The 45,778-nt window shown below is 65.3% G+C and carries 41 protein-coding genes (1 of these 41 cut by a window edge); 16 read left to right on the top strand and 25 right to left on the bottom strand.

Features of this window, described 5'->3' with window-relative positions:
* Positions 1-139 precede the first annotated feature (139 nt).
* Both ABIB56_RS04750 and ABIB56_RS04745 read right to left on the bottom strand, forming a co-directional pair.
* Positions 140-3,325: an ATP-dependent helicase gene (locus ABIB56_RS04750; RefSeq protein ID WP_354567827.1), complete on the bottom strand. Its 3,186-nt coding sequence runs from the start codon at positions 3,323-3,325 to the stop codon at positions 140-142.
* Positions 3,318-6,440 (bottom strand): PD-(D/E)XK nuclease family protein, encoded by a 3,123-nt coding sequence (locus ABIB56_RS04745; RefSeq protein WP_354567826.1) that lies wholly within the window; start codon positions 6,438-6,440, stop codon positions 3,318-3,320. Before ABIB56_RS04745 ends, ABIB56_RS04750 begins: the two co-directional genes overlap by 8 nt.
* 75 nt (positions 6,441-6,515) lie before the next feature.
* On the opposite strand from ABIB56_RS04745, the gene ABIB56_RS04740 reads away from it, so the two are divergent.
* Positions 6,516-6,740 (top strand): DUF3107 domain-containing protein, encoded by a 225-nt coding sequence (locus ABIB56_RS04740; protein ID WP_354567825.1) that lies wholly within the window; start codon positions 6,516-6,518, stop codon positions 6,738-6,740.
* Positions 6,741-6,742: 2 nt separating this feature from the next.
* Positions 6,743-7,033 carry a hypothetical protein gene (locus tag ABIB56_RS04735; RefSeq protein ID WP_354567824.1) on the top strand — a complete coding sequence of 97 codons (291 nt, stop codon included), beginning with the start codon at positions 6,743-6,745 and terminating at the stop codon, positions 7,031-7,033.
* 114 nt (positions 7,034-7,147) lie between these two features.
* On the opposite strand, the gene ABIB56_RS04730 is transcribed toward ABIB56_RS04735, so the two are convergent.
* A complete protein-coding gene (locus ABIB56_RS04730; protein WP_354567823.1) occupies positions 7,148-7,867 on the bottom strand; it encodes a ferritin-like fold-containing protein in 720 nt (239 codons plus the stop codon).
* 193 nt (positions 7,868-8,060) lie between these two features.
* On the opposite strand from ABIB56_RS04730, the gene ABIB56_RS04725 reads away from it, so the two are divergent.
* Entirely contained in the window at positions 8,061-9,494 is a 1,434-nt protein-coding gene (locus tag ABIB56_RS04725) for a DEAD/DEAH box helicase (protein WP_354567822.1), read from the top strand.
* 19 nt (positions 9,495-9,513) lie between these two features.
* Here ABIB56_RS04725 and ABIB56_RS04720 read toward each other — a convergent pair whose 3' ends face one another.
* On the bottom strand, positions 9,514-10,383 hold the full coding sequence (locus ABIB56_RS04720; protein ID WP_502917552.1) for a PHP domain-containing protein: 870 nt from the start codon (positions 10,381-10,383) through the stop codon (positions 9,514-9,516).
* 159 nt (positions 10,384-10,542) lie between these two features.
* Between ABIB56_RS04720 and ABIB56_RS04715 the strand changes: the two genes are divergently transcribed.
* A complete protein-coding gene (locus tag ABIB56_RS04715) occupies positions 10,543-11,556 on the top strand; it encodes an endonuclease/exonuclease/phosphatase family protein (protein ID WP_354567820.1) in 1,014 nt (337 codons plus the stop codon).
* Here ABIB56_RS04715 and ABIB56_RS04710 read toward each other — a convergent pair.
* Positions 11,553-12,146: a TetR/AcrR family transcriptional regulator gene (locus ABIB56_RS04710; protein WP_354567819.1), complete on the bottom strand. Its 594-nt coding sequence runs from the start codon at positions 12,144-12,146 to the stop codon at positions 11,553-11,555. The two genes, ABIB56_RS04715 and ABIB56_RS04710, sit on opposite strands and share 4 nt — an antisense overlap.
* Before the next feature lie 126 nt (positions 12,147-12,272).
* Here ABIB56_RS04710 and ABIB56_RS04705 point away from each other — a divergent pair, with 126 nt between their 5' ends.
* Both ABIB56_RS04705 and ABIB56_RS04700 read left to right on the top strand, forming a co-directional pair.
* Positions 12,273-12,524, top strand: a complete 252-nt coding sequence (locus ABIB56_RS04705; protein WP_354567818.1) for a hypothetical protein — start codon at positions 12,273-12,275, stop codon at positions 12,522-12,524.
* A 46-nt stretch (positions 12,525-12,570) separates the two neighbouring features.
* Entirely contained in the window at positions 12,571-14,043 is a 1,473-nt protein-coding gene (locus tag ABIB56_RS04700) for an aminopeptidase P family protein (RefSeq protein ID WP_354567817.1), read from the top strand.
* A gap of 35 nt (positions 14,044-14,078) precedes the next feature.
* Here the strand turns inward: ABIB56_RS04700 and ABIB56_RS04695 are convergent, their stop codons facing one another.
* From ABIB56_RS04695 to ABIB56_RS04670, 6 genes are all read right to left on the bottom strand, one after another.
* On the bottom strand, positions 14,079-15,107 hold the full coding sequence (locus ABIB56_RS04695) for a LacI family DNA-binding transcriptional regulator (protein ID WP_354567816.1): 1,029 nt from the start codon (positions 15,105-15,107) through the stop codon (positions 14,079-14,081).
* 27 nt (positions 15,108-15,134) lie between these two features.
* Entirely contained in the window at positions 15,135-16,565 is a 1,431-nt protein-coding gene (locus ABIB56_RS04690; RefSeq protein ID WP_354567815.1) for a GH1 family beta-glucosidase, read from the bottom strand.
* Positions 16,566-16,570: 5 nt separating this feature from the next.
* The gene (locus ABIB56_RS04685; protein WP_354567814.1) at positions 16,571-17,386 is read right to left on the bottom strand and encodes a carbohydrate ABC transporter permease; all 816 of its coding nucleotides are present in this window, start codon (positions 17,384-17,386) and stop codon (positions 16,571-16,573) included.
* A gap of 16 nt (positions 17,387-17,402) precedes the next feature.
* Positions 17,403-18,398, bottom strand: a complete 996-nt coding sequence (locus ABIB56_RS04680) for a carbohydrate ABC transporter permease (protein WP_354567813.1) — start codon at positions 18,396-18,398, stop codon at positions 17,403-17,405.
* A 98-nt stretch (positions 18,399-18,496) separates the two neighbouring features.
* Positions 18,497-19,816: an ABC transporter substrate-binding protein gene (locus ABIB56_RS04675; RefSeq protein WP_354567812.1), complete on the bottom strand. Its 1,320-nt coding sequence runs from the start codon at positions 19,814-19,816 to the stop codon at positions 18,497-18,499.
* 162 nt (positions 19,817-19,978) lie between these two features.
* Positions 19,979-20,458, bottom strand: coding sequence for a YflT domain-containing protein (locus ABIB56_RS04670; protein WP_354567811.1), 480 nt, complete (start codon positions 20,456-20,458; stop codon positions 19,979-19,981).
* 46 nt (positions 20,459-20,504) lie between these two features.
* Here ABIB56_RS04670 and ABIB56_RS04665 point away from each other — a divergent pair, with 46 nt between their 5' ends.
* The 3 genes from ABIB56_RS04665 to ABIB56_RS04655 are packed head-to-tail and all read left to right on the top strand — an operon-like array spanning position 20,505 to position 23,515.
* Complete coding sequence (locus tag ABIB56_RS04665) at positions 20,505-21,872, top strand: magnesium transporter MgtE N-terminal domain-containing protein (protein WP_354567810.1); 1,368 nt, start codon at positions 20,505-20,507, stop codon at positions 21,870-21,872.
* Entirely contained in the window at positions 21,856-22,368 is a 513-nt protein-coding gene (locus ABIB56_RS04660) for a DUF1003 domain-containing protein (RefSeq protein WP_354567809.1), read from the top strand. Before ABIB56_RS04665 ends, ABIB56_RS04660 begins: the two co-directional genes overlap by 17 nt.
* Entirely contained in the window at positions 22,361-23,515 is a 1,155-nt protein-coding gene (locus ABIB56_RS04655; RefSeq protein ID WP_354567808.1) for an Mrp/NBP35 family ATP-binding protein, read from the top strand. The genes ABIB56_RS04660 and ABIB56_RS04655 overlap by 8 nt, the downstream gene beginning before the upstream one ends.
* Here the strand turns inward: ABIB56_RS04655 and ABIB56_RS04650 are convergent.
* Genes ABIB56_RS04650 through ABIB56_RS04640 form a run of 3 tightly spaced genes read right to left on the bottom strand, consistent with a single transcriptional unit; the run spans position 23,512 to position 26,350 of the window.
* Positions 23,512-25,002 (bottom strand): pyridoxal phosphate-dependent decarboxylase family protein, encoded by a 1,491-nt coding sequence (locus ABIB56_RS04650; RefSeq protein WP_354567807.1) that lies wholly within the window; start codon positions 25,000-25,002, stop codon positions 23,512-23,514. The two genes, ABIB56_RS04655 and ABIB56_RS04650, sit on opposite strands and share 4 nt — an antisense overlap.
* Positions 24,999-25,613: an MFS transporter gene (locus ABIB56_RS04645; RefSeq protein WP_354567838.1), complete on the bottom strand. Its 615-nt coding sequence runs from the start codon at positions 25,611-25,613 to the stop codon at positions 24,999-25,001. The genes ABIB56_RS04650 and ABIB56_RS04645 overlap by 4 nt, the downstream gene beginning before the upstream one ends.
* Positions 25,550-26,350, bottom strand: coding sequence for an MFS transporter (locus ABIB56_RS04640; protein ID WP_354567806.1), 801 nt, complete (start codon positions 26,348-26,350; stop codon positions 25,550-25,552). Before ABIB56_RS04640 ends, ABIB56_RS04645 begins: the two co-directional genes overlap by 64 nt.
* Before the next feature lie 39 nt (positions 26,351-26,389).
* Here ABIB56_RS04640 and ABIB56_RS04635 point away from each other — a divergent pair, with 39 nt between their 5' ends.
* A complete protein-coding gene (locus tag ABIB56_RS04635; protein WP_354567805.1) occupies positions 26,390-27,940 on the top strand; it encodes a succinic semialdehyde dehydrogenase in 1,551 nt (516 codons plus the stop codon).
* Between the two features lie 9 nt (positions 27,941-27,949).
* Here the strand turns inward: ABIB56_RS04635 and ABIB56_RS04630 are convergent, their stop codons facing one another.
* Positions 27,950-28,324 carry a sec-independent translocase gene (locus tag ABIB56_RS04630; RefSeq protein WP_354567804.1) on the bottom strand — a complete coding sequence of 125 codons (375 nt, stop codon included), beginning with the start codon at positions 28,322-28,324 and terminating at the stop codon, positions 27,950-27,952.
* Between the two features lie 141 nt (positions 28,325-28,465).
* Between ABIB56_RS04630 and ABIB56_RS04625 the strand changes: the two genes are divergently transcribed.
* Positions 28,466-29,110, top strand: a complete 645-nt coding sequence (locus tag ABIB56_RS04625; protein ID WP_354567803.1) for an O-methyltransferase — start codon at positions 28,466-28,468, stop codon at positions 29,108-29,110.
* A gap of 23 nt (positions 29,111-29,133) precedes the next feature.
* Here ABIB56_RS04625 and ABIB56_RS04620 read toward each other — a convergent pair whose 3' ends face one another.
* Together ABIB56_RS04620 and dapE are read right to left on the bottom strand one after the other, a co-directional pair.
* Complete coding sequence (locus ABIB56_RS04620) at positions 29,134-29,310, bottom strand: DUF3117 domain-containing protein (protein ID WP_354567802.1); 177 nt, start codon at positions 29,308-29,310, stop codon at positions 29,134-29,136.
* Between the two features lie 181 nt (positions 29,311-29,491).
* Positions 29,492-30,589 (bottom strand): succinyl-diaminopimelate desuccinylase, encoded by a 1,098-nt coding sequence (gene dapE, locus ABIB56_RS04615; protein WP_354567801.1) that lies wholly within the window; start codon positions 30,587-30,589, stop codon positions 29,492-29,494.
* Positions 30,590-30,628: 39 nt separating this feature from the next.
* On the opposite strand from dapE, the gene dapD reads away from it, so the two are divergent.
* Positions 30,629-31,567 (top strand): 2,3,4,5-tetrahydropyridine-2,6-dicarboxylate N-succinyltransferase, encoded by a 939-nt coding sequence (gene dapD / locus ABIB56_RS04610; RefSeq protein ID WP_354567800.1) that lies wholly within the window; start codon positions 30,629-30,631, stop codon positions 31,565-31,567.
* Between the two features lie 211 nt (positions 31,568-31,778).
* Here the strand turns inward: dapD and ABIB56_RS04605 are convergent, their stop codons facing one another.
* Entirely contained in the window at positions 31,779-32,123 is a 345-nt protein-coding gene (locus ABIB56_RS04605) for a hypothetical protein (protein ID WP_354567799.1), read from the bottom strand.
* Positions 32,124-32,180: 57 nt separating this feature from the next.
* Between ABIB56_RS04605 and ABIB56_RS04600 the strand changes: the two genes are divergently transcribed.
* Positions 32,181-32,645, top strand: a complete 465-nt coding sequence (locus tag ABIB56_RS04600; protein ID WP_354567798.1) for an endonuclease domain-containing protein — start codon at positions 32,181-32,183, stop codon at positions 32,643-32,645.
* Positions 32,646-32,855: 210 nt separating this feature from the next.
* On the opposite strand, the gene ABIB56_RS04595 is transcribed toward ABIB56_RS04600, so the two are convergent.
* From ABIB56_RS04595 to ABIB56_RS04580, 4 genes are read right to left on the bottom strand one after another with little or no spacing between them, the layout of a single operon-like run.
* Complete coding sequence (locus ABIB56_RS04595; protein WP_354567797.1) at positions 32,856-34,154, bottom strand: citrate synthase; 1,299 nt, start codon at positions 34,152-34,154, stop codon at positions 32,856-32,858.
* A 57-nt stretch (positions 34,155-34,211) separates the two neighbouring features.
* Positions 34,212-35,321: a succinyldiaminopimelate transaminase gene (gene dapC, locus ABIB56_RS04590; protein WP_354567796.1), complete on the bottom strand. Its 1,110-nt coding sequence runs from the start codon at positions 35,319-35,321 to the stop codon at positions 34,212-34,214.
* Positions 35,322-35,651 (bottom strand): ferredoxin, encoded by a 330-nt coding sequence (gene fdxA / locus ABIB56_RS04585; RefSeq protein ID WP_354567795.1) that lies wholly within the window; start codon positions 35,649-35,651, stop codon positions 35,322-35,324.
* Positions 35,648-36,832, bottom strand: a complete 1,185-nt coding sequence (locus ABIB56_RS04580; RefSeq protein ID WP_354567794.1) for a PIG-L family deacetylase — start codon at positions 36,830-36,832, stop codon at positions 35,648-35,650. The genes fdxA and ABIB56_RS04580 overlap by 4 nt, the downstream gene beginning before the upstream one ends.
* An 82-nt stretch (positions 36,833-36,914) precedes the next feature.
* Between ABIB56_RS04580 and efeU the strand changes: the two genes are divergently transcribed.
* The 3 genes from efeU to efeB are packed head-to-tail and all read left to right on the top strand — an operon-like array spanning position 36,915 to position 40,280.
* Complete coding sequence (gene efeU / locus ABIB56_RS04575; RefSeq protein ID WP_354567793.1) at positions 36,915-37,775, top strand: iron uptake transporter permease EfeU; 861 nt, start codon at positions 36,915-36,917, stop codon at positions 37,773-37,775.
* Complete coding sequence (gene efeO, locus ABIB56_RS04570; RefSeq protein ID WP_354567792.1) at positions 37,772-38,992, top strand: iron uptake system protein EfeO; 1,221 nt, start codon at positions 37,772-37,774, stop codon at positions 38,990-38,992. The genes efeU and efeO overlap by 4 nt, the downstream gene beginning before the upstream one ends.
* A gap of 22 nt (positions 38,993-39,014) precedes the next feature.
* A complete protein-coding gene (gene efeB / locus ABIB56_RS04565) occupies positions 39,015-40,280 on the top strand; it encodes an iron uptake transporter deferrochelatase/peroxidase subunit (protein ID WP_354567791.1) in 1,266 nt (421 codons plus the stop codon).
* 68 nt (positions 40,281-40,348) lie between these two features.
* Here the strand turns inward: efeB and typA are convergent, their stop codons facing one another.
* The 3 genes from typA to ABIB56_RS04550 all read right to left on the bottom strand — a co-directional run.
* A complete protein-coding gene (gene typA / locus ABIB56_RS04560; RefSeq protein ID WP_354567789.1) occupies positions 40,349-42,268 on the bottom strand; it encodes a translational GTPase TypA in 1,920 nt (639 codons plus the stop codon).
* Between the two features lie 170 nt (positions 42,269-42,438).
* The gene (locus ABIB56_RS04555) at positions 42,439-44,229 is read right to left on the bottom strand and encodes an ABC transporter family substrate-binding protein (RefSeq protein ID WP_354567788.1); all 1,791 of its coding nucleotides are present in this window, start codon (positions 44,227-44,229) and stop codon (positions 42,439-42,441) included.
* A 127-nt stretch (positions 44,230-44,356) separates the two neighbouring features.
* Positions 44,357-45,778, bottom strand: the 3' portion of a protein-coding gene (locus ABIB56_RS04550) for a dipeptide ABC transporter ATP-binding protein (protein ID WP_354567786.1). The gene runs 303 nt beyond the window's last position; only the last 1,422 of its 1,725 coding nucleotides appear in the window; its start codon lies beyond the right edge, outside the window; the stop codon is at positions 44,357-44,359.

The following is a 45,778-nucleotide window of genomic DNA, read 5'->3' as shown; positions in this document are numbered from 1 at the left end:
GCGTGGGCGGGCACTAATTGGCGGGGGGGGGGCCCCCCCCCCGCGGGGGGGGGGGGGGGGGGGGGGTGGGGGGGGGGGGGGGGGGGGGGGCCCCCCCCCCCCCCCCCCCCCCCCCCCACACGACAGCGCAAGCAGAACCTCAGGCGGCGATCGAGCGCCACAGCTCCACGAGTTCGAGCTTGCTGTAGATGCGTTCCGGCCTGATCACGGCATCGTCGCTGACGTAATAGAAGACTGCGTCGATCTGCTCAGGATCGATGTTCTTCCACTCGGCGAAAGCCTGGCGATAGAGGGCGAGCTGCAGCTGACGTGCCTCAAGCTCGCCGGCATCCCTCGGCGCCTTTCCGGTCTTCCAGTCGACGATGCGGTAGCGGCCGTCGACGAGGTAGACGGCGTCGAGCTTGCAGACCACGATCTCGCCGTCGAGGATCAGGTGGATCTCGATCTCCACCTCCTCCGGCTTCAGGGCGGCGAACTCCGATCGCTCGAAGATGCCGCGCAGGCGGGCGAAGTCCTCGTCGTCTACCGGCAGGTCGCCGAGGTCGAGTTCGGTCGGCAGGGCGTCCAGTTCTTCCGATGCCCCCTGAACGCCGTAGCGATCCTCCACCCAGCTGTGGAAGAGCGTTCCGAGGTTGGTCGCACGATAGGGCCGCTCGGGCATCGGTCGACGCAGCGATGAGGCGACGGATGCCGGATCGGTCACGAAGTCCTTGAACCGCGACGCGGGTACCCGGCTCGGCATCTCCACGAACTCCGCAGAGTCGAGACGACGCCGACGTTCCTCGATGAGCAGGTCGAGTTCACGCTCCCAGGTTCCTGCCGCACCTGGCACAGCATCACGAACCAGCTCGGCCGCGCGCTCCACGGCGGCGCGTCGGCCGCCGAGCGGGTCGAGCGGCCACTGGAACAGGTTCACGTCGTCGCCGAGCGGATTCTCGGTGTATTCGCTGCCGAACGGAAGCGGCCCGATCACACCGGCCTCGGCCAGTGGCACGAGGAAGGGGCTGGGTTTACGCGCCGTGGTCTGGCTCGCCCAGAACGACGCGGTCAACAGCAGAGAGTGCCTGGCGCGGGTGACAGCCACGTAGGCGAGCCGCCGTTCCTCGAGCAGGTGACGGTCGCGCACCGCCACCTTGAACTCCTTCTGGGCGTCGAGCAGCTGCTTGCGCGATTCCACGCCCTGCCACGGGAAGTCGGGTAGCTCTGCCGCATCGCCGCGAAACCCGTAGGGAAGCGATCCGAACGACAGCCAGCCGTTGAATCCCTCACGAGGCGAACCCGGCAGCTCGTTCTCGACCATCCGCGGCACCACCACGATGTCCCACTCGAGACCCTTCGAACCGTGGATGGTGAGCAGTTGAACGGTGCCGGGCTCCGCATCCTCCGGGCGCGGTGCGAGGCCGTCCCGCCACTCCGCTTCCTTCAACCAGCCGAGAAAGCCCCCGAGACTGGCCGAATCGTCGACCGCGAGGTAGCCGCCGAGGGCGTCGAAGAAGGCTTCCATGTTCGCCGCACCGAGCGAACGGGTCTCGTTCGCCGCGACCTCGATGTCAAGCATGAGCTCCTGCTCGACGAAGGTCACGAAGTCGAGCAGGTCGAGACCCGCACGGCTGCGCAGCCGTGCGAGCAGTCGGCCAGCCTCGCGCAGCCGCGGCAGGCCCACATCGCTGAACCTCTCCAGCTGGCTGTGCCCGTCGCGGGCCGTCGCAAGGAAATCGATGGCATCGACGATCGAGCCGCCCTCGCCCTCGGCGACGGAGGCGCGCATCCGGTCTTTCACCTCCTGCTCGATCGGCTGCTGCGCGTAGTCGCGATCACGCAGCCAGGATGCCAGGCGGCTGAGCCCGTGCAGATCCTTGGGTCCGATCCGCCAGCGAGAACCCGCGAGCAGGCGCACCAGTTCCGACCCCGCCGTCGGATCGTTGGTCACGGTGAGCGCGGAAACGAGGTCCGCGATCTCCGGCTCGGCCATGAGCCCGCCGATCCCGAGCACATGGAATGGCACGCCATGGTGGCGGAGGGCGTCGATGAAGGTCGACTGGGTCTTGCGGGCGCGGAACAGCATGGCGGCGGTCGGCGGGGTCTCGCCCCGCGGAGTCGCCAGTTTCGCCTTGAGCCACAGCGCGGCGGCATCCGCCTCGTCAGGCAGGGTTTCCTCCACGATCACCCCGACCGGCAAGCTGCTGGCCGCCGGCCCGGCCTCGAGCCTGTCCACACCGACACCGGTGGATGCGGCGAGCGGCTCCACCAGCGCGTTGGCCACCGCGAGGATTCCGTGTCCATTGCGCCAGCTGGTGCTGAGCGCGAACTGCTGCACGCCGTTATTCACCGTGGCGGAGTCGCTGCCGAACTGGACGGCGAAACCTTCGAGGTTCGCTGCACTCGCGCCGCGCCATCCGTAAATTGACTGGTTCGGGTCACCGACGGCCATCACCGAGAGGCCTGCGAACAGCTCCGCGAGCAGCCAGGTCTGCACCACGCTGGTGTCCTGGTACTCGTCAAGCAGCACGACCCTGAAACGTTCGCGATACTCCTCGGCGACCGTGGGCACTTTTCGCACGATCTGCAGGGCGAGTGAGACCTGATCGGAGTATTCGACGAACCCCCGCCGTGCCTTTGCCGTGGAAAACTGTTCAGCCAGGTCGATGAGCACGGGAAGCCCGCCCACGGTGTTGGCCAGCGTCACAGCTTCCTCATACGCTCCGGATCCGCCTGAGGGAAGGTCGGCGAGCGCAGCGAATCGCGCGGCCATCGTCGCGACATCGACAGCCTCGACGACGTTCTCGCTGAGGGCATGGCTGAGCCCGATGACCGCGCGGGTCACCGCGTCGACGCTCTTTCCGAGACCGGGCAGCCGTTCGTCGGTGGATGCGATCACTATCGATCGGGCGAGCTGCCAGCTGGACGCCTCGCCGAGCACGGCACCGTCGCTCTCCCGCCCGAGAAGCACGGCGTTGTCGCGGTAGATCGTGTTGGAGAACGAGTTGTACGTGGCAACCACCGGCGGATCGAACTCGTCGTAGTCGCCGGGAAGCAGCGCGGCGACGTGCAGTTCGCCGATGCGTTCACGGATGCGGGCGGAGAGCTCGCCCGCCGCCTTGCGCGTGAAGGTGAGACCGAGAATTTCGCTGGCCTTGACGTGCCCGTTCGCCAGCAGCCAGAGCACCCGGTTGGCCATGGTCTCGGTCTTGCCGCTCCCCGCGCCCGCGACCACGATCGCCGGAGCCAGAGGAGACTCGATCACCTCACGCTGCTGCACTGTCGGGCGCGGGCGACCCAGGGCGTCAGCGATATCGAAGGCGCTGACCTGATCGGCGCTAATCACTGCTGACCGCCCTCACCCGGTGCAGCTTGCGCGTCGCGATGCTGAAGCCACCCCATTCGTTCAACTCGATAGCACCCTCGAAGGCCGCCGCAGCCATCCCGGCCGCCGCCTGGCGGATGCGCGTGCGAAAACCCTCGAGCTCCGCCTCGTCGAGTGGTGCCTGCACCCCCTCGCGGTAGAGCTTCGATTTGATGCCCTTCTTCACATAGAGCAACTTCGCGCCGCCGCTCGAATGCTCTCCGAGCTCGTCGAGGAACTCGCCGAGCACTCCCTGGGCGTAGGCCAACTGGTACGACCCGAGCTGCGGATGCACATCCACTTTTGGCTGCGCGGTGATCGGGCTCCCGGTCTTCAGGTCGATGATCACCACGGAACCGTCGCTCGCCCGCTCGACCCTGTCGATGGACCCGTTCACGGTGGCACGGTCGATCTCCAGGGAGAACCGTCCCTCCGCGGCGACCAGTGTCTTACCGTCCCGCTCGAAGTCGGCGAGATACTCCGCGACGCCGGCCGCGAGGATGCGCGCCGCCCTCTTCTGCTGTTCGGCGAACCACGGCGACTCGAAATAGAGCTCGCCCCAGCGTTCCTCGATGGCACGCCAGACGGTATCGACACTCGCATCGGTCGCCGTCTCCATCGCCCAGTGCACGATAGTGCCGAGTCCCATGGCGGTGCTGGTCTGGCTGCCCGCGACAGTGTCGATGAACCAGTCGAGCGGCGACTCCTCGAAGGCTTCGAGCCGTGATGGCGACACCGGCACCGACTCGTCTTCTGCGAACAGCGGTTCGGTCGTCGACACCTCGATCAGTCCGTGCCAGTCGGCAGGGTCCGCGCCCGGCACCCGTTCCTGCGCCAGTCGGGCGAGAGCGGATGCCGCGGCCTCCCGCTCGGGGAGGCTGCGCCGCTCGGTCACCAGCTCACGGCGGAGTCTCCCGGTCAGTGCGCGGAGCGACAGCGGACGCGCCGTCGACACGTCCAACATCGGAGTGTAGATGGGAGCGAGGGCGAAAAGCACGCTCACCGCTTCGTCCTCGTTGGAGACCGCAGCGAGGATGACCTGCCGCCGGGCACGGGAGACGGCGAGCGCGAACATCCGCAGCTCGTCGTCCCTCACCTGTCGTCGTTCGTCGATGACGGCGTCGTCGAGTCCGGTGACCACGCGAACGAGTTCCTGCGGAGAGAGCAGAGAACCGCGCAGCCTGAGGTTCGGCCAGACGCCGTCCTGGAGGGCCGCGACGACGACGACCTCGACCTCGAGCCCCACCGCCCCTGACGGCGTCGTCACAAGCACAGACTCCCCCGTCGGCTGGGGCGACAGCGTGTCTTCCGGAACCTCGGCGTCGAGCACCGCGTCGAGAAAGATACTCGGAGCCGTTCCGGGCTGCCGCTCAACGAAGCGACGGGCGGCCGTGAAGAGGGCGACAATGCCGTCCAGGTTGCGGTTGGCCTCGGCGGCGGAGATGCCGGCGCTGATGGCCTGGTCGAACCACGGTTTCGCGAGACCGCTGCGCTCCCAGGCCAGCCAGAGCAGTTCCTCGATAGTGCCGCCGCCTTTCGCAAGCTCTGCGACAGCGGCGAGAGTGGAGGCGAGCCGGTCGGCGTTCCGGCCGGTGCGGTGATCGATGGTCGCGAAGCGGCCGGGAGCTCCGAGCGCTTCGACGAGCAGGTCGTCGCTCGACCGATTGCCGTCGCCCGCGATCTCCTCCGCCCTGAGTGCGAGACGCAGACGGCGGAGCGCCAGAGGGTCGAGTCCCCCGAACGGACCGAGCAGCAGTTCTGTCGCGAGCTCGACCCTCAGTGGCGTGCGCCCGGTGCCGACGTCGATCACAGTCAGCAGGTTCCTGGCCGCGTGGTCGTCGCGAAGTGCACGCCCGCCGACGGCAGTGCGGGTCGGCACCTCCGCAAGGGCGAGCGCGCGCGCGATCACCGGCACCTGCGCCCCGCTGCGCACGACCACCGCCATGTCGTTCCATCCCACACCCTCGAGCAGGTGGTGCTCGCGCAGCTGTCTCGCGATGCCGGCCCACTCCCGCGCGGGACTTGCGGCCTGGATGCTGACGACCGGCATGACGACGGAGTCGCCGCTCGCGACGGCGGCGCGCTGACCAACAGCGCCGGCCGTGCCGATCCGCTCGGTCACGCGACTGGTGAACTCGCGCAGCACGGCTCCCTGCCGATGCGCCGTCGAGAGGGTGAGGGTGACCAGTCGCGGAATACCGAGCACGGCGCCGAGCCGGCCGAGAGCGTCAGGCTCGCCACCGCGGAAGGCGTTGGTGGCGACATCCGGATCTCCGAAGGCGACGATCGTGACCCCTCGTGCGGCAAGGGCCGAAAGCAGCGAGATGGTCGACTTGGTCGCCTCCTGAAGGTCGTCGACGGCGACGAGCCGCAGGCGGGAGACGACGGGGCTGTCGGCGGCGATCGCGGCGACGGCGAACTGCACGAGCTCTGCCGAGTCCAGTTGGTTGAAACGCGAACTGCTGACGACCGCGAGATATTCGGCGATGAAGTCGGCGGCCGCAATCCACTCCGGATGACCGTGCCGCCGACCGAGTTCGCTGAGGTGCTCCGGCGTGACGCCGAACTCTGTGGCACGCATCATCAGCTCGCGCAACTCCGTGCGGAACCCGCGAAGCCGACGTACCTCAGTCCCGAGCAGTTCCGGCCACGCCGGACCCGTGCCGTCTTCGAGCTGCCCGTCGAGCAGTTGCCCGATGTCGCTGTCCTGGTCGCCGCCGGTCGCCAGTCTCGGCGGTTCCACTCCCGCCTCGCGTGCAGCATGACCAACGATCTCGAAGGCCAGCGAATTGACGGTGCGGGCCAGCGGACCGTTGGTGGGGGCTCCCAGCCTCAGCGCGAGGCGATCACGCAGCCTGGTCGCAGTGGTGCGGTTCGACGTAAGAACCATCAGGTCCTCCGGTGCGAAACCTTCTCCGTGCACGCGCTGCGCGATCAGCTCGACGAGCGTTGTCGTCTTGCCGGTGCCTGGCGCGCCCAGAACGGCTGCCGAAGTATCGAGAGGAAGGTCGAGCACGGCCTGCTGTGAGGGATCGAGAAGGTGTGGTTCGGATGCCGCGACGCCTGCGCTCGCACTCCGAAAACCCTTGATCGCCATGGCCTCAACGGTAGCGGCTAGCGCTGACAGCGAACGCTGCCGGGCTGGCCTGTTCTTCTGTCGTAATCTTTAGCCGTGGACATTCGTATCGGCATCACCAACAGCCCCCGTGAGATCAACTTTGAGACATTGCAGTCGGCGAGCGAGGTGGAGGCAGTCGTCGCGAACGCGCTCGACTCCGCCGCCAAATTCTTCAAACTCTCCGACAGCCGCGGCAACGTATATATCGTGCCCGTCGACTCGTTCGGGTACCTCGAGATCGGCACGGAAGAGTCGCGCCGCGTGGGCTTCGTCTCCTGACCATGGAGCTCCTTTTCGTGACGCTGGGGGGAGCGATCCTCGGTCTCGCCGTGCGCTACATCTTCCCGCGACGGAGCGCCTACGGGGCACTGCTGCTTCCGGCGATCGGTGCGGCAGTGGCATCCGCCGTCTGGGCCGGCCTCACCTGGGTCGGTTGGAAGTTCGATGGCGGCTGGATCTGGGTTGTGAGCCTGGTGCTCGCCGGAATCGTCCCGATCGCTTTCGCGCTCCTCGTGCCTCGACAGCGCACGCATGCCGACACCGGCATGCTGGCCTCGCTCAGTCGCGCGTGACCGCAACCCGATCGCTGTCAGCGTAGCGCCGGCACTATTAGCGCGCAGTCGTGTGATCAGCGCGCAAGTTGTAACTGGCGCGCGGATAACACAACCCCGCGCTGACGCCCCAAATCAGGCGGTGAGCCCGAGCGCGTCCATGCGGCGCGTGTGAGCGGAGATCAGCTCAGTGAACACGGGTTCGAGGCGCGCCTCATCCGGATGACTCTGCTCCGACAGCGCGGACCGTGCGATGAGCAGGGTGTCGCCCACCAGCCGCCGGCCCCACATCGCCAGCCGGGACGCCAGACGCGGATTTGCCTCGATCGCGGTTCGCAGTTCGTTCATGATCAGGTCGTGACCGCCCGCATCGGAGAAGATCGCCCTGACCCGGAGGGCTGTATCGCCCGGAAGCCCGTCGGCGAGACTGCGGTAGAAGTCGTCGAGCAGGCCCGAGGTGACGTAGCTGGTGAGAAGCGTCTCGTGCCAGTCGGCGCCCGCGGTCATCCGAGTATAACGGTCGATGCGATCGGCGTAGGGAGCCATGGTCTCCCCCGACACTTTGCCCTTCTTGGTGATCTCCGCAGTGAGAGCCTGGTGTTTGGCGAGGGAGAGGCCCGCGGCGCGGCTCAACGCCTCCTTCGCTCCGGTACTCGGCGCGGTGGTGACGGCACGGGTCAAAGTCTCGAAGATGGCGAGCTGCAGATAAGCGGCCTGGGCCAGATACGGGATGAGTTCCGGCGTCAGTTCTGCGAAGTCGACGCGGTTGACCGGAACCGGCGCCTCACGGCGCGGTTTCGACCGGGGAACGTCCTGGCGCTTCGGGCGACGACCGAACAGAGAGACCACGGGCATAGCCTATCGGCGTGACAGGCGACTGGCCGCAGGGTGCCCAACCGGCTCACCGGCAAATCTCGACTAAACTGGCGGTAATTACCTCCCATTTCTGGTGGAGGTTCAGCACGCCCCAGGTCAAAGCGGGCGTAGCCGCTTCACGACAAGGGCACCGATCATTTCAACTTTTTCAGATCTCAATATCGACCAGGACATGGTCGACGCACTCGCTTCCCAAGGAATCGTCGAACCGTTCCCCATCCAGACCCAGACGATCCCTATGGGGCTCGCCGGCCAGGACATCATCGGACAGGCCAAGACCGGAACGGGCAAGACCCTCGGTTTCGGCCTTCCACTGCTGCAGGCGCTCGGCACGAATCCCGAGCCTGGAGTGAAGGCTCTCGTCGTGGTACCCACACGCGAGCTGTGCGTGCAGGTGGCCGAAGACCTCGTGCTCGCCGCATCCAACCGCAGCACCCAGGTCGCCGCGATCTACGGCGGCAAGGCCTATGAGGGCCAGATCGAGCAGCTCAAGGCCGGCGCGCAGGTCGTCGTCGGTACTCCGGGGCGCCTGCTCGACCTCGCGAGCCAGCACATGCTGTCGCTCAAAGACGTCAAGGTGATGGTGCTCGACGAGGCCGACAAGATGCTCGACCTCGGGTTTCTCTCCGACATCGAGAAGCTCTTCGCGCAGACCTCACCCACCCGTCACACCATGCTGTTCTCCGCGACGATGCCCGGACCGATCGTGGCTCTCGCGCGTCGCTTCATGAACCGTCCGATCCACATCCGCGCGACGGATCCGGATGAGGGACGCACCCAGGCGAACATCAAGCACGTCGTCTACCGCGCCCACAATCTCGACAAAGACGAGGTCATCGCCCGTATCCTGCAGGCCGAGGGACGCGGCAAGACTGTGATCTTCACCCGCACCAAGCGTGCGGCGGCCAAGCTGGTAGAAGAGCTCAACGACCGCGGCTTCAATGCCGCCGCCGTACACGGCGACCTCAACCAGGAGCAGCGCGAGCGCGCAATGGCCGCGTTCAAGGCTGGCAAGAAAGACATCCTGATCGCCACGGATGTCGCGGCCCGCGGTATCGACGTCAACGATGTCACCCACGTGATCAACCACACCATCCCTGACGACGACGACACCTACCTGCACCGCGCAGGACGCACCGGTCGCGCCGGCAAGACCGGCATCGCCGTCACCTTCGTGGACTGGGACGACATGCACAAGTGGACGCAGATCAATAAGGCGCTTGACATGGGGCAGCCTGAGCCCGTCGAGACCTACTCCTCGTCACCGCACCTCTACACCGACCTCGACATCCCGGAGGGCACGAAGGGTCGCCTCAAGTCGGCCGGTCCGGTTCGCGAGCGTGAACCGCGCTCGACGGCTCCCTCCAGTGGTCGCTCCGGCTCAGGCCGCGGCGACTCGCGCCAGGGCGGATCGCGCGACGGTGCACCGCGCGGCGAGGGTCGGGAACGTAACCGCACCCGCAGTGGCGGCTCGAACGACGCTGTCCGGCCGGACGCGCAGAAGCCGGAAGGTGCCGGCACTCACGACGGCACGGGGCCGACTCGCCGTCGGCGCAATCGCACCCGCCGCCCGAACACGGGAAGCACACCGCCTCCTGCCGGATAGTCTCACGCTCGCCGGGCGATCAGCCGCGGAAAGGCCTCGTGCCTGTCGCGACCGCGACGATCCGCTCGAGCACCTCAGGCGCCGTGGTGTTCTCGCCGAGCCGGTTCGGCTTGCCGACGCCGTGGTAGTCACTCGATCCGGTGACGACCAGGTGATACTTCTCCGCGAGTTCGTAGAGACGGACCTTGCCGTCCTCCGTGTTGTCGCGGTGATGGATTTCGAGGCCGAACAGTCCGGCATCCGCCAGTTGGGCGATCGCCTTCTCCTCGATCACCCGGTAGCGACCGAGAGTGGCCGGATGCGCGAGCACCGGCACTCCCCCGGCGGCGACGATCATGCTCACACCTTCGAGCGGCGATGGTGCGTAGTACTTCTCGTAGTAGCCACTGCGCCAGTGCAGGATGCTCTGGAACGCCGCGCTGCGATCGGTGACATGGCCCTTCGCGACCAGGGCGTCCGCGATGTGCGGACGGCCGAGAGTGCCACCATCGGTGGACTGGGCGAGCACGTCGTCCCAGGTGAGGTCGTAGTCCTTGCCGATCCGCTCGACAATGCGTTCTGCGCGGTGCAGGCGCCCGTCGCGGATGCGCTGGGTCTCGGCGATGATCGCTCCGTTGAGCGGGTCGAACAAATAGGCGAGCATGTGCACACTCGCCGGCCCGTAGTTAGTGCTGAGTTCCATGCCCGGAATCACCGTGAGGCCGGTACCGGATGCCGCGTCGAAGGCCTCCTGCCAGCCCGCGGTCGAATCGTGGTCGGTCAACGCCACCGTTCCGAGCCCGGCCGCGATGGCGGCCCTGACGAGTTCGGCCGGAGACTCCGTGCCGTCGGAGACACTGCTGTGCGTATGCAGGTCGATAGCACCGCGCAGGTCGATAGCACCGCGCAGGTCAATGGCATCGCTGCGGTCGATGGCACCGTGCGGGCCGGAGGCGCCGGGGAGGTCTATGGGGCCGGACATCCTGCAACTCTATTGCGACCGCAGACCTCCGGCCTTCCCCGCGACGCGTGGCGAATACCCGATCGGCAGCGGTTAGGGTGAGAGGCCATGTTTAGCCGTCTCCTCGCCGCCATCCTGCTCATCGTGGTCGCGGCGGCCCTGCTCGTGGCCGCCTGGCCGCAGCTGTTCGGCCTGCAGCGCACCTTCGTCGTCGCGCAACTCGTCTCGTTCCGCGGCTCGGCCGTCGCGATCGCCGTCATCGGAATGATCGTGCTGGTGCTGCTTGCCATGCTCAGCCGCGCCTTCCGGCGCCTCGGTTCCTCCCTCGCGTTGCTGCTCCTCGTCTTCGCCATGGTCAGCACGGCGGTCCTCGCCACCCGCGGCTTCGGCGACACTGCCTTCTCCACGAAGGGAAAATCCGATATCACTGTGCTGTCATGGAACACCCTCGGCGACGCTCCTGGCGCGGAGGTGATCGCCAAGCTGGCCCTCGATTCCAGCGCCGATATCGTCACCATGCCCGAGACGACCAAGGAGACGGCACTCGCCGTCGCCGCGATCATGAAGGCCTCCGGACGACCGATGTGGGAGCACACCGTGGCTTTCGATCAGATTTCGAAGGCCCGATCCACTTCGGTGCTCACCAGCGTGGACCTCGGCACCTACCATCCGCTGGAGACCGCCGGGTCGACGACCACGCTCCCGACGGTGGTGCTGGCACCGGATGACGGAAACGGACCGCTCATCGTGGCCGCGCATCCGGTCGCACCGATCCCCAGCGAGATGCGCAACTGGAACGCCGACCTGAAGTGGCTCAGCAAGGTCTGTGAATCGAAGAATGTGATCGTGGCTGGCGACTTCAACTCAACACTCGACCACCTGGCCGGATTCGGTGCCGACGCCACACACACGCTCGGCAACTGCGCGGATGCTGCGCTCAGCTCCGGCAATGCCGCTGTCGGCACCTGGCCGACGACGATTCCCGCACTATTTGGTGCACCGATCGATCACGTGATGGTCACCGACAACTGGCGGGTCACCGGGATGCGTGTCGTGCAAGACCTGGATACCGCCGGCAGCGACCATCGCCCGATCGTGGTGCAGCTTGAACCGAAGGGTTAGGCCCGATAGCTCTCGATGAGCGCCGCACCCATCGTTTGAGCGCGAACCGCTGCCCGGCGATCGCCCTCCGCAGCCTGCACGATCGAGCCTTTCATCAGGATGTGCCAGGAGAAGGCGAACTCCTCCGGATCGCGGAGCCCGGCGTCCTCCGCGAAACGGCTCACCATCCCGCGGATGTTCGAGAGGTAGCCGGCACTGGCCCGCCCGAGCGGGTGGTCGGCCCCCATCTCCAACAGCACGTTCACGAAGGTGCAGGCCTCGTAGTCGTCGCGCTGGAACCATTCGTCGAAGACGTCGAAGATCGCAAGCAACCTGCCCTCCGGGTCATCCGCCCTCGCCATCGCGCCGCCCTCGACTACGCCGAGGGTCCAGACTTCTTCTCGTCGCTCGAGAAAGGCGAGCACCAGATCGTCTTTGGTGGCGAAATGGCGGTACAGCGTGGCTTTCGCCACGCCCGATACGGCGACCACCTCATCCATTGCAACGTCACGGGTGCTGCGTTGAGAGAACAGCTCATAGCTGGCGCTGACGATGCGGTTACGGGTCTCCGAAAAGGCCGCGGCGCGCGTGGATGGAGCAATAGTGGACATGTCCTGCACCAATCTGCTGCCGTCTACCGGCGGGAAGTCGACAACGCATTCGACGGTAGCACCGGAGAGACGCATCCGTTACGGGGCCCCTGTTTACGGGGCTAGACGAAACAGTTCAGTCTCTGCTTGGATGAAGGACGCGACGGTCGTCGCTGGGGAATCAGGCGCGGGGGCAGCACAGTGGAATCGTCAGGGCAGTTTGCCTTCCAACTCAACTCTGAGCACTACGACGACGATTTCGTCGCGGAGCCACTCTCTCTCGCCGCGCATCTCGGGCGGAGCGAGACGCGTGAGCTCGCCCGCTCTCTCGTGCCCGCGCAGCCGATCTGGCTGTTCAGCGGACGCAAGCCGAGCCACCGGGCCTCCGGCAGGCACTAGTCGACAGCATCGTGGGCCATCACCTCAGCGGTGGGAGGATGGGGTCATGGCTGACAAGAACGCCCAGGCGCCGCGCGCAACGACCAACCGCTCAACTGTGCCGGTCTCCGACACCTTCAAGGAGTACATCTCCGGCAACTGGGCGGTGCGCACCGAAGGCAAGCCGACGCCGCGGAGTCAATCGCCGTATGCGGCCGCGCGTCGTGCGAGCGTCTCGGCACGTTATCCAGGCAAGCGGCTCATCATTCCGGCCGGCGCCGCCAAAGTGCGCTCGAACGACACCGACTACGCCTATCGCGCCCACTCCGCCTTCGCCCATCTCACCGGCTGGGCGAGCGACTCGGTTCCCGGCAGCGTGCTCGTGCTCGAGCCGAACGCGGATGGCCACACCGCCACCCTGTACTTTCGCAAGGCCGCGGGGCGCGACTCCGACGAGTTCTACGCGAATCCGGAGATCGGCGAGTTCTGGACAGGCCCACGACCGTCCCTCGCCCACGTCGCCTACGACCTCGGCCTGCTGACTGCGGACCTCGCCGACTTCACCGCAGTGCTTGACAGCGTGGATGCCGACACCCTCATCCTGCGCGACGGTGACCGCGATCTCACCGACCAGGTCGACGGACGACGCCTCCTCGCCGCAGACTCCGAAGCCCTGGAGAACGACGCGGACACCGGCCTGGCCCGCGACCTCTCCGAAATGCGGCTCGTCAAGGACGAGTACGAGATCGACCAGATGCGTCGCGCTGTGGCGGCTACGAAGAAGGGCTTCAACGACGTGATCGCCGACCGTCCGGCGATCATCGCCCATGAGCGCGGCGAGCGTCTCGTCGAGGGCACTTTCAACCGCCGAGCACGCGCCGAGGGCAACACCGTCGGCTACGACACGATCGCCGCCTCCGGTGCGCACGCCTGCGTCCTGCACTGGACACGCAACGACGGCGCCGTGGTGCCGGGAGACCTCATTCTGCTCGACGCTGGCATCGAACTCGACAGCCTGTACACGGCCGACATCACGCGAACCCTGCCGATCAACGGTGTCTTCAGCGATACCCAGCGACTGGTCTACGAGGCGGTGCGGGAAGCCGCGGATGCCGCCTTCGCCATCGTCAAGCCCGGCATCCGGTTTCGCGAGATCCACGCCGCCGCGATGGAGGTCATCGCCCGCAAGACCGCCGAGTGGGGTTTCCTGCCGGTGACGGCGGAGGAATCGCTGCAGCCCGACCACCAGTACCACCGCCGCTACATGGTACACGGCACCTCGCACCACCTCGGCATCGACGTGCACGACTGCGCCCAGGCTCGGCGCGACCTCTATCTCGACGGAATCCTCGAAGTCGGCATGGTGTTCACTATCGAGCCCGGCCTGTACTTTCAGCCCGACGACCTGACGGTGCCGACGGAGTTCCGCGGCACCGGCGTGCGCATCGAAGACAACATCCTGGTGACCGAGTCCGGCGCGGAAAACCTGTCCATCGACATACCGAGGACCGCGGATGACGTGGAGGCGTGGCTCGCCTGATCTCCTCTGCTCTCGCGCTACGCGAGGCAACCGGCTCAGGACGAGTCGCGCACAATGAGGTGGGTGGGCAGGATCGTCGCCTGCTCGACGGGCTCACCCTCGATCAGTTTGACGAGAACCTCGGCCATCGCCGTGCCCAATTCGACCGACGGCTGATGCACGGTGGTGAGCGATGGCGTAGACGTGAGCCCGAAGTAGTTGTTGTCAAAGCCCACCACCGCGATGTCCTCGGGAATGCGCAGCCCACGTTCGCGGATGGCTGCGTATGCTCCGACCGCCATCTGGTCATTCGCGGCGGCGACCGCGTCGATGCGAACTCCGCTGTCGAGCAACCGTCGCATTGCGTCGGCACCGGACTCCAGGGTGAAGTCTCCGTACTCGACGAGCTCTTCCCCGCCGACTCCATGCTCCCTGACGGCATCCCGCCATCCCTTCAACCGGTCGAGACCCGGTGGCATGTCCTGCGGTCCGGCTATCACTGCCACCGAACGCCGACCGCGCGTCACCAGGTGTTCGATGACGCCACGCTCCCCCGCTACATCGTCGACCCCCACATAATAGCTGCCGCCCGAAAAGTCAGGCACCAGCGGTCGCCCCGCGAAGACGACCGGTAACGACTTCTCGAGATGCGCCCAGGAGTGGTCGCCACTGTGGTGAGAGACGATCAGCGCGCCGTCGACATTGCCGCCCATCAGGTAGCGTCGCGTCTTCTCGGGTTTCGACTCCACCGCGATGAGCATGTTGAGCGTGTACTCGGTCGCGGCCAGATACATGGCGACTCCCTGCACGATGGAGGCAAAGAAAGGGTCGGCGAATACCATGGCGGTCGACTCGGGGATGACGAGGGCAATGATCTCCGTGTGTCGACTCGCCAGAGAACGAGCGGCTCGGTTCGGAACGTAGTTGAGCTCGTCGATCGCCGTCTGAACCGCGCGCACGATTTCGGCACTTACTCGCGGCGAGCTATTCACGACGCGCGATACCGTTGCGCGGGAAACGCCGGCGCGGGCCGCAACCATCTCGAGCGTCGGTACCGCCGGGCTGCCTGTCAACTCAGTCGTCATCCACGAGCCTTCCGTCGGGTGCCGCTGTCACAATGCGGTCACGGGGCCTCTCGCATCCTCCCCGGCTGCGGCGAGGATGCGCGCGTAGGCGAGGCCGCTGTCTTTCATCGTGCGTTTTTGGCTATCGTAATCGACCCGAATCACGCCGAACCTCTTGCCGTAGCCCCAGGCCCACTCGAAGTTGTCGAGTAGGGACCAGACGAAATAGCCCCGCACATCGGCTCCGGCCTGCACCGCCGCGTTGACCGCCGCGACGTGGTCCACGATGAAACCAGCGCGCTCCGCGTCGTGTATGGCCCCGTCGTCGGAGACGACGTCATCATAAGCGGCACCATTCTCGGTGACGTACAGAGCGGGAAGTGCCGAATACTCCTCGCCCAGTCGCACGAGCAATGTGCGGAGGCCGCTCGGGTTCACCTCCCAGCCCATCGCCGTTCGCGGCAGGCCGCGGAGCGGAAAGGTGACGTATTCACTACCGACGAGAGAGGAGCCCGTCGGCCGTTCAGTCGGCTTGAACTCGCGCTCTCCCTCCACAGTGGACGGATGACCGCTCACGCTGTCATCGTGATAGTGATTGACCCCCAAAAAATCGATCGGCTGCCCGATCATCTCGAGGTCGCCCTCACGGATCACCTCGGAGAGCCCGAGTGCACCGACGTCCTGAAGCAAATCCGCCGGATACTCGCCCCGAAGCACGGGATCGAGGAAGGCGCGGTTCCAGAGCGCGTCCACTCGGCGAGCGGCCTCGAGGTCCACCAGATCCGCTGGATCATGAGGAATAGCGTTGGTGAGGTTGAGCGTGATGCCGAGTTGGATGTCCCGTCCCTCGGTCGCGCTCCGCTCGCGAAGGGCGCTCACTACGAGACCATGCCCGAGGTGTTGGTGGTGAAGCGCCGCGAGGGCCGCTGCGGGTTCCTGCCGACCTGGCGCGTGATCACCCGCCGCATAACCGATCAGCGACGAGCAGAGTGGTTCATTGAAAGTCGTCCAGTGGGTGACTCGATCCCCAAGCGCGTCGTAGACGACGTTCGCATAGTCGAGATAACGGTAAGCCGTGTCGCGATTCGCCCACCCGTTCTTCTCCTCGAGCGCCTGCGGCAGATCCCAGTGGTAAAGGGTCAGCCAGGGAAGGATGCCGGTCGCCAGGAGTTCATCCACCAGGCGGCTGTAAAAATCGAGACCCTTCTGGTTCACCTCGCGATCACCAGGTTTGATCCGGGCCCAACTCGTGGAGAAGCGGTAGGCACCGAGGCCGAGCTTCTTCATAAGCGCAACGTCGGCGGGCATCCGGTGATAATGATCGACAGCCGTCTCGGGAGTCTCGCCGTTGCGCACGGCGCCCGGTACGCGGGCGAAATGATCCCAGATCGAGTCCTCTTTGCCATCCTCGTGGGCCGCGCCCTCGACCTGGGCCGCAGCGGTGGCCGCTCCCCAGAGAAACCCGTCCGGCCACGGCATGGCGCTCATTTGACGGCCCCAGCCGTGAGCCCGGCGACGAAGTTGCGTTGTAGGAGGAGAAAGCCGACGACGATCGGAACACTCACGACAAGCGATGCTGCCATGATCTGATTCCAGTACACGTTGACCTCCGTCGAGTACTCCCCGAGTCCGACGGCGAGCGTGCGACTCGTCTCCGTGGTGAGCACCGACGCGAACAGCACTTCGCCCCACGCGGTCATGAAGCTGTACACAAGCACCGCGATCACTCCCGGTCGGGCGACGGGTAACACAACGCGAAACAGGGTAACGAGCGCGGAAGCGCCGTCGACTTTTGCGGCTTCATCCAACTCCCGGGGAATGTTGTCGAAGTAACCCGAGAGCATCCAGATCGAGAACGGCAGCGTAAAGGTGAGGTAGGTGATGATGAGCCCAGGACGGGTACCGACCAGCTGCACGCCGAATGTCTGATTGATGTTGATGAAGATGAGGTAGAGCGGAAGGAGGAACAGCACCCCCGGGAACATCTGGGTGGAGAGCACCGTGGTCGTGAAAACAGTGCGGCCACGAAATCGCCAGCGGGAAACGGCGTACGAGGCGAAGATCGCGACGACCACGCTCAGGACGCTCGCCGACAACGACACGATGATGCTGTTGATGAAGTAGCTACCGAGAGGCACCGTTCTCCAGATGTCGATGAACGGCTGGAGTGTGAAGTGCGTAGGCAGCCAGCTGAAGGCGCCCTGCACGTCGCCGAGCGGCTTCACCGAGGTCGTGATCATGATGTAGAGCGGTACGACTACGAAGAGCGCAAGAATCACGATGGTGATCGTTCGAAACACTTTAATGCCGGTAGTTTCACGCATTGTCGTCTGACCTCCGGTTCGAGATGAAGAGATAGATGCCTGTCACGACCAGGAGGAAGAGCAGGAGGAGCACCGACATCGCCGAGCCGAACCCGAAGTTGAGGTTCACGAACGAAGTGTTGTAGATGTGGATCGAGATCAAGTCACCGGCGGGGGGTTCGTTGCCCCCGAACAGGATGAACGGTGTATTGAAATCGTTGAAGGTCCACAGGAAGAGCACGAGCAGGAGAACGCGGTTGACTCCGCCGAGTCCGGGCAGGGTCACGCTGCGCCACTGACGGAACGGCTTTGCGCCGTCAAGAGCAGCGGCCTCGTAGAGATCCTCGGGGATGCTCTGCAGACCCGCCATGAGCATGAGGAAGGCGAACGGCCAGGTGCGCCAGATCGCGACGATGATCACCGACGGCAGGGCGTTGGATCCGATCAACCAGAACGGCTCGTGACCCGCGCTGGTGAGATGCAGGCTCGTCAGCACGTGATTGATCACACCGGTTTGCTGCTGGAACATGAATTTCCACGCGATGATCCCGGCGTACATCGGAACGGCATACGGGATGAGGAAGAGCGTCCGCAGCACGCCGCGCCCGAAGAATGAGCGCTGGAGTGCGACAGCGGCCGCCATGCCGAAACTCCACGAGACGCCGACCACCACGATGGTGAAGAGGCAGGTCGTGAGAAACGACTGCAAAAGTGCCGCGCCCTGGGGGCCGCTGAAGTCGAGCGAGACCGAGTAGTTGCCAAAGCCGAGGAACGGAGCCGCGGACCAGTTCGCGATGTAGAGCTGTGTGAGTTTGATGAAACTCATCCAGATGCCCACCAGCATGGGGGCGACGTGAATGAGGAGCTCGAGGACGACTGCGGGGGCGATGAGCACTAGCGGGAGCCACCATCCCGGCAGCCGACGCTTTTTCGCTCTCTGTGAGCCTGAGGAGGCGGCCGGTCTGGCGGGAGGACCCGCGATCGTCGGCTTTTCCGTCGTAACCGTCATGGGTCACGGATCCTTTCACTGGTGCAGAAGGGCGGTGCCCGGGGTGCAGGACGAAAGGAGGGCATGCGTCGACTCGCGGCGCATGCCCTCCTCAGGGACTAACCAGCCGCGTTCGTCTTGTCTTCGGCCGACTGCAGTCCGGCCTTGATGTCGGAGGTCGACACCGAGCCTTTCGTCGCGATCGTCGCAAACAGGTTGTTGACGGCGTTTCCGACGTTCGTCTCGAAGGCGCCCTCGAGCGGTACCAGCGGGTAGGGCTTGGATGCGTTGTTGTAGATGTCAGAGAAGGTCTTGGCGATCGCGGCATCTGAGGTGAACGTCGGGGCCACTCCCTTCAGTACCGGGATCGAGGCATACGGCCTGCCAAGCACACCCTGCGTCGCCTCACTCGTCATGAACTTGACGAATTTGAGCGCGGCATCCTTGTGCTTCGTGTTCTTGAACACTGAGAGGTTGATGCCCTGGATGCCGCTGGAGATCTTCTTGCCACCGGCCGGAGCCGGGATGGCCACTACACCATAGTCGGAGGCAGCCATGCCGTCGGCTTCGAGGTTCGGGCCAGCGTTATCCTGGTTGACGATCATCGCGACCTTACCCTTGGCGAAGTCGGCGCTAGCCTCGGTGCCGTTCGTGTACTGGGCGTTGGAGGGGTTGACGACCTTGTCGGTCTGCATCAGATCGAGGTAACGCTCGACGCCCGATACGACGCCGCCCGAGGTGAAGTCGGGCTTGGTGCCCTTGAACAGCGCGGCACCGTTCTGCTCCGCGGTGATGAACGCGAAGTGTACGTTCTCGGTGTAGCTGCCTGCCTCGAGTCCCATTCCCCAGACGCCCTTCGACGAGTCGGTGAGCTTCTTGGCGTCAGACACCATCTCCTCCCAGGTGGTCGGCGCGGTCAGCCCCGCATCGGCGAACATCTTCTTGTTGTAATACAGTCCGTAGGCGAGGCCGTAGAGCGGAACGGATGTCACCGTCTTGCCTTCTTCGCCACCGGTAGCAAGCGCGGTCTCGACGAACTTGCCCTTGCCGCCGATGGCGGCCATGTTCGCTGTGTCGTAGGGAAGGAACGCGCCGGTGGCCGAGAGGTACGGCGCCCAGGTGTTTCCGATGTTGACGACATCTGGGCCAACACCCGAGGTGACGGCGGTGTTGATACGGGTCTGAAGGTTGTTCCATCCGACCACTTCGAGGTTGACCTTGATGCCGGTCTGCTTCTCGAACTTCTTCAATTCGGGCGTCAGCACGGCTTTGTCGTTGGCAAGGCTGGTGCCCTGGTTGCTCGCCCAGTAGGTGAGTGTGGTGCCCTTGTCGCTGGACGCACCACTGCCTCCTCCGCTGCTGCAGCCCGTTGCGAGAAGAGCGATGGATGCAGCGCCGACGATCGCGGCCGCCAACTTTTTGCGTCGAGGAAAGTACACGGGAAACTCCTTTGTATGCGTGAACTGGGCTGTTGTGAGAGCGCTCTCTTAGGCTGTGAGAGCGCTCTCATGTGTTTCGAACAGAGTAAGTATGTTCGTTGCCCGATGTCAAGTTCTCATCCAGATCACCCTGCGAAAGCCATGCAGTGTGCGAACGATGTCTTATGGGTTGTGTGAGAGCACCTGCTGCGCCTTCGCTGCCAGCTGCGGGTCGATGATGACCTCATACTTGCTCGCGAGCACCTGGTGAGTCGAGGTGAAGTCGCGCGTACGGCGATTGATCGCCGTCGCAGCGACACCGAAGAGTGCGCCGAAGCCTGCACCAATAATGATGGCTGCGATGAAGTACTGCACCGCAGTCGAACCGAAGGTGAGCAGCACCCCGATGAAGAGACCGAACCACGCGCCGCTCGCAGCCCCGGCGCCTGCGGCCTTGCCGTAGGTGAGCTTGCCGGTGACCCGCTCGACCGTCTTCAGGTCGCTGCCGACGATCGAGACATGCTTCACCTCGAAATCGGCGCGGGCGAGCCGGTCGACAACCGCCTGCGCCTCGAAGTAAGTGTCGTACGCGCCAAGCACATCGCCCTTGGGGAGGGTGGGAACAAGGCGGGCACGTCCGGAGAGAGGACTCTGATTCGTCATGCCGCCATTATCCTCTGCACTCAGGCGCACGGTCTAAGTTAGACCTGTGAGCGCCGCGAGAGTTTTCGTCGCCCGACTGGCCGGGTGCTCCGTTTTCGACCCCGCAGGAGACAAGGTCGGTCGGGTTCGCGACCTGCTGGTCGTCTACCGCAACAAGCAGCCGCCACGCGTCGTCGGCCTCATCGTCGAGGTGCCAGGCCGCCGCCACGTCTTCCTCTCGATCGGGCGCGTCACCAGCTTCGGTTCTGGCCAGGTCATCACCACCGGGCTCATCAATCTTCGCCGCTTCGAGCAGCGTGGAGGCGAGGTGAGGGTCATCGCAGAGGTACTCGGCCGCGAGGTGACGTTCGTCGACAAGTCGGGGCGCGCCACCATCGAAGACGTCGCCATCGAAGAGAGCGGTCCTGGCGAGTGGGCGGTCAGCGAACTCTTCGTGCGGCGCCCCAAGACCAGTGCCTCCCCCTTCGCGAAGGGCCAGACAGCCTTCGCCAAGTGGACGGATGTGCGCGAGCAGTCGACAGGCGAAGCCCAGGCGGCCACCCAGCTGTTGGCCACCTATGAAGACCTGCTTCCTGCCGACCTTGCCAACGCCCTCCTCGACCTGCCGGAGCAGCGCATGCTCGAGGTCGCAGAGGAGCTGAGCGACGAGCGCCTCGCCGACGTGCTCGAAGAGATGCCGGAGAGCGAGCAGGTCGACATCCTGAACCAGCTCGACGACGACCGCGCAGCCGACGTGCTCGACCAGATGCAGCCGGATGACGCGGCCGACCTCATCGCCCAACTCTCCGCCGAGCGTGGTGAAGCCCTCCTCGACCTCATGCAGCCGGAGGAGGCGGACGACGTTCGCATGCTCCTGCTCTACGCCCCGGACACCGCAGGCGGCCTCATGACCACCGAGCCGATCATCGTCTCGGCGGACACGACGGTCGCGGAGGGGCTCGCCCTCATCCGCCGCCACGAACTCGCCCCTGCCCTCGGCGCAGCCGTCTGCGTGACCTTGCCGCCCTATGAACCGCCGACCGGCCGATTCCTCGGCATGGTGCACTTCCAGCGGATGCTGCGATACCCGCCGATGGAACGCCTCGGCACGCTGCTCGACCAGCGGCTCGAACCGGTCAAAGCGAGCGCCTCCGCCGCGGAGGTCGCCCGCAACCTGGCCAGCTACAACCTGGTCTCGCTGCCGGTTGTCGACGACAACCACCGACTGGTCGGGGTGGTGACCATTGACGATGTTCTCGACTACCTGCTGCCCGACGACTGGCGAAGTCACGACGACGACGACGAGCCTGTCTCCCCTGACACCAGCGGCCCTGACAGGAGCGATACCGACACCAGCACCATTCCCGTAATCGCACATGCCGGAAGGAGGCCAGTTTCGGCCCCGGAAAGGACTGACAATGGCACGTCGCTCTGACTCCCGACTCGACTCCCCCAAGGGCCTTCGCACCTCATTCGTCCCACACCTCGGCGGCAATAAGGATCGTGTCGGTCGCTTCTCCGAGTCCTTCGCGCGGGCGATGGGGACCTCCGGCTTCCTCGTCGGCATGACCGTCTTTGTGCTGCTCTGGCTCGCCTACAACACCTGGGCGCCTGAGCTGGCACAGTTCGACCCACGCAGGCTCAATTACACGCTGTTGACCCTCATCCTGTCGCTCCAGGCCTCCTATGCCGCACCCCTGATTCTGCTCGCCCAGAACCGGCAGGATGACCGTGACCGCGTCCAGTTCGAGCAGGATAGGCAGCGCGCGGAACGCAATCTCGCCGACACCGAATACCTCGCGCGCGAGGTCGTCGCGCTGCGTCTCGCCGTGCGGGAACTCGCGAGCAAGGATTTCATCCGCGCGGAGCTCAGGGCACTTCTCGAAGAACTCGACAGGGACAAATCCGGGGACGAGAAGACTGTTGGCTGAGACGGCACCTGAGTCCGTCGCTTTCCCTGAGCGCGTCGAAGGGGCCATCCGTTCCGCCCTCGGCCGCGTCATCGATCCGGAGATCCGTACACCCATCACCGAGTTGGACATGGTCGGATCGATCGCGGTCAGCGAGAGTGGTGCGGCCTCGATCGGGCTGAAGCTGACGATCGTCGGATGCCCGGCGGCCGACACGATCGAGAGGGATGTCCGCGAGGCGGCGGCATCCGTGTCCGGGGTGAGTTCCGTCGATGTCGAGGTCACCGTCATGAGCCGCGACGAGCGAACCGCCCTCACCGAGAAGCTGCGCGGCGGTCGCTCACGTGAGCTGCAGTTCGGACCGGACTCGCTCACCCGCATCTACGCGATCACCAGCGGCAAGGGCGGTGTCGGCAAATCGACCCTCACCGCCAACCTCGCCGTCACCCTGGCCGCCCGCGGACTCTCCGTCGGCATCGTGGACGCGGATGTCTTCGGCTTCTCGATCCCCGGGATCCTCGGTCTCGAGGGTGCCAAGCCGACGAAGGTCGGCGAGATGATTCTCCCGCCGATCAACTACGGCGTGAAAGTGATCTCGATCGGCATGTTCGTAGATGGCAACAGCGCGGTCTCTTGGCGCGGACCGATGCTGCACCGCACCATCCAGCAGTTCCTCTCCGACGTGTATTTCGGCGACCTCGACGTGCTGCTGCTCGACCTTCCGCCCGGCACTGGCGACGTCGCGATCACCCTCGGGCAGCTGCTGCCGCACGCCGAAGTCATCGTGGTGACCACGCCGCAGCCCGCCGCGGCGGAGGTCGCAGAACGCAGCGGCGTCGTCGCACGCCAGACCGGCCAGAAGGTGATCGGCGTCATCGAGAACATGGCGGGCTTGGTACAGCCCGATGGATCGGTGCTCGAACTCTTCGGAACCGGTGGCGGCGCAGAGGTCGCGTCTCGCTTGTCCGCGGACCAGGAGCAGCCTGTTCCTGTGCTCGCGTCGATACCGCTCAGCGTGGCGCTGCGGGAGGGCGGCGATGCGGGAGTGCCGATCGTGCTGTCGCAGCCGGATGACCCGGCATCCGTCGCCATCGCGTCCGTGGCCGAGCAGCTCGCCGTCCGCGGTCGCGGTCTTGCCGGACGCAAACTCGGCCTGAGCGTGCGTTAGGCGGGTTCGACGAGCCGAGCGAGAAGCTCGACGAGTAGGCGTTCGGTGAGCGACGCGGGCAGTGCCTCGATGAGAGCGAGGAACGGTGCCATGCGGTCCGGCAGTGGCGCCCCGACCGACCCAGGGGTTACCAGGCCGATCTGCTCGAGCAGCCCGTAGGCCGTCGCGGAGTCGAGCGGCCCGGCATCCGGCGAGGAAAGATCGGCGACGATCTCCGTTGGCAGCGAGCCGAGCACCTGTTCCGAAGTGACCGGAGGAACTCCCCGAACCTCGTCGGCGGCGGCTCGAAGCGCCCGCGAGAGTTCGGGCAGCACGTGCTCCGTCACCGGAGTGACCGTGAGGTGAGTGGTGTGCGCAAGGTGGGTGCCGTCGGCCTGGGTCAGCCCCGGCTGCAACTGCAGCAGGAAGCCGTGCTCGCGCACCTGGTCTGCCCAGTGGTGCGGATCGACCCGCCGATCGATCGCGATGGCCTCGTCCGTGGCGACGGCGAGCAATGGCCCGACCGGCGTGCCGACGACCCTGAGTCCCTCGATCTCGTCGACCAGCGCGATGAGTGTCTGCGTGGATACCTCACAGGAGGCTGCGAGAGCCGCGAGGCCGTCCGTGCCGAGCGCGTGCACGATGGCCCATCCCGCTGCCAGTGCGCCCGCCGACTTCGAGCCAAGCATCGTCGGGTTGACCACCGGGTAGCCTGGCCAGCGCGTCGTTGCGAAATACTGGGTGCGCTGCCGGTCTCGTCCCCGCTGCAGCAGCACCGATGCTCCCTTCGGCGCGTACCCGAACTTGTGCAGGTCGGCGCTCAGGCTGGTGACCCCTTGCACCCGGAAATCCCATGGCGGGACATCCGTGAACCACGGCAACACCCAGCCGCCGATGCAGGCGTCGACGTGGCAGGCGATGCCGCGCTCGAGGCAGGCCGCAGCCACTTTCTCGATCGGATCGAGGGATGCGAAGGGATAGGACGGCGCCGACACGACGACCAGCGCGACATCGTCACCGAATCGCGCCACGAGGTCTGCCGCGACCACCACCCCAGCTGGCGGAACCGGCACGAGGTCGAGTACCAGGCCGAAATAGTGCGCCGCCTTCTGGAATGCGGCGTGCACGGTCACCGGCGCGAGGAGTCGGGGCTGACCGACGCCGCCCGCTGCGAGCCAGTTGTCGCGAGCAGTCTTCACCGCGAGCAGGCAGCTCTCGGTGCCACCTGTCGTCACGGAGCCGACCACGTCGCCGTCGCCGTGCAGCATGTCTCGGGCGAAACCGACGATCTCGCGCTCCATCACTGCGACCGAGGTGAAGGTGGTCGGGTCGAGTCCGTTGACCGGCTGAACCATCCGGATGGCCGCTGCCGCCAGCTCGTCAAGCTCGGCGAGTCCCGAGTCGTAGACGTAGGACAGCACGTGGCCGCCGTGGGTCGGAGCATCCGCCTGCCTCAACTGCTCGAGGCGGGCGAGGATGTCGGCAGGCTGTTCCGCGAAAGTGGTCATCTGGTCTCCTCGATGTCGGCCTTGCGCAGGCGGTAGCGCCGCAGCGAGACGAGACTCGCGGCGATGATCACGGCGGGAACGAGGCTGAAGCTCAGGACGATGCCGACGATAGCCGAACCCGGTTGGTCCACGCTCTGCCCCGCCGTTGAAGCGAGATAGCCGCTGAGCGCGAGCACAATCGTCAGCACCGTGCCTCCGAGTGCCATTCCCGTGGTCTCGCCCGCCGTCCACACTCCACCGAAGGAGCCGGCTCTCCCCTCGCCGTGCAGCCGCGCGTCGTGGGAGATCACATCGGGCAGCATCGCCATCGGCAGCGACTGCATACCCGCGTAACCGGCTCCGGCGAGCGCCACCGGAAGATAGACCCAGCCGCCGGGAAACCAGACGAGAAGCACCATCGAGAGCGCGGCGATACCGAAGAGTGTCGAGGCTGCAGCGAAGCCTCCTTCCTTGCCCACCCGACGGGCGATCACGCCCCAGAGCGGTGCTGCAAATAGGGCGGGGGCGATGAGCGCGATGAAGAGGAAGGTCACGGCGTCCTCGCTCTTCAGCACCCAGGTGGCGACATATTGTGCGCCGCCGAGCATGAGACCGGTCGCGAGACCCTGCAGCAGGAAGGTGAACAGCAGCGCACGAAAGGCTGACTGCGCCGAAGCGCCATGATGCCCGCCGCGTAGTTGTCGCGAATGGAACCCTGCGTCGGCCGCGTTGTGAGCGCCGCATCGCGAGGGGCGGTGAAACTTGAGATAAACATGCCGACACCGATCAGGATGCCCGCGACGACGGCCATGAGCAGGTAACCGAGGTGCTCGTTGGAACCGCCAAGTTGTCGAAGGGCCGGGCCGCCGGCGCCGAACAGGAGGATCGCGAAGGTGAGCACCACCACCCGCCAGGACAGCAGCCTCGTACGCTGCTCGTAGCTGCCGACGAGCTCAGCCGGTAGCGCGATATACGGCACCTGGAACAGGCTGAACCCCGTGGCCGTGAGCACGAAGGCCACCAGTACCCATGCACCTGAGACCGCGGCGGGGAGTCCGGCGGGCACGGCGAAGGTCAGGATGAAGAACACCGGAAGCAGCAGGCTGCCGAGCACCATGAACCGTCGCCGCGAACCCGTGGCGGCGAGACTGTGATCGCTGCGCGCCCCGATCACCGGATCGATGATCACATCCCAGATCTTGGCCACGGTCACCAGGGCACCGGCGGCGATCGCGGCCACACCGAGGGTGTCGGTGAGGAAGTAGATGAGCACGAGGCCCGGCAGCGTGGCGAAACCTCCGGTGCCGAGCGAGCCGATGGCGTATCCGGCGACGGTCTTTCGGGTCAGGGTGCGCTCCAGTGCGGCCATTTCGAGAGTGTAGCGCGGGGAACATGCCTACAATTGCCCATGCCAGGAACCCCTCTCACGCGATCCTTCATCGACGAACTCGATCACGACATCCACACGTCGATCACCGACACCACAGAGGTCTTTGCGCCGTTCACCGGCGAGAAGATCCACGACCTCCCGGTGAGCGCTGTCGACGATGTCACGGATGCGGCCACCAAGGCCCGCGCAGCCCAGAAACGCTGGTTTGCCACAGGCTTCGAGCACCGCCGCCGCGTGCTGCTGCGCGCCCACGACCTCCTGCTGGAGCGCCGCGAACTGCTCATCGACGCCCTTCAGACGGAGACCGGAAAGACGCGAGGGCAGGCCTTCGAAGAGGTCTTCATCGGGGCGAGCGCCACGCGTTACTACGCCGTGAGTGCGAAGAGCGTGCTGCGACCTCGGGCCAGGCGAGCCGGCATCCCGCTGGTCATCCGCACGCAGGTGAGCTACCGGCCGAAGGGCCTGGTCGGGGTCATCACCCCGTGGAACTATCCGCTGAGCCTCTCACTCTTCGACGTGATCCCCGCCCTCGCAGCGGGCAACGGCGTCGTGCAGAAGGCCGACAACCAGGGCGCGCTGAGCATCCTCGCCGCGCGCAGGGCTTTCATCGATGCCGGCGTGCCCGCCGAGCTCTGGGCTGTCGTCACCGGCGACGGCACCGAGATCGGCAACGCCGTGGTGGATGCCGCCAACTACGTCTGCTTCACCGGCTCGACCGCCACCGGAAAGAAGGTGGCGGCGCGCGGCGCCGAAGCCCTGACCGCGGTGTCCCTCGAGCTCGGCGGCAAGAACCCGATGATCGTGCTCGACGACGTCGACCCTCGCACCGCAGCGCAGAACGCTGTCTACGCCTGTTACGCCTCGCTCGGCCAGCTCTGCGTCTCGATCGAACGCATCTATGTGCAGCGCAGCGTCGCCGACGCCTTCACCAGGGAATTCGTCGCCCGCACCGCAGCCCTCGTACAAGGACCGGCCTTCGACTTCAGCACGGATGTCGGTTCCCTCACCCTTCCCAGTCAGCTGGAGCGAGTGCAGGCGCACGTCGACGATGCCGTCGCCAAGGGTGCGACAGTGCTCACCGGCGGCAGCGCGAGGCCGGACCTCGGTCCGCTGTTCTTCGAACCCACGGTGCTCACCGACGTGACCGACGAGATGGACTGCTCACGCAACGAAACCTTCGGACCGGTCGTCGCCATCACGGTGGTCGACTCGGCGGACCAGGCGATCGCCGCTGCCAATGATTCGGAGTTCGGTCTCAACGCGTCGGTATTCAGCGGATCGATCAGTCGCGCGCGCCGGGTCGCGCACCTCATCGACGCCGGGAGCATCAACATCAACGAGGGCTACCGGGCGACCTTCTCCTCCGTCGACGCGCCGATGGGCGGCATGAAGCAGTCCGGCCTCGGTCGACGCAACGGCCGGGAGGGCATCCTGAGGTTCGTGGACGCTCGCACGGTGGCCAACGCGACGGGGTTGATGACTCTTCCGCGCACCGGAGCGGAGTTCGCGAAGCTGAGCGGCGTGATGATCCTGATGCTCGTCGCCCTGAAGGCGATCAGACGACGCTAGCGGCTACGGTCAGGTCGCTTCGTTGTCGAACGGCGCCTGTTTGCCCTCTTCGAGCAACCGCTGTCGCCTGGCGAAAGCAGACTCTCCGCTCGGTCGCACGATGGCGACTGCCTCTTCCTGCTCGTCGTCGCCGTCGTCGAGCAGAGCCTCGCGGATGATGCGGCGCGGGTCGTACTGGCGCGGGTCGAGCTTCTTCCAGTCCACGTCGTCGAAGTCGGGACCCATCTCGTCACGCAGGCGGTCCTTGGCACCGTTCGCCATGTTCCTCAGGTTGCGCACGAGTTTGGCGAGCTGGGAGGCGTAGTGCGGGAGGCGCTCGGGCCCGAGCAGGAACACCGCGATCACACCGATCACGAGGAGCTTGTCGAAGGTTAGACCGAACACCCGTTCAGACTAGTCCGTCGGCGGGTGCTTTCCGCCACCCGGTTCCCGGGAAACCACCATGAGCCGACGGCGACGGCGGCGCGTCCGGCGGAGCGGAAACTGGCCAGCGCCATACTCTTGAGGAGAACCAAGGAGCATGGCGTGGCAGGTAAAGAATCGGACTGGAAGTTCGCGGAAGACTTCGTCGTCGAACGGGCTGAGATCGCCCAGGCACGACAGCACTCGATAGAACTCGGAATCGATCCGGTGAGCGCCGCGACCGGCTCACAGCTCGCCGTCATCGCGGCTGCCGCATCGGCGACCAACATCATCGAGATCGGTACGGGGGTCGGCGTGAGCGGCCTCTGGTTTTTTGCCGGAGCTCCGAACGCCACGCTCACCTCGATCGACTTCGAGCAGGACTATCAGCAGTCGGCGAAGAAGGCGTTCCTCGAGTCAGGCGTCCCGGCTAACCGCATCCGCCTGATCGCCGGACGCGCGATCGACGTATTGCCCCGGATGAACGAGCAGTCCTACGACGTAGTGCTCGTGGATGCCGACCCGCAGTCCGTGATCCGCTACGTCGAGCATGCCCTTCGGCTGGTCCGCACCGGTGGAACAGTGCTTGTGGCTCACGCACTCTGGCGCGGACGGGTAGCAGACCCTGCGCAGCGTGACGACACCGTGACCGGTTTCCGTTCGCTGCTGAAGGAGATCTCGGGTTCCGAAGCTGTCATCAGTTCCCTGTCACCCGTGGGCGACGGGCTGCTTCAACTGACGAAGCTCGCCGCCGCCCCCGGGGACTGAGTCTGGAGTGTTCGAATGGGTGACTAACCTGCCGCTGCAACTACCCCGGCAAGCGCGTCGTGAAGCTCCTTGGCCTCCGCGTCATTGACGGAAACGACAAGGCGGCCCCCACCCTCGAGTGGCACGCGCACAATGATGAGGCGTCCCTCCTTAACAGCCTCCATTGGCCCGTCTCCGGTCCTCGGCTTCATGGCTGCCATGAGTGATCCCCTTTCGTGGAATAACATCCATTATCCCTGCCTCGCGGGCTAACCCGAAAACGGGGGCGTCCTCCGGGGCTACGGCCGAGTCCAGTCGTAGCCGTTCGATCACCAGCAGATGACCTGTACCCGCCATGGCGTCAGCCGATAGTGCACCTGGATCGCGCACGGAAGCCCGCAGCTACGACACGCTCAGCCACGCCCGGAGTCCCCGCTCACACTGAGTGATCTGGTCGACGGCGACCCGCTCGTCGTCGGCGTGGGCCTTCAACGGATCGCCGGGTCCGTAGTTGACGGCGGGGATGCCGAGGGCAGAGAAACGCGCCACATCGGTCCAGCCGTATTTGGGCTTCGGCTCCGCCCCCACGGCCGCGAGAAAGTCCATGGCCAGTGGCGCATCGAGGCCTGGGCGAGCGCCGTCTGCGGCATCCGTGACCGTCAGTTCGATGCCGACGAAGAACTCACGCAGGTGCTGTTCAGCCTCGGCAGCACTCCGGCTCGGGGCGAAACGGTAGTTCACGGTCACGACGCATTCGTCGGGGATCACGTTGCCCGCGACCCCACCGGCGATGCCGACCGCGTTGAGGCCCTCGCGATAGACCAGGCCGTCCACCTCGACCTCGCGCGGCTGGTAGGCGGCGAGGACGGCGAGGATGGGCGCGGCATCATGGATGGCGTTGTGGCCCACCCAGGACCGCGCAGAATGCGCGCGGAGGCCGACGGTGCGCAACTCCACGCGCATGGTGCCGTTGCACCCGCCCTCGACGATGGCGTTGGTGGGCTCGCCCAGGATCGCAAAATCCCCGGCCAGCAGCTCCGGTGCCGTCGAGGCGAGACGCCCCAGGCCGTTGAGATCCGAGGCGACCTCCTCGTTGTCGTAGAAGATCCAGGTGACATCGACAGAAGGCTCCGCCAGTTCCACCGCGAGTTTGAGCTGCACCGCGACGCCAGCCTTCATGTCGACGGTGCCGCGGCCCCAGAGGTAGTCGACTCCGTCGATCGTCTCGAATCGGGTCGGGAGATTGTTGTTTAGTGGAACGGTGTCGAGGTGCCCGGCGATCACGACGCGCTGCGCTCGCCCGAGGTCGGTGCGTGCGACGATCGAGTCGCCGTCGCGAGTGATAGCCAGGTGAGAGACACCCGCCAGAGCGGTCTGGACGGCATCCGCGATCGCTCTCTCGTTACCAGACACCGACTCGATGTCGCAGAGCTGGCGGGTGATATCGATCGACGATGCGCCGAGATCGAGAATGGGCAGAGTCGGATCGGTGACGGGCATGCGGTCAGTTTATCGAGCGGCAATCGCTAACCTTGAGCCATGACTGAACGCTCGGCCTGGGGATACGGACTCGCGACAATCGCCGGAGACGGAACGGTGCTCGACACCTGGTTTCCCTCCCCCGCACTCGGAAGCCTGCCCGCGGGCAGGGACCCGTACATCGCACCGGCCGAACTCGAAGCGCTCACCGGCGCCGACGACCGCCGCAACGTGCGCATCGACTTCATCACCGTGGAGATCGACCTGGATGCCCCGCCCGCAACCACCCCCGACGCCTACCTCCGCCTGCACCTCCTCAGCCACCTGCTCGCCGCCCCGAACACCCTCAACCTCGACGGCATCTTCGGCCAGCTGCCCATCGTCGCCTGGACCAACGCCGGCCCCGTGCATCCCGACGACTTCTCCCGCCTGCGCCCTGCCCTCCAGCGGCACGGTATCACCGCGCACGGCATCGACAGGTTCCCTCGCCTGATCGACTACGTCACCCCCAGCCGGGTACGTATCGCAGACGCCTCACGCGTGCGCCTCGGCGCGCACCTCTCGCCCGGCACGATCGTCATGCACGAGGGCTTCGTCAACTACAACGCGGGAACCCTCGGGGAGTCGATGGTCGAGGGGCGCATCTCGCAGGGCGTCGTGGTGGGCGACGGTTCGGATGTCGGCGGCGGCGCCTCGATCATGGGCACCCTCTCGGGGGGCGGCACCCAGCGCGTCGAGGTCGGAAAGCGCGCCCTTCTCGGAGCCAATTCCGGCATCGGCATCTCGATCGGTGACGACTCCGTCGTGGAGGCCGGTCTCTACGTGACGTCCGGCACGAAGGTCCTGGTGCTTGGTGACGGCGAGACCCGCACGGTCAAAGCCGTCGAGCTCTCCGGAGTGGCCGGGCTGCTCTTCCGCCGCAACTCGCTCACTGGTGCAGTCGAGGTGCTCGCCCGCTCCGGCAGGGGCATCGAGCTGAACGCCGCCCTGCACGCCTGAGCTTTCGCGTCGCAGCACCCCGCACCCCGCACCCCGCACCCTCGATAGTGCCAAATGAAGGAACCGCCGACGCGGCGCCCTGCTAATACGGGGCAGTTCGCGCCGCGGAGGCCTTCTACTCCTTCATTTGGCACGGGATGACGAAACATCCACCGTTCGATCGAATTGCCGGATGCGTCACGTCCGCAACCCGCATGCTCTGTCAATGCACCTACAGAAGCACATCTCCACACTGGGCGGATTCGCCGCAACCCACGAGCTCTACGCGCTCGGGTGTACACGCAGCTCCCTTCGCAATGCCGTCGCTTCTGGCGCCGCCGTTCGGGTTCGGCAGGGATGGTACTGCAGCCCCGATGCCGACCCGCACGAGGTCGCCGCATTCAGGGTCGGTGGCCGGCTGGGCTGCGTCTCCGCTGCGGCCGCGCACGGGCTGTGGGTGAAGCGCACCCCCAAGCTCCACGTTGAAGTCGAGGTAAATTCCTGCCGTCACCGAAGTCCATCCGACAAACGCACTCGCCTTCGCGAGTCGACCGAACTCGTGGTCCTGCACTGGCACGAAACTGGATCGGATCGCCCGTCGCCTCGGGCATCGGTGATCGAATGCTTGCGATCGATGGCGTTCTGCCAAAGCCCGGAGCTCGTCGTCGCTGCCGCCGACTCCGCCCTTCGACTGGGGCGGATCTCGCTCATCGAGTGGACCGTGCTGATTTCGGAGCTGCCGCGACAACTCCGAAGACTGCTCGCTCAGGTGGATGCCCGATCCGAATCGATCACGGAGTCCGTCACCCGGTTTCGACTGCAGCGACTCAGAATCGACACCCGTCTGCAAGTGAAGATCGGTGGCATCGGCCGGGTGGACCTGCTCATCGGATCTCGGCTCGTGGTCGAGGTTGATGGCTGGAAGTATCACAGTGATCCTGAGCAGTTCGAAGCTGATCGACGGCGAGATGCTCGGCTCTCCGCCCGTGGTTACCGCGTACTGCGGTTCAGTTATCGGCAGGTGATGAACAACTGGTCGGAGGTCAAGGCGGCCATTCTCGGGGCAATCGCCCGCGGCGACCACCTGCCGCCCCGTTGAGGAGACCGCTTCAACCCGGAGCCCCGCATCCCCTCCGCCAGTGCCAAATGAAGGAACTGCGGACTCCCAACGGATGCCTGGCCCCGGAAACTCGGGGCCAGCAACGTACCGGTTCCTTCATTTGGCACTGCGAGAACGAGATTGGGCACTGCAGGGACGAGATTTGGCACTGCCAGCACGCCGGGCGACAGCGGGCGGACGATCCGGGTTCTAGCGGGTCGGCCAGCCACGGGCCGGCGCGCCGATGTACAGCTGCTGCGGGCGGCCGATCTTGGTGGCCGGATCCTCGTTCATCTCGCGCCAGTGGGCGATCCAGCCCGGCAGGCGTCCGATAGCGAACAGCACGGTGAACATGCGGGCGGGGAATCCCATCGCCTTGTAGATCACGCCGGTATAGAAATCCACGTTCGGGTAGAGCCTGCGCTCGATGAAGTAATCGTCGGCGAGAGCTACCGCCTCGAGTTCTTTGGCGATGTCGAGCAGGTCGTCCTGCACGCCGAGAGCTTTGAGCACCTCATCGGCGCTCTCCTTCACCAGTTTGGCTCGCGGATCGAAATTCTTGTAGACCCGGTGTCCGAAGCCCATGAGACGGATGCCGTCTTCCTTGTTCTTCACGCGTTCGACGAACTTCTCCACCGACTCTCCTGAGGCCTTGATCTCGCCGAGCATCTTCAGCACGGCCTCGTTGGCGCCACCGTGCAGCGGTCCGTAGAGGGCGTTGATGCCGGCGGAGATGGAGGCGAACATGTTGGCCTCCGTCGATCCGACGAGACGCACGGTCGATGTCGACGCGTTCTGTTCGTGATCCTCGTGCAGCATGAGCAGCCGTTCGAGCGCCTTCGAGAGCACCGGGTTGACCTCGTACGGCTCAGCCATCGTTCCAAAGTTGAGCTTGAGGAAGTTGTCGGTGAAGCTCAGCGAGTTGTCGGGGTAGAGGAAGGCCTGGCCGAGGCTCTTCTTGTGGGCGTAGGCCGCGATGATCGGGAGCTTTGCCAGCAGGCGAATGGTGGAGAGCTCGACCTGCTCAGGGTCGTGAACGCTGAGCGAGTCTTCGTAGAAAGTGGAGAGGGCGGATACCGCGCTCGACAGCACCGACATCGGGTGCGCGTTGTGCGGCAGCGCGTCGAAGAATCGGCGCAGGTCTTCGTGCAGCAGCGTGTGGCGTCGAACCCGTTCCTCGAAGGCCTCGAGTTCTGAGGGGGACGGGAGGTTGCCGTAGATGAGCAGCCAGGCCACCTCGAGGTAGGTGGAGTTGGCCGCGATGTCTTCGATCGCGTAGCCGCGATAGCGGAGGATGCCCTTGTCCCCGTCGATATAGGTGATCGCACTCTTGGTGGCCGAGGTGTTGACGAACCCGTAGTCGAGAGCCGTGAGCCCCGTCTGTTTGGTGAAGGTGGAGACGTCGATACTCGAGGCGCCGTCCACACTTCTCAGGATCGGGAATTCCGCACTCCCTCCGGGGTAGTGCAGGGTGGCCTTCTCGGCGTTGTCACTCGCAGCGTCGTTCACGCATACAGCCTAAGTGGCGTCAAGGTCGATCGTCGCATCCGCTAAGGAATGGTCGTTTTACTTGGAGAGTGCATCCAATCGCTCTACCGCGGTAGCGATGGCGGTGTCCGTTGCCGTGATCGCGATGCGCACGTGCTCGGACGGTTCCTCCCCGTAGAAGGTGCCGGGGACGACCAGGATGCCCAGGTCGGCCAGGTCGGCCACGGTCTGCCAGGCATCCACTCCTCGTGTCGCCCAGAGGTAGAGCCCGCCCTGACTGTGGTCGATGCGGAAGCCGGCGCGCTCCAGTGCCGGCGCGAGTGTGGCACGCCGGGCCCGGTAGAGCTCACGCTGCGCTCGCACGTGCTCGTGGTCGCTGAGGGCCGTGACCATCGCGGCCTGGATGGGTGCCGGCGGCAGCGTTCCGAGATGCTTGCGCACGGCGAGGAGTTGGGCAATCAGATCGCTGCAGCCGGCCACGAAACCGGCGCGATACCCCGCGAGGTTGGACTGTTTGCTCAGCGAGTAGACGCACAATACCGAGTTGCGTTCGCCGTGGACGACCCGGGGATCGAGGATGCTCGGCGTGGCATCGCGCACGTACTCCGGCTCCCAGCCGAGCTCGGCGTAGCACTCGTCGCTGGCGATAACGGCACCCAGTTCGCGGGCGCGGCTGACGGCTACGGCGAGCTCATCGACACCGAGAATGCGACCGTTCGGGTTGCCCGGACTGTTGATCCAGATGAGCCTGGTGTTCTCCGGCCATTCGGCCGGATCGTCGCTCGAGACGATGGCCGCGCCAGCGAGTGCCGCGCCGACCGCATAGGTCGGATAGGCGAGTCGGGGCTGCACGACGACATCGCCCTCGCCGAGACCCAGCCAGAGAGCCAGCCCGGCGATGAATTCCTTCGAACCGATGGTGGGGAGCACATTGGCGACGCCGAGGTCATCCACCCCCCTGCGCTCGGCGAACCAGGAGACGATGGCCTCACGCAGCACCGGCGTGCCGACGGTCAGCGGGTAAGCGTGCGCATCCGTCGCGGCGGCGAGCGAATCGCGGATGAGCGCGGGCGTCGGATCGACAGGTGAACCGACGGAGAGATCGACGATGCCGCTCACATGGGCCGCGGCCCGCTCCGCGAAGGGAACGAGCGAGTCCCACGGGTAGTCGGGAAGCTGGAGAGCCACTCAGGCGCCGGCGACAGCCTGCGGCGGCAGGGCGTCGATCAGGGGATGGTCCTTGTGAATGACACCGACCTTAGCCGCGCCGCCGGGGGAACCGACCTCGTCGAAGAACTCGACATTGGCCTTGTAGTAGTCGGCCCACTGCTCGGGAACGTCGTCTTCGTAGTAGATCGCCTCAACGGGGCAGACGGGTTCGCACGCGCCACAGTCGACGCACTCGTCGGGGTGGATGTACAGCATCCGGTCGCCCTCGTAGATGCAGTCGACGGGACACTCATCGATGCATGCGCGATCTTTGACATCCACGCACGGGAGGGCAATGACGTAGGTCACAGTTGCGGCGTTCCCTTCGGTTCGGGCCTTCCACCAATCTTATCCCGGCTGAAAGTGCCCGCTGCCGGCCAGGCCAGTACCAGGAAGGCGATCACCACCGGCCCGTAGACGAGCAGGTAACCCACGACATCGTTGGTGACCAACACCGACCCTCCGCTGCCCGCCAGCGAGAGCACGGCGATGACCCCGAGCATGCCGACAGTGGCGATAGTAGGGACGATTCGGTCGGCGAAGACTATCCGCAGGCCGGCCAGCAGTGCCGCCACGATCAGTAGGGTCGCGATGATCCCGACCGGCAGGTCGGTGCCGAGGAGCGTCACGGTGTACCGGTGGTCGACGGTGGCGATAGCGCCGACGGCCACGCCGACGACGAGGGCCAGAATCCAGGCGAGCAGGTGGATGCCGAGGCCCTGGTCCTTCCAGGCGACTGTCGTCGCCTCGACAGGCCGTATCCGGCTGTAGCGCTCGACTGTGGTGATCGGCTGGCCCGGTCCGCTGGAGAGGAAGTAGCGATCTCCGTCGACAGTCACCTGGCTGCGGTGAGCGCGAAGTGCATCACGTTTGCGGACGAGCACGGCCGAGACGTCGACGGCGAGCTGACCCTCTGCCGCGTCCGGCTCGATCGCGAAGAACGGCACCCCCATGACTTCGGCCGCGCGCAGGCTGGCTTCGTGAGCGCGCACGTGGTCGGGATGGCCGTAGCCCCCGGTCGAGTTGTAACTGATCACCGCATCCGGCTTGACGCTGTCGATGACGGTGGCGAGATCCGCAGCGACCTCGCCGAATGGGGCCGCGCAGAGGGCGTCCTCGCTCATCACCAGCGGTGCCTCTGCACCGGAATCGCCCCAGCGCATCCCAGAGTCCGTGTAGCGGCGGGGCGGCTGGTCTCTCCAGCGCGCGCCCTCCGCACCGAGAAAGCGATGGTCGGTCACCCCGAGGATGGCGAGGGCGGACGTGAGTTCCGCCGTGCGCAGCTCGACCAGCGGCTCCCCTGAACCTTCCAGATGCTTGATGTCGGCCGGGATGACCTCGCCGAGTTCGCCACGCGTGCAGGTGACCACTGTCACCAATGCACCCCTGTTGACCAGGGTGGCGATGGTTCCACCGGTTGCCAGGCTCTCGTCGTCGGGGTGGGCATGCACGAAAAGAACGCGCTCGGCGTCGCTGGGGTTTTGCTGCACATTGCACAGGATAGGGCGCGCACTATAGAGTCGCTCGAGTAAGGTAAGCCTTACCAATCCTCGCTCCTCTAGAAATGAATCCGTGCTCGCAAACTTTCTCATCGGCCTTCGCGAAGGCCTCGAGGCCTCGCTGGTCGTCGGTATCCTCGTCGCCTACGTCATCAAGATCGGTCGTAGGGACGTTCTGCGACGCATCTGGCTTGGCGTCGGACTCGCCGCGCTGCTCGCGCTCGGCATCGGTGCCCTGCTCACCTTCGGCGCCTACGGACTGAGTTTTCAGGCGCGAGAGGCCATCGGCGGCAGCCTGTCAATCGTCGCCACCGGTTTCGTCACCTGGATGGTCTTCTGGATGCTGAAGACGGCCCGCAATCTCAAAGGTCACCTGAGTTCGGATGTCGATAAGCATCTCCGCAGAGCCGGCTGGGGCCTGGTTCTCGTCGCCTTCCTCGCCGTCGGTCGCGAAGGCATCGAGACCGCGCTGTTCATCTGGGCGGCCGTGCAGGCCACGGGCGAAACCACGTTCCCGCTTCTCGGTGCAGCACTCGGCATCCTGGTCGCCCTGGTGCTCGGTTACCTGATCTACCGCGGCATCGTGAGCATCAACCTCTCCAAATTCTTCACCTACACCGGCCTCTTTCTCATCGTGGTGGCCGCCGGTGTTCTCTCCTACGGCGTGCACGACCTGCAGGAGGCCGGCATCCTTCCAGGAATTAACAGTCTCGCCTTCGACGTGAGCAGTGTCGTTCCACCGAGCAGCTGGTACGGAACCCTACTCAAGGGAACCCTCAACTTCACCCCGGCCACCACCTGGGTCGAGGCCATCGTCTGGGTGCTCTACTTCGTGCCGGTCACGACGATCTTCATCGTCACCACCCGTCGCCACAGCACAAAACCCTCAGCACCGAAGCCCACCAAGTCACTGGTCACTGAAGGAGCACGATGATCTCGCGCGGGTCCGGTTACAGCCGAACTGGCCGTCTCGGCCTCGTGATCGCAACGGGCGCCGTCGCACTGCTGGTTCTTTCAGCCTGTGTGCCGAACAACACCGCGGCCTCCGACAGCAAGGCCACCGCTCTCACGGTGGACAGCACCGCCTCTGACTGCAGCCTCTCCGCCGCCAAGGCGCCGAGCGGCAGCGTCGAATTCACCGTCACCAACTCGACCGACCAGGTGACAGAGTTCTACCTGCTCGCCGATGACGGACTCCGCATCGTCGCCGAGATGGAGAACATCGCACCCGGCGCCCCGCGCAAGCTCACCACCCAGCTGAAGCCCGGCGACTACTTCACGATCTGCAAGCCCGGCATGGTCGGCGACGGCGTCGGTCGTGCGACCTTCACGGTGACCAACTCCGGTGCCACGGCCGAACTGGTCGGCAACGAGAAGTCGCAGACCGCAGCGGCAGCAAAGAATTACGTCACCTACGTGAAGGAGCAGGTGACCAGGCTGGTGCCCGCCACCTCCACCTTCCTCGGCGCCTATCTGGCCGGTGACGACGAGAAAGCGCGCAGCCTGTACCCGATCACCCGCGCTTATTATGAGCGCATCGAGCCTGTCGCCGAGTCCTTCGGTGACCTCGATCCTGAGATCGACTTCCGCGAGGCGGATGTCGCCGACGGCGACACCTGGACCGGATGGCACCGCATCGAGAAGGACCTCTGGCCGCCGGCAGCGGCCGATAACGGCGGCGCCCCTTACGTCGCGCTGACGCCCGTAGAGCGCAAAAACTTCGCCGACAAGCTGGAAGCCAACACCCAGGAGTTCTTCGACGCTGTGAACGCGAAGGGCTACAGCGTCTCGATCGACGCGATCAGTAACGGCGCGATCGGCCTGCTCAACGAGGTCGCCAACGGCAAGATCACCGGCGAGGAGGAGATCTGGTCGCACACCGATCTGTGGGATATTCAGGCGAACCTCGAGGGCGCCCGCGTCGCCTACGAGGGTGTCCGTGACATCGTCGCAGCCAAGGACGCGAAGCTGGTCACGCAGATCGACGGCGACTTCTCCTCCGTTGAGAAGCAGCTTGCGAAGTACGGTTCGCTGGATGCCGGCTTCACCTACTACAACGACCTCACCACCCTGCAGGTCAAGCAGCTGGCCGATGGCGTGAACGCACTCAGCGAGCCGCTGAGCAAGCTCACGGCGGCGCTGGTCAAGTAGCAGGGTTCCTGAGAGTCACCCGATGACCGACGACACGGCACTGAGCAGATCCGGACTTTCCCGAAGGGGGCTTCTCGGACTCACCGGTGCCGGCGTGGTTGGGGCGGGCGTCGGGGTCGCCGTCGACAGGTTCGCCATTCCGGCGCAGGCATCAGGCAATTCGGGTGCGGCAGCGAGCTACCCTTTCTACAGCAAACACCAGTCTGGCGTCACCACTGCGGCGCAGGACCGGCTGCACTTCGCCAGCTACGACGTCTCCGACATCAGCCGTAACGAGCTCATCGGCCTGCTCAAGGACTGGAGCTACGCCGCGGCGCGCATGGTCGAGGGCAAGAGCATCGGCGACGGCGCTGTCGACGGACCGCTGGATGCCCCTCCGGACGACACCGGTGAAGCGCTCGACCTACCCGCGGCAGGTCTCACCATCACCTTCGGATTCGGGCCGTCGCTGTTCGACGAACGATTCGGCCTGGAGTCCCAACGACCTGAGGCTCTCGTGGACCTCCCGCACTTCTCCGGAGACGCGCTCGACGAGTCGCTCGTCGGCGGCGACCTCTGCATCCAGGCCTGCAGCGACGATCCACAGGTGGCTGTGCACGCGATCCGCAACCTGTCGAGAATCGCTTTCGGCCGGGCATCCATCCGCTGGTCGCAGCTCGGCTTCGGTCGCACCTCCTCCACCACACGTGCGCAGGTCACCCCGCGCAACCTGTTCGGTTTCAAGGACGGCACGGCCAACGTGAAGGCCGAAGACACCAATCAGGTGGAGCAGCATGTCTGGGTGCCGAAAGGCGATTCGGCGAGCTGGATGACTGGAGGGTCGTATCTGGTCTCCCGCAAGATCCGCATGACCATCGAGACCTGGGACCGCACCGCACTGCGGGAACAGGAGCGGGTGATCGGCCGCACCAAGGGCGAGGGCGCTCCCCACAGCGGAGGCAGCGAGTTCACCGAGCCGGGCTTCTCCGCGAAGAAGCACGGCGTTCCCGCCATCGACGATGCCGCCCACATCAGGCTGGCGCACCCCAAGCAGAACGATGGAGCTCTGCTGCTGCGCCGCGGCTATAACTTCGTGGACGGCAACGACGATCTGGGGCGCCTGGCCGCCGGACTGTTCTTCATCGCCTTCCAGCGAGACCCGCGCGAGCAGTTCATCCCGATCCAGTTGCGGTTGGCGAAAAACGACGCGATGAACGAGTACCTCAGGCACATCGGGTCGGGTATCTTCGCCGTTCCGCCCGGAGCCACGAAGGGCAGCTACATCGGAGCGACCCTGTTCGAGAGGTGAGCGGGCTTGAGACAGAGAACTCGCCAGCACCGCAACGGTGCTGGCGAGTTCCGGACTACTGAGACCGCCTAAGCGTTCTGCTTCTTCAGGCGCGAGGTCTTGCGGGCGCGAGCGTTGGCGTCGAGCTCGACCTTGCGGATACGCACGAACTCCGGTGTCACCTCGACGCACTCGTCTTCGCGGGCGAACTCGAGGCACTCCTCGAGGGTGAGCTTGCGTGAGGGGGTCATACGCTCGAAGGTGTCGGAGGTTGATTGACGCATGTTGGTCAGCTGCTTCTCCTTGGTGATGTTCACATCCATGTCGTCGGCGCGCGAATTCTCGCCGACCACCATGCCCTCGTAGACCTCCTGGGTCGGCTCCACGAAGAACGACATGCGCTCCTGCAGGGCGACCATGGCGAACGGGGTGGCGACACCGGAGCGGTCGGCGACGATCGAGCCGTTGGTACGGGTGATGATCTCGCCTGCCCACTGCTCGTAGCCGTGCGACACGGCATTGGCGATGCCTGCACCGCGGGTGATGGTGAGGAACTCGGTGCGGAATCCGATGAGACCACGCGACGGAACGATGAACTCCATACGAACCCAACCGGTGCCGTGGTTGCTCATGCCACCCATGCGTCCCTTGCGGGCTGCCAGAAGCTGCGTGATGGCGCCGAGGTACTCCTCGGGAGCATCGATCGTCAGGTGCTCGAAAGGCTCGTGCACCTTGCCGCCCACCTGCTTCACGACCACCTGCGGCTTGCCGACGGTGAGTTCGAAGCCTTCGCGACGCATCTGCTCGACGAGGATGGCGAGGGCCAGCTCTCCACGGCCCTGAACCTCCCATGCGTCCGGGCGACCGATGTCCACGAGCTTGATGGAGACGTTACCGACAAGTTCGCGGTCGAGGCGGTCCTTGACCATGCGCGCGGTGAGCCGGTGACCCTTGACCTTGCCGATCATCGGCGAGGTGTTGGTGCCGATGGTCATCGAGATGGCGGGGTCGTCGACCGTGATGGTTGGCAGCGGGCGCACGTCGTTGGGGTCGGCGAGGGTCTCACCAATGGTGATGTCCTCGAAGCCGGCGACGGCGACGATGTCGCCCGGGCCTGCGGAGTCGGTCGGGAAACGGTCGAGTGCCCTGGTGATCAGCAGCTCGGTGACCTTCACGTTGTGAACGCTGCCGTCGTGCTTGACCCAGGCGACTGTCTGGCCCTTCTTGATGTGGCCGTTGAAAACCCGGAGCAGGGCAAGGCGGCCGAGAAACGGTGATGCGTCGAGGTTGGTGACGTGCGCCTGCAGCGGTGCCGCGTCGTCGTAGCTCGGCGCCGGGATGTGCTTGAGGATGGCATCGAAGAGCGGCTCAAGGTCGTCGTTGTCGGGCAGGGTGCCGTTTTCCGGCTTGTTCCAGCTCGCAGCGCCGTTACGGCCGGAGGCGTAGACGATCGGTACGTCCAAAATCGCGTCGAGGTCGAGGTCGGGGTGCTCGTCGGCCATGTCGCTGGCGAGTCCGAGGAGCAGGTCCTGGCTCTCGGCGATGACCTCGTCGATGCGCGCATCCGGACGGTCGGTCTTGTTCACCAGAAGGATGACGGGCAGGTTCGCCTCGAGCGCCTTGCGCAGCACGAAACGGGTCTGCGGCAGCGGGCCCTCGCTCGCGTCGACGAGCAGTACGACGCCATCGACCATGCTGAGGCCGCGCTCGACCTCACCGCCGAAGTCGGCGTGGCCTGGGGTGTCGATCACGTTGATGGTGATCGGGCCGCCATCGCCGTTGTCGCCAGCGTGGATGCCCGCGTAGGAGACCGCGGTGTTCTTCGCGAGGATCGTGATGCCTTTTTCGCGCTCGAGGTCGTTCGAGTCCATGGCGCGCTCTTCGAGATGCGCGTGCGCCGCGAAGGAGTTGGTCTGGCGGAGCATGGCGTCGACGAGTGTCGTCTTGCCATGGTCGACGTGCGCGACAATAGCGACGTTGCGCAGATCATTACGGGTGGCGATAGCCATAGGTATACGTCCTTGAAAAAGATTCGGCTGGAGAGTGAAAGGGAGGGCCGGCGAAAATTCACGGAAATCGAAGTTCCACCGGGGAGTTCCACGGGCGGCAGAATCACGTCAGTGGTGCCCTGCAACTACCAAGTCTACCTTGGCGAGTCAAATGCTCGCGATTCCCGCGCTCACCCCGTTTCAACCGGTGCCCAGTCCCAGATATTCCAGAGCAGATTGGGTGGGAGCGGAGAGGGAGCGACACCCTTCACGCGGTTGTCGACGGCCGTCACGGAGGGGAACTGGTACAGCGGAACGCCATGGGCATCCGCCCAGACCATCGCATCGATCTTCTTCAGGAGGTTGGCCTGCTCGGCCTCGTCGTAGGTCGAATCGAGGCGGTCGATCAGCGCGTCGACCTGCGGGTTTGAATAGAAGTTGAGGTTGTTGATGGTCGAGTCGGAGCGGAAGGATGCCGCCACCGCCGTCACCGCGAGACTCGTGGGCCGCAGGGCGTAGAGCGACGCGTCGTAGGCGCCGTCGGCGCCGAGCAGCTGGCGCCAGTCGGTGCTCGAACAGTCGGTCACCGAGAATCCTGCCTTGGCCGCGGATTTCTGAATCAGCGTGAACTCCGCAACGCGACGCGGGTTCGACGGGTCGAAGAGCACGCAGACCTCGGGATTCGCGACTCCAGCCTTGGCCAGCAGGGCTTTCGCTCCCGGGATATCGACGGTCGCATAGTCCTTCGATCCGTTCGAGGCGACAGAGGACGCGTAGCCGGACGCTCCTGGCAGGAAAACCTGCGACGACCTCAGTTGCGCATCCTCCTGCAGCGGCACGATCAGCTGGTCGAGGATCTGCTGGCGCGAGACTGTCTTGAGGAAGGCCCGACGCACCAGCGGGTCGTTGAAGGCGCCGCTCCTGCTGTGATCGAACTGCAGGTCGAGATGCTCGTAGGAGCCATCGGCGCCGCTGAGAACGGTGGCGTTCTTGATTTTCACCAGTTCCTTCGCGATATCCGCTGAGGGCTGTGGCGCGATGACATCGACATCCCCCTTGCGGAAAGCCTCGACGGCGGCGAGCGGATCGGTGATGAAGCGCATCACCACCCGCTCGAACTGCGGACGGTGGTCCCCGGTGTATTCCGGGTTCGCGGTGAGCGTGAGATGGTCGTCGGCCACGAAGTCGGTGATTGTGTACGGACCGCTGCCCACGACGAGATCCTTGTCCTTGGGCATCGAGGCGAAATTGAATCCGGTGTCCCAGAAGCGTGCGATCTTCGCCAGCTTCGCCGTGTCGTTCTTCTGTATGGCCGCGACCATGGCGTCTTTCGCCTTCTGCGGACTGTCGATCCCGAGTGCGTGTTTCGCCACGACGTGCGCCGGCAACCCGACTCCGAAGACAAGCTGCCAGTCGACGAAGAATTTGTCGTAGCTGAGTGTGAGCGATCGACCGCCGTCGCCGATCACCGGGGTCTTCGTCACGAGCTGCAGTCCGTTGCCGCTGAACCCGTCGAAGTGAACGACGCCCGGGGGAAACGCCCTCGTATACTCCCCGGTCTGCGCATCGAGGTAGTCGCTGTTGTCGAAGCCCGCGGTGTTGAGCACGCCAGAATTCGCCGCCCACGCCAACAACAGGTCGGATGCATCCACCGGCGTTCCATCGGACCATTTGACCCCCGCCTTGATGGTGTATTTCACGCGGAACGGAGCACGCGAGACCACCTGGTAGGAGCCGAAGGACTCGTCTTTCTGCAGCTTCGACGTGTTGTCGTAGTAGTTGAACTGCGAGTTGGTGGCGTAGACGATGGTGCTGTTCGCCGACGCGTTGCCGAACGACGTCTTGGGGTTGTATGAGGTGAACGGCTGGCTCGTCGCCACCGTTACTTCGGTGCCGTGCACGACGGTGTTCGTGCATCCTGAGAGAACGAGAACGCCGGCTATCACGGCTGCCAGCGCGGCAATCGATCTCTTCAGCTTCACAGGCTCATTCCGTCAGACGACACGAACACCCATCGTAACCACACGATCGGATGCGACCTCGCGGAACGACACAGGGCGGCCGACCGAAGCGTCAGCTCCGACCGCCCTTATGGGCGAAACAGTTTACTCACGCCCCCAGCGCGAGCCCAGCGCCAGGGATGGCGTTGAGCAGTTCGCGCGTGTAGGCCTCGCGCGGGTTGCCGAAGACCTCGTCGACAGTGGCCGTCTCTACGATGCGACCCTTCTCCATCACGCACACGTTGTCGGCGATGACGCGAACCACCGCGAGGTCGTGGGTGATGAACAGGTAGGTCAGCTCCAACTGCTCTTGCAGGTCAGCGAGCAGCCGCAGGATCTGTGCCTGCACCAGCACGTCCAGGGCGGAGACCGCCTCGTCCAGAATCACGATATCCGGCTTGAGCGCGAGCGCACGAGCGATCGCCACGCGCTGGCGCTGTCCGCCGGAGAGCTCGTTCGGGTAGCGTGTCGCCACTGCGTGCGGCATCGACACCTGGTCAAGGAGTTCGAGCACGCGCGCATGCCGCGAGGCCCTGTCCCCCACCCCATGGGTGTTGAGTGGCTCCATGATGGTGTTCGCGATGTTGCGAAGTGGGTCGAGCGAACCGTAGGGGTCCTGGAATACCGGCTGCATCCGCCGTCGAAGATCGAATAGCTCGCGGGTGTTGAGGTTCGCGCTGTCCTGGCCGTGGATGATCGTGCGGCCGGATGTCGGCTGCTCGAGTTTCAGCAGCATCCGCGCGACCGTCGACTTTCCGGAACCCGACTCCCCCACCAGTGCCGTGGTGGTGCCCTTCTCTATCGAGAAGCTGACATTGTCGACGGCGACGAAGTCGGTGGACGACAGCCCTCTGCCACGAAGCTTGAATACCTTGGTGAGACCGTCGACAACAATCGCCGGTTCGCGCTTGCCCTGGTGTCCGAGCACCTCGGCGCGGTGCTCGGCCGAGGCTACGAGATCGATGCCCTCGGTCGCCGTCGTCTCGCCCTGCTCGGATTTCTCGAGCTCGGGCGACAGCAGTCCCACGGCCTGTATCCGGCGCGATGCGAGGCTCGGAGCCGCCGCCACGAGACGTTTCGTGTAGGGGTGAATCGGGTTCGCGAGAATTTCTTTCGACGGTCCGGATTCGACGATTTTGCCCTTGTACATCACGACCAGTTGCTCCGCCCGCTCCGCCGCCAGACCCAGGTCGTGGGTGATGAGGAGCACTGCCGTGTTGATGTCGCGGGTCATGGTGGCGAGGTGATCGAGGATCACCCGTTGTACGGTGACGTCGAGAGCCGAGGTCGGCTCGTCCGCGATGAGCAGCTTCGGCTTGGATGACAGGCCGATGCCGATCAGCACGCGCTGTCGCATACCGCCGGAGAACTGGTGGGGGTACTGGCGGAGACGGGACGCGGCGTCCGACAGTCCAGCCTCTTTCAACACCTCGATCGCGCGCTTCTTGACAGCCTTACGACCGGTCGCGATGCCGTTCGCCCTGATCGCCTCTTCGACCTGGAAGCCGATGCCCCAGACCGGATTGAGGTT

This window comes from Glaciihabitans sp. UYNi722 (assembly GCF_040549465.1).
Classification (GTDB): domain Bacteria; phylum Actinomycetota; class Actinomycetes; order Actinomycetales; family Microbacteriaceae; genus Lacisediminihabitans.
The sequence above is the reverse complement of the archived record's forward strand: the minus strand, read 5'-3'. Positions and strand labels throughout refer to the sequence as shown.

Excerpts from the sequence above, each read along its gene's own strand:
- ABIB56_RS04690 (WP_354567815.1), bottom strand. The coding sequence starts at position 16,565 with ATGCCGTGGCCGGACGGGTTTCTCTGGGGAGCGGCCACCGCTGCGGCC.
- ABIB56_RS04620 (WP_354567802.1), bottom strand. The coding sequence starts at position 29,310 with ATGGCAGCCATGAAGCCGAGGACCGGAGACGGGCCAATGGAGGCTGTT.
- ABIB56_RS04680 (WP_354567813.1), bottom strand. The coding sequence starts at position 18,398 with ATGACGGTTACGACGGAAAAGCCGACGATCGCGGGTCCTCCCGCCAGA.
- ABIB56_RS04715 (WP_354567820.1), top strand. The coding sequence starts at position 10,543 with ATGTTTAGCCGTCTCCTCGCCGCCATCCTGCTCATCGTGGTCGCGGCG.
- ABIB56_RS04745 (WP_354567826.1), bottom strand. The coding sequence starts at position 6,440 with ATGGCGATCAAGGGTTTTCGGAGTGCGAGCGCAGGCGTCGCGGCATCC.
- ABIB56_RS04730 (WP_354567823.1), bottom strand. The coding sequence starts at position 7,867 with ATGCCCGTGGTCTCTCTGTTCGGTCGTCGCCCGAAGCGCCAGGACGTT.
- efeO (WP_354567792.1), top strand. The coding sequence starts at position 37,772 with ATGATCTCGCGCGGGTCCGGTTACAGCCGAACTGGCCGTCTCGGCCTC.
- ABIB56_RS04700 (WP_354567817.1), top strand. The coding sequence starts at position 12,571 with ATGGCTGACAAGAACGCCCAGGCGCCGCGCGCAACGACCAACCGCTCA.
- ABIB56_RS04735 (WP_354567824.1), top strand. The coding sequence starts at position 6,743 with ATGGAGCTCCTTTTCGTGACGCTGGGGGGAGCGATCCTCGGTCTCGCC.
- ABIB56_RS04695 (WP_354567816.1), bottom strand. The coding sequence starts at position 15,107 with ATGACGACTGAGTTGACAGGCAGCCCGGCGGTACCGACGCTCGAGATG.
- ABIB56_RS04725 (WP_354567822.1), top strand. The coding sequence starts at position 8,061 with ATGGTCGACGCACTCGCTTCCCAAGGAATCGTCGAACCGTTCCCCATC.
- dapE (WP_354567801.1), bottom strand. The coding sequence starts at position 30,589 with ATGCCCGTCACCGATCCGACTCTGCCCATTCTCGATCTCGGCGCATCG.
- ABIB56_RS04660 (WP_354567809.1), top strand. The coding sequence starts at position 21,856 with ATGGCACGTCGCTCTGACTCCCGACTCGACTCCCCCAAGGGCCTTCGC.
- typA (WP_354567789.1), bottom strand. The coding sequence starts at position 42,268 with ATGGCTATCGCCACCCGTAATGATCTGCGCAACGTCGCTATTGTCGCG.
- dapD (WP_354567800.1), top strand. The coding sequence starts at position 30,629 with ATGACTGAACGCTCGGCCTGGGGATACGGACTCGCGACAATCGCCGGA.
- ABIB56_RS04710 (WP_354567819.1), bottom strand. The coding sequence starts at position 12,146 with ATGTCCACTATTGCTCCATCCACGCGCGCCGCGGCCTTTTCGGAGACC.
- ABIB56_RS04650 (WP_354567807.1), bottom strand. The coding sequence starts at position 25,002 with ATGACCACTTTCGCGGAACAGCCTGCCGACATCCTCGCCCGCCTCGAG.
- ABIB56_RS04635 (WP_354567805.1), top strand. The coding sequence starts at position 26,390 with ATGCCAGGAACCCCTCTCACGCGATCCTTCATCGACGAACTCGATCAC.
- ABIB56_RS04670 (WP_354567811.1), bottom strand. The coding sequence starts at position 20,458 with ATGACGAATCAGAGTCCTCTCTCCGGACGTGCCCGCCTTGTTCCCACC.
- efeB (WP_354567791.1), top strand. The coding sequence starts at position 39,015 with ATGACCGACGACACGGCACTGAGCAGATCCGGACTTTCCCGAAGGGGG.
- ABIB56_RS04640 (WP_354567806.1), bottom strand. The coding sequence starts at position 26,350 with ATGGCCGCACTGGAGCGCACCCTGACCCGAAAGACCGTCGCCGGATAC.
- ABIB56_RS04600 (WP_354567798.1), top strand. The coding sequence starts at position 32,181 with ATGGCGTTCTGCCAAAGCCCGGAGCTCGTCGTCGCTGCCGCCGACTCC.